The 57,671-nt window shown below is 70.0% G+C and carries 50 protein-coding genes and 1 pseudogene (1 of these 51 only partly in view); 28 read left to right on the top strand and 23 right to left on the bottom strand.

All coding sequences use genetic code 11. The features are described 5' to 3' along the window. Positions 1–262: the beginning of an RICIN domain-containing protein gene (locus J2853_RS08205; RefSeq protein ID WP_307556367.1), read on the bottom strand. 845 nt of this gene lie to the left of the window's left edge; the window shows 262 of its 1,107 coding nt (coding positions 1–262); it begins with the start codon at positions 260–262; the stop codon falls past the left edge of the window. Positions 263–742: 480 nt separating this feature from the next. Next, positions 743–1,285, bottom strand: a complete 543-nt coding sequence (locus J2853_RS08210; protein WP_307556368.1) for a GNAT family N-acetyltransferase — start codon at positions 1,283–1,285, stop codon at positions 743–745. Between the two features lie 284 nt (positions 1,286–1,569). Here J2853_RS08210 and J2853_RS08215 point away from each other — a divergent pair, with 284 nt between their 5' ends. Continuing rightward, a complete protein-coding gene (locus J2853_RS08215) occupies positions 1,570–2,520 on the top strand; it encodes an aminoglycoside phosphotransferase family protein (protein WP_307556369.1) in 951 nt (316 codons plus the stop codon). 133 nt (positions 2,521–2,653) lie between these two features. On the opposite strand, the gene J2853_RS08220 is transcribed toward J2853_RS08215, so the two are convergent. Together J2853_RS08220 and J2853_RS08225 are read right to left on the bottom strand one after the other, a co-directional pair. Next, complete coding sequence (locus J2853_RS08220) at positions 2,654–3,565, bottom strand: NmrA family NAD(P)-binding protein (RefSeq protein ID WP_307556370.1); 912 nt, start codon at positions 3,563–3,565, stop codon at positions 2,654–2,656. Between the two features lie 100 nt (positions 3,566–3,665). Continuing rightward, entirely contained in the window at positions 3,666–4,544 is an 879-nt protein-coding gene (locus tag J2853_RS08225) for a haloalkane dehalogenase (protein WP_307556371.1), read from the bottom strand. Here J2853_RS08225 and J2853_RS08230 point away from each other — a divergent pair. Continuing rightward, positions 4,499–4,645, top strand: a complete 147-nt coding sequence (locus J2853_RS08230) for a hypothetical protein (protein WP_307569046.1) — start codon at positions 4,499–4,501, stop codon at positions 4,643–4,645. The two genes, J2853_RS08225 and J2853_RS08230, sit on opposite strands and share 46 nt — an antisense overlap. Positions 4,646–4,762: 117 nt before the next feature. Here the strand turns inward: J2853_RS08230 and J2853_RS08235 are convergent, their stop codons facing one another. Continuing rightward, positions 4,763–5,377, bottom strand: a complete 615-nt coding sequence (locus J2853_RS08235) for a TetR/AcrR family transcriptional regulator (protein ID WP_307556372.1) — start codon at positions 5,375–5,377, stop codon at positions 4,763–4,765. Between the two features lie 297 nt (positions 5,378–5,674). Between J2853_RS08235 and J2853_RS08240 the strand changes: the two genes are divergently transcribed. Next, positions 5,675–6,688, top strand: a complete 1,014-nt coding sequence (locus J2853_RS08240; RefSeq protein ID WP_307556373.1) for a saccharopine dehydrogenase family protein — start codon at positions 5,675–5,677, stop codon at positions 6,686–6,688. Here the strand turns inward: J2853_RS08240 and J2853_RS08245 are convergent, their stop codons facing one another. Continuing rightward, a complete protein-coding gene (locus tag J2853_RS08245) occupies positions 6,689–7,225 on the bottom strand; it encodes a winged helix-turn-helix transcriptional regulator (RefSeq protein ID WP_307556374.1) in 537 nt (178 codons plus the stop codon). Positions 7,226–7,335: 110 nt separating this feature from the next. On the opposite strand from J2853_RS08245, the gene J2853_RS08250 reads away from it, so the two are divergent. After that, positions 7,336–7,638 carry a putative quinol monooxygenase gene (locus J2853_RS08250; RefSeq protein WP_307556375.1) on the top strand — a complete coding sequence of 101 codons (303 nt, stop codon included), beginning with the start codon at positions 7,336–7,338 and terminating at the stop codon, positions 7,636–7,638. A 195-nt stretch (positions 7,639–7,833) separates the two neighbouring features. Continuing rightward, on the top strand, positions 7,834–8,817 hold the full coding sequence (locus tag J2853_RS08255) for an NmrA family NAD(P)-binding protein (protein WP_307556376.1): 984 nt from the start codon (positions 7,834–7,836) through the stop codon (positions 8,815–8,817). Positions 8,818–8,942: 125 nt separating this feature from the next. Here the strand turns inward: J2853_RS08255 and J2853_RS08260 are convergent, their stop codons facing one another. Beyond that, positions 8,943–9,650 carry a class I SAM-dependent methyltransferase gene (locus tag J2853_RS08260; RefSeq protein ID WP_307556377.1) on the bottom strand — a complete coding sequence of 236 codons (708 nt, stop codon included), beginning with the start codon at positions 9,648–9,650 and terminating at the stop codon, positions 8,943–8,945. A 245-nt stretch (positions 9,651–9,895) separates the two neighbouring features. Between J2853_RS08260 and J2853_RS08265 the strand changes: the two genes are divergently transcribed. Then, entirely contained in the window at positions 9,896–10,306 is a 411-nt protein-coding gene (locus J2853_RS08265; protein ID WP_307556378.1) for a RidA family protein, read from the top strand. A gap of 82 nt (positions 10,307–10,388) precedes the next feature. On the opposite strand, the gene J2853_RS08270 is transcribed toward J2853_RS08265, so the two are convergent. Further along, entirely contained in the window at positions 10,389–13,232 is a 2,844-nt protein-coding gene (locus J2853_RS08270) for a M14 family zinc carboxypeptidase (RefSeq protein ID WP_307556379.1), read from the bottom strand. Positions 13,233–13,693: 461 nt separating this feature from the next. Between J2853_RS08270 and J2853_RS08275 the strand changes: the two genes are divergently transcribed. Together J2853_RS08275 and J2853_RS08280 are read left to right on the top strand one after the other, a co-directional pair. Then, positions 13,694–14,302 carry a transglutaminase domain-containing protein gene (locus tag J2853_RS08275; RefSeq protein WP_307556380.1) on the top strand — a complete coding sequence of 203 codons (609 nt, stop codon included), beginning with the start codon at positions 13,694–13,696 and terminating at the stop codon, positions 14,300–14,302. 78 nt (positions 14,303–14,380) lie between these two features. After that, positions 14,381–14,746 carry a hypothetical protein gene (locus J2853_RS08280; RefSeq protein WP_307556381.1) on the top strand — a complete coding sequence of 122 codons (366 nt, stop codon included), beginning with the start codon at positions 14,381–14,383 and terminating at the stop codon, positions 14,744–14,746. Here J2853_RS08280 and J2853_RS08285 read toward each other — a convergent pair. From J2853_RS08285 to J2853_RS08300, 4 genes are all read right to left on the bottom strand, one after another. Next, positions 14,691–15,863: a zinc ribbon domain-containing protein gene (locus tag J2853_RS08285; RefSeq protein WP_307556382.1), complete on the bottom strand. Its 1,173-nt coding sequence runs from the start codon at positions 15,861–15,863 to the stop codon at positions 14,691–14,693. The genes J2853_RS08280 and J2853_RS08285 overlap by 56 nt on opposite strands. 189 nt (positions 15,864–16,052) lie before the next feature. Continuing rightward, positions 16,053–16,886 (bottom strand): alpha/beta hydrolase, encoded by an 834-nt coding sequence (locus J2853_RS08290; protein ID WP_307556383.1) that lies wholly within the window; start codon positions 16,884–16,886, stop codon positions 16,053–16,055. A 66-nt stretch (positions 16,887–16,952) separates the two neighbouring features. Further along, a complete protein-coding gene (locus tag J2853_RS08295) occupies positions 16,953–17,783 on the bottom strand; it encodes an alpha/beta fold hydrolase (RefSeq protein ID WP_307556384.1) in 831 nt (276 codons plus the stop codon). A 174-nt stretch (positions 17,784–17,957) separates the two neighbouring features. Next, a complete protein-coding gene (locus J2853_RS08300) occupies positions 17,958–18,779 on the bottom strand; it encodes an alpha/beta fold hydrolase (protein ID WP_307556385.1) in 822 nt (273 codons plus the stop codon). 481 nt (positions 18,780–19,260) lie between these two features. Here J2853_RS08300 and J2853_RS08305 point away from each other — a divergent pair, with 481 nt between their 5' ends. Further along, a complete protein-coding gene (locus J2853_RS08305) occupies positions 19,261–22,023 on the top strand; it encodes a helix-turn-helix transcriptional regulator (RefSeq protein ID WP_307556386.1) in 2,763 nt (920 codons plus the stop codon). Positions 22,024–22,160: 137 nt separating this feature from the next. On the opposite strand, the gene J2853_RS08310 is transcribed toward J2853_RS08305, so the two are convergent. Continuing rightward, the gene (locus J2853_RS08310) at positions 22,161–24,929 is read right to left on the bottom strand and encodes an AAA family ATPase (RefSeq protein ID WP_307556387.1); all 2,769 of its coding nucleotides are present in this window, start codon (positions 24,927–24,929) and stop codon (positions 22,161–22,163) included. Positions 24,930–25,034: 105 nt separating this feature from the next. Here J2853_RS08310 and J2853_RS08315 point away from each other — a divergent pair, with 105 nt between their 5' ends. Further along, positions 25,035–25,832, top strand: coding sequence for an alpha/beta fold hydrolase (locus J2853_RS08315; RefSeq protein ID WP_307556388.1), 798 nt, complete (start codon positions 25,035–25,037; stop codon positions 25,830–25,832). A gap of 99 nt (positions 25,833–25,931) precedes the next feature. Here J2853_RS08315 and J2853_RS08320 read toward each other — a convergent pair whose 3' ends face one another. Continuing rightward, positions 25,932–26,594: a short chain dehydrogenase gene (locus J2853_RS08320; RefSeq protein ID WP_307556389.1), complete on the bottom strand. Its 663-nt coding sequence runs from the start codon at positions 26,592–26,594 to the stop codon at positions 25,932–25,934. 129 nt (positions 26,595–26,723) lie between these two features. Between J2853_RS08320 and J2853_RS08325 the strand changes: the two genes are divergently transcribed. After that, a complete protein-coding gene (locus tag J2853_RS08325; protein ID WP_307556390.1) occupies positions 26,724–27,632 on the top strand; it encodes a LysR family transcriptional regulator in 909 nt (302 codons plus the stop codon). A 36-nt stretch (positions 27,633–27,668) separates the two neighbouring features. Here the strand turns inward: J2853_RS08325 and J2853_RS08330 are convergent. The 3 genes and pseudogenes from J2853_RS08330 to J2853_RS08340 form a co-directional block, all read right to left on the bottom strand. Further along, positions 27,669–28,616, bottom strand: a pseudogene (locus J2853_RS08330) (RNA polymerase sigma factor); the annotation flags it as partial. A gap of 204 nt (positions 28,617–28,820) precedes the next feature. Beyond that, complete coding sequence (locus J2853_RS08335) at positions 28,821–29,288, bottom strand: hypothetical protein (protein WP_307556391.1); 468 nt, start codon at positions 29,286–29,288, stop codon at positions 28,821–28,823. Between the two features lie 184 nt (positions 29,289–29,472). Next, complete coding sequence (locus tag J2853_RS08340) at positions 29,473–30,447, bottom strand: tyrosine-type recombinase/integrase (RefSeq protein WP_307556392.1); 975 nt, start codon at positions 30,445–30,447, stop codon at positions 29,473–29,475. Between the two features lie 112 nt (positions 30,448–30,559). Between J2853_RS08340 and J2853_RS08345 the strand changes: the two genes are divergently transcribed. From J2853_RS08345 to J2853_RS08355, 3 genes are all read left to right on the top strand, one after another. Beyond that, positions 30,560–31,105, top strand: a complete 546-nt coding sequence (locus J2853_RS08345; RefSeq protein ID WP_307556393.1) for an MOSC domain-containing protein — start codon at positions 30,560–30,562, stop codon at positions 31,103–31,105. Positions 31,106–31,155: 50 nt separating this feature from the next. Continuing rightward, complete coding sequence (locus tag J2853_RS08350) at positions 31,156–31,953, top strand: GNAT family N-acetyltransferase (RefSeq protein WP_307556394.1); 798 nt, start codon at positions 31,156–31,158, stop codon at positions 31,951–31,953. Positions 31,954–32,200: 247 nt separating this feature from the next. After that, positions 32,201–33,295 (top strand): winged helix DNA-binding domain-containing protein, encoded by a 1,095-nt coding sequence (locus tag J2853_RS08355; protein ID WP_307556395.1) that lies wholly within the window; start codon positions 32,201–32,203, stop codon positions 33,293–33,295. 42 nt (positions 33,296–33,337) lie between these two features. Here J2853_RS08355 and J2853_RS08360 read toward each other — a convergent pair whose 3' ends face one another. Further along, positions 33,338–34,333, bottom strand: coding sequence for a ketopantoate reductase family protein (locus J2853_RS08360; RefSeq protein ID WP_307556396.1), 996 nt, complete (start codon positions 34,331–34,333; stop codon positions 33,338–33,340). Between the two features lie 257 nt (positions 34,334–34,590). Between J2853_RS08360 and J2853_RS08365 the strand changes: the two genes are divergently transcribed. From J2853_RS08365 to J2853_RS08405, 9 genes are all read left to right on the top strand, one after another. Then, positions 34,591–35,235, top strand: coding sequence for a LysE family translocator (locus tag J2853_RS08365; protein WP_307556397.1), 645 nt, complete (start codon positions 34,591–34,593; stop codon positions 35,233–35,235). A gap of 194 nt (positions 35,236–35,429) precedes the next feature. Beyond that, positions 35,430–37,664: an SF1B family DNA helicase RecD2 gene (recD2, locus tag J2853_RS08370; RefSeq protein ID WP_307556398.1), complete on the top strand. Its 2,235-nt coding sequence runs from the start codon at positions 35,430–35,432 to the stop codon at positions 37,662–37,664. Positions 37,665–37,837: 173 nt separating this feature from the next. After that, entirely contained in the window at positions 37,838–38,293 is a 456-nt protein-coding gene (locus J2853_RS08375; protein WP_307556399.1) for a MarR family winged helix-turn-helix transcriptional regulator, read from the top strand. Further along, complete coding sequence (locus J2853_RS08380) at positions 38,290–39,162, top strand: ABC transporter ATP-binding protein (protein WP_307556400.1); 873 nt, start codon at positions 38,290–38,292, stop codon at positions 39,160–39,162. The genes J2853_RS08375 and J2853_RS08380 overlap by 4 nt, the downstream gene beginning before the upstream one ends. Continuing rightward, the gene (locus tag J2853_RS08385; RefSeq protein ID WP_307556401.1) at positions 39,122–39,982 is read left to right on the top strand and encodes an ABC transporter permease; all 861 of its coding nucleotides are present in this window, start codon (positions 39,122–39,124) and stop codon (positions 39,980–39,982) included. The genes J2853_RS08380 and J2853_RS08385 overlap by 41 nt, the downstream gene beginning before the upstream one ends. Positions 39,983–40,049: 67 nt before the next feature. Beyond that, a complete protein-coding gene (locus J2853_RS08390) occupies positions 40,050–40,202 on the top strand; it encodes an aromatic-ring hydroxylase C-terminal domain-containing protein (protein WP_307556402.1) in 153 nt (50 codons plus the stop codon). 381 nt (positions 40,203–40,583) lie between these two features. Beyond that, the gene (locus tag J2853_RS08395) at positions 40,584–41,882 is read left to right on the top strand and encodes a helix-turn-helix domain-containing protein (protein ID WP_307556403.1); all 1,299 of its coding nucleotides are present in this window, start codon (positions 40,584–40,586) and stop codon (positions 41,880–41,882) included. A gap of 400 nt (positions 41,883–42,282) precedes the next feature. Beyond that, positions 42,283–43,662, top strand: coding sequence for a helix-turn-helix domain-containing protein (locus tag J2853_RS08400; protein WP_307556404.1), 1,380 nt, complete (start codon positions 42,283–42,285; stop codon positions 43,660–43,662). A gap of 614 nt (positions 43,663–44,276) precedes the next feature. Next, on the top strand, positions 44,277–45,686 hold the full coding sequence (locus J2853_RS08405; RefSeq protein ID WP_307556405.1) for a glycoside hydrolase family 43 protein: 1,410 nt from the start codon (positions 44,277–44,279) through the stop codon (positions 45,684–45,686). A gap of 194 nt (positions 45,687–45,880) precedes the next feature. On the opposite strand, the gene J2853_RS08410 is transcribed toward J2853_RS08405, so the two are convergent. Continuing rightward, a complete protein-coding gene (locus tag J2853_RS08410; RefSeq protein WP_307556406.1) occupies positions 45,881–46,606 on the bottom strand; it encodes a GntR family transcriptional regulator in 726 nt (241 codons plus the stop codon). Between the two features lie 166 nt (positions 46,607–46,772). Between J2853_RS08410 and J2853_RS08415 the strand changes: the two genes are divergently transcribed. Genes J2853_RS08415 through J2853_RS08435 form a run of 5 tightly spaced genes read left to right on the top strand, consistent with a single transcriptional unit; the run spans position 46,773 to position 52,608 of the window. Continuing rightward, the gene (locus J2853_RS08415) at positions 46,773–48,044 is read left to right on the top strand and encodes an extracellular solute-binding protein (protein WP_307556407.1); all 1,272 of its coding nucleotides are present in this window, start codon (positions 46,773–46,775) and stop codon (positions 48,042–48,044) included. A gap of 39 nt (positions 48,045–48,083) precedes the next feature. Beyond that, complete coding sequence (locus J2853_RS08420) at positions 48,084–49,064, top strand: carbohydrate ABC transporter permease (protein WP_307556408.1); 981 nt, start codon at positions 48,084–48,086, stop codon at positions 49,062–49,064. Beyond that, complete coding sequence (locus J2853_RS08425) at positions 49,061–49,885, top strand: carbohydrate ABC transporter permease (RefSeq protein WP_307556409.1); 825 nt, start codon at positions 49,061–49,063, stop codon at positions 49,883–49,885. Before J2853_RS08420 ends, J2853_RS08425 begins: the two co-directional genes overlap by 4 nt. Positions 49,886–49,894: 9 nt before the next feature. Then, on the top strand, positions 49,895–51,172 hold the full coding sequence (locus J2853_RS08430; RefSeq protein ID WP_307556410.1) for a beta-N-acetylhexosaminidase: 1,278 nt from the start codon (positions 49,895–49,897) through the stop codon (positions 51,170–51,172). A gap of 35 nt (positions 51,173–51,207) precedes the next feature. After that, positions 51,208–52,608: a cellulose binding domain-containing protein gene (locus J2853_RS08435; RefSeq protein ID WP_307556411.1), complete on the top strand. Its 1,401-nt coding sequence runs from the start codon at positions 51,208–51,210 to the stop codon at positions 52,606–52,608. Between the two features lie 62 nt (positions 52,609–52,670). Here the strand turns inward: J2853_RS08435 and J2853_RS08440 are convergent, their stop codons facing one another. The 4 genes from J2853_RS08440 to J2853_RS08455 are packed head-to-tail and all read right to left on the bottom strand — an operon-like array spanning position 52,671 to position 57,520. Continuing rightward, the gene (locus tag J2853_RS08440; protein WP_307556412.1) at positions 52,671–54,539 is read right to left on the bottom strand and encodes a glycoside hydrolase family 127 protein; all 1,869 of its coding nucleotides are present in this window, start codon (positions 54,537–54,539) and stop codon (positions 52,671–52,673) included. Beyond that, positions 54,532–55,299, bottom strand: a complete 768-nt coding sequence (locus J2853_RS08445; protein WP_307556413.1) for a carbohydrate ABC transporter permease — start codon at positions 55,297–55,299, stop codon at positions 54,532–54,534. Before J2853_RS08445 ends, J2853_RS08440 begins: the two co-directional genes overlap by 8 nt. After that, complete coding sequence (locus tag J2853_RS08450) at positions 55,296–56,225, bottom strand: carbohydrate ABC transporter permease (protein WP_307556414.1); 930 nt, start codon at positions 56,223–56,225, stop codon at positions 55,296–55,298. Before J2853_RS08450 ends, J2853_RS08445 begins: the two co-directional genes overlap by 4 nt. After that, entirely contained in the window at positions 56,222–57,520 is a 1,299-nt protein-coding gene (locus tag J2853_RS08455; protein ID WP_307556415.1) for an ABC transporter substrate-binding protein, read from the bottom strand. The genes J2853_RS08450 and J2853_RS08455 overlap by 4 nt, the downstream gene beginning before the upstream one ends. Positions 57,521–57,671: the final 151 nt, after the last annotated feature.

Raw genomic sequence — 57,671 nt, forward strand, 5'->3', positions numbered from 1 at the left:
CGTGGTCGCCGAGACCGGCGGGCCCGTTGAACCCGGAGCCGACGAAGTCGACCGTGTGCCCTCCCGAGACCATCCGCTGCCACAGGTTGACGCGGTAGCCGCCGGGGATGTTGAACCCGTCGGTGATGGAGTCACCGAGCGGCATGACCCGCACGCCGCCGTTCGACTCGGCGCGCGCCGGCGCGGCGGTGGCCGCCGTCAACCCGGCGGCGAGGGTGAGCCCGAGCACGGCGGCCCAGAACCGCCTGAAGTTCCATCGCATGGCTGGTCCTCTCGTATGCACCGTCCCGGCAGGACCTCGACAGGCCGTCGTGGAAGGGGGGGATCTGCAGAGGCAGGGGCGGGTGCGTCGTTCAGGGGGGTGGAAAGGTCCGCTGTCGGTCGGTGCCGCCGAGGCGGCCCCGGGTATCAGGGCAGGGTGCGGCCGGTCGCGTGACGGCCTGGATTCACCGGCTCGGCGGAATCCGGGATCACGGCCACGACCGCCGGGTCGGCCGCCGCGCCGACGGGCGGTACAGAATCATCGGAGGAAGGCGCCATCGTGCCATCACTGCGACTCCACAACGGAACCGGTTGCCGGGCCAGACCAAACAAAGTGCGGCGTTAGTCATCAAAGATGAATAGCTCTTCTGTGTCAATCTTGTAATAAACGCCGGTAAACGCCTCTGAAATCAGCACCGGCCAGGCCGGGTTGCCCGGACGAGCGCGTCCGAAGCGAGAGAGCCGAGCGTCGGCCTGTGGATCAGCCGCCGTGAAGGACGTCGAACTCACCGTGGGTGATCGCCAGGACTCGCACCGGCTGCCCGTGGGCGGGCACCACCGTCTCCCGCTCCTGGCGCATGCCCAGCTTCGTCATGACGCGGGCGGACGCGTGGTGGTCGACGTGGCAGATGCTGATGACCCGATCCAGGCCCGCTTCGGCGAATCCGAAACGCAGTGCCGCTCCGGCCGCCTCGGTGGCGATGCCCCGCCCCCAGAAAGGCCGTCCCAACCGCCAGCCGATCTCCACCGCAGGCAGCACCTCGGGCAAGAAGCCGGGGATCGTCAGCCCGGCCCAACCGGCCAGCTCTCCGGTCTCGCGCAGTTCCACGGCGAATATCCCGAAGCCACGCTCGTCCCACCCTCGCTCCATGGACATGAGCGCGGTCGCGGTCTGTTCCTTGGTGCGGACGGAGCCGTCACCGATGAAGCGCATGACCTCCGGATCTCCGTCGATCGCGGCCAGCGGTTCCAGATCCTCCTCACGCCAGCGGCGCAGCACCAGCCGCTCGGTTTCCAGCCTCATCGCCGATCGATCCCCCTCAGCCGGACGCCTTCGGGCATCCGATCCCCCGGACACGGCGAAGGCGCCCGAGGTCCATTTGTGCCGACAGACCTGGACACCTTCGTGAGTGCACTATATGGGGAGATCGGCGACCGGATCGGCCGCATCCGGTCCGCCGCACTCCGACAGGCAGGTCCGATGCCACTCAGCCTAAATTGATCATGGGAGCGCGATGGGGTGTACTCAAGCGGCAAGCAATGTCCTGAGTCGCACACTCACGTCCATCGCCGGATAGGGAGGTCTCGTTGAGCGATATACCTGATCTCGGTCCGATGCCCCAGCGCATCACGGTCGACACGGAGCAGGCCCGTCAGCTCATCGCCGGACAGTTTCCTCGGTGGGCGCACCTCCCGATTGAGCCCGTGGCCAACGGCGGCTGGGATAACTGGACCTTCCACCTCGGCGACGGAATGCTGATGCGTTTGCCCAGCGCATCCGAGTACGCCCTGGCGGTCGAAAAGGAACACCGGTGGCTTCCGCCGCTCGCCTCCCGGCTTCCGCTGCCCATTCCTGTCCCGCTGGCGAAGGGCGAGCCAGGTGCGGGCTACCCCTTCTCGTGGTCGATCTACCAGTGGCTCGACGGCGAGCCTGCGAGCACCGACCGGATCGCCGATCCGGTCGGATTCGCGGTCGACCTGGCCGGCTTCGTCGCGGCCCTGCAGAGCGTCGACACCGCTGACGGCCCCCGGCCGGGAAAGCACAACTGGTTCCGGGGCGCCACGCTGCGCACCTATGAGGGGCACTTCGAGAGCGCGCTGGCGAAACTGGACGGCCACGTCGACGTCCACCTGGCGCGCGAGATCTGGAAGGCCGCACTGGACGCGCGCTGGGACGGAGTGGACGGTTGGTTCCACGGTGACCTCGCCCAGGGGAATCTCCTGCTCAACGACGGGCGGTTGGCGGCTGTCATCGACTTCGGCACGTGCGGCGTCGGCGACCCGGCCTGCGACCTGGCAATCGCATGGACATCGCTGACCGCCGACGGTCGCCAGGCGTTCCGCGAGCGACTGTCCGTTGACGATGCGAGGTGGGCGCGCGGGCGCGGCTGGGCTCTCTGGAAGACGATGGTCACCTGCTCTCACGCCCTGGGCGATACCGGCGAGCCGGCGCTGAACGCACGGCGCGTCCTCACCGAGATCTTCGCCGAGTACTCGGCAGGGAGCCCTCCCGCCGCACCGGCGGCAGCAGATCGATAGGCCGACCTCGACCGGTCGTGGGAATGCCGCCGACAGCGCGGGAACACCGTTCACGTCGCCGGTCGAGCCCGCTTCAGGCACGCGTACGGCTCGGCCACGACGTTCCCGGCCCGTTGCGGCGCTCCGCTCGGCGTCACCCGAGGGCGGGGACGAAGTTGGGGCCGCTGGTGTCGAAGTCGGGCCTGTTCTCGGTGACGAACTGCTCGACGGACAGCGGGACGCGATGACCGACCTTCTCGACGTTGTCGTTCGTGCAGGCGAACACGCCGTTCCGGTAATCGACGGCGACGTTGCTCAGGTGCTGGACGAGGTGCGCGGGCAGACCGCGTTCCGTCATGGCCGAGGCGAACTCCTCGACGCTGATCGGCTCGTAGTGCACCGGGATGCCGAGCGCGCCGGACATGGCCCGGGCGATGTCATGGTGGTTCAGTTCGACCGGGCCGTGCAGGGTGTAGACCGCGCGGTCGTGCGGCTCGGGATCGAGCAGCACCGCGGCGATCACGTGGGCCTGGTCGGCCGCGGCGATCGGCGCGTGCCGGCCCTCGCCGAACGGAAGCCGCAGGTACCCCTCGCCGCCCCGCAGTTCCCACCACATCTTCAGCCACTCGGCGAAGAAGGTCGGCCGCAGGTGCGTGGTGAGCAGGTCGGTCCGGTCGAGCAGGCGCTCGCACAGCCAGTGCTCCTGGGCGGCGTTGCTGCCCGCCTCACGGCGTGCGGAGATCTGCGACATGTTGACCACGGACCGGACGCCGGCCTCGGTCGCCGCCTGCGCGAAGTAGACGGTCGCCTCGATGAGGCCCGGCAGGATCGGGTGGCACAGGTAGGCGCCGGTGACGCCCCGCAGAGCCGCGGTCACGCCGTCCAGGTCGTGAAAGTCCGAGACGACGACCTCGGCGCCGGCCTCGGCCAGCGAGCGGGAGCGCGCGTCCTCGCGGTGCACCATCGCCCGGACGCGGTGACCCCGCCGCAGCAGCAGGTCGATCGTGCCGCCCCCGGTCCTGCCGGTCGCGCCGGTGATCAGGAACAGCCTGTCGTCGTCGGTCATCTGAACACCTTTCGTGGAACTGCGAGTTGCCGTCCAGAGGGCGGGACCTCCGCGGTCGCCCGCGCCGCCGTTCACACGGCGAAGCGGCCCGGAGGTCCGGTCACTCACCCGATCGGATGCCGCGGACGAAGTCCGCCACCGCGGCGCCGATCACATCCGGACTGTCCTCTTGGACGAAGTGCCTGCCCGGCACCGTCACTTCGGTCTGGTTGGGCCAGGTCCGGCAGAATTCGCGCGGGTTGCGGATCAGGATGGCGCCGGGGTCGGCGTTGACGAACAGTTTGGGCACCGTGGACGTGGCCAGCCATCGGCCGTACTCCTCGACGATCCGCACCACGTCGGCGGGTTCGCCGTCGATCGGGAGCCGGCGCGGCCAGCTCAGCGTGGGGCGACGGCTCTCGCCCGGGGTGAGGTAGGGCGCTCGGTAGACCGCTTTCTCCTCCTCGCTCAGGTCCCGGAGGATCCCCATCGGCATCACCTGCTCGACGAACGCGTTGTCGGTGATCACCATGGATTCGCCGGCGGGGGAACGAAGAGCCTGGAAGGTCGGTCGCGCGTGCTCCTGCCAGTCGTCCCAGGTCAGGGGCGCCACAATGGCTTCCATGTAGGCGATGCCGGCGACCCGGTCCTGGTTGTGGAACGCCCAGTCGAAGCCGAGTGCCGAACCCCAGTCGTGCAGGACGAGCACGGCGTCATCGCCGATGCCGAGGTGTTCCCAGAGCGCGAACAGATGATCTCGCTGCTCCCGGTAGGAGTAGCGATCCGGGCCGGAGGAGGGCAGTTTGCCGGAGTCGCCCATCCCGACGAGGTCGCAGGCGATCAGCCGGCCCAGTCCTTCGAGGTGTGGCATGACGTTGCGCCACAGGTAGGCGCTCGAACCACGTCGTCGCGGTGTTCCGGCCGGATGAACGGAGCAGTATCCCGGAGCTCGACATGCCTGGTTCACTGACCGAACTATCCCTGGTGGCCACCGTAACACACGTCAGTTCGGTGAGTGAACTGCACTGGTGGGACCGGGACTTCTCCATCGTCGGCGGCACTGGCGGCGCGGCCGTGGGGCTGATCTTTTCGACCATCTGATCGTTGTGCGCCGTTGACGGGCCTCGGCGGAGAACGTCCGGCACCCGGTCTTCTCGCGCGACGAGATGTCGCGGCGCTACAGCGATCGGCGGCCCGGGGCCACGGGCGCGGCGAGGATCAGCGGGGCGTCGTCTCGCGTTCCGCCGCGGCGTACCCGGCGGCGTTCACCGCTCCCAGCATGATGCGTTCGGTCGCGCGGACGGCCTCCGCCCGGCTCAGGCGGCCGGCGGTGGCCTCGCGGGCCAGCGCCTCGGCGGCGCCGACGACGCCGAGCATCAGTGTCATCCCCTCGCTTGCCGGCAGGGACGCGAAACGCTCCACGGCGCGCAGGTAGAGCCCGGCGTAGCGCTCCCGCCCCTCCCTCAGCAGTTCCTCGGTGCCGGCGATCGAGGAGAGTGCCGCGGTCACCGCACCGAACTCCTTGCCGATGTGCAGTACGCAGTCGATGTACGCCTCGGCCAGGATTCGTACGGTCTCCTCCAGCGAACGCGCCCGCGCGCGCAGCGCCGTGGTCGCGGCTTCGGTCTGCTGGTCGTCGACGCGCCGGTAGAGCGCGGCCAGCAATCCCGCCCGCGTCTCGAAGTGCTCGTAGGCGACCGGCTTCGTGACGCCGGCCTCCTCGGCGACCCGGGCGAGTGTCAGCGCGTCGGCGCCCTCGGACCGGACGATCGCCATCGCCGTGTCGAGCAGTTGCAGACGTCGTTTCTCACGCGACAGCCGACGTCCGGCCACGTGTTTTCCTCCGCCCGCTGCCGACAACCTACGGAAAGTAGCTTACTTCTCCGGTCTCCGCTCCCGCCCTGCCTCTCGTTGAGCGGGGTCGCCTCCGCGGCGGCGGGCGCGGGTCTCCCGGGGGTCTTGACAAGTAACCTACCAATGGTAACTTACCAAACGTAACTTATCGTCGCCGTCCGCCTCGGGCAGGACCCTTGTGTTCCGGCAGCCCGGCGTACGGAGCGGCCGGCGCACGCCACGTCGCCCGCCTGGGCGGCGGCGTACCTCTCTTCTTCTCCCTTCGGGAACCACATGATGCATCGCATACTTGTCGTCGGCGGCTACGGGCTCGTCGGCGGATGGGCCGTCCGTCACCTGCGTGCGGCAGGGCACGACCTCGACGTGGTGATCGGCGGGCGGCGTCCCGACGAGGCCGCCGTGCCGGCTCGCGAGTCGGGAGCCCGCGTCGTGAAGTTCGACACCGGCCACGCCGAGGCCGGGCTGGCCGCGGCCGGGCCGGTCGACCTGGTCGTCTCCTTGGTGCAGGACCCGGACGACAATCTGCTGAGGGCGACGCTGCGGGCCGGATCCGCGCACCTCGGGATTGTGCGCAAGGCGGACAACGTCGGCCGTACCATGATCGCCGCGGCTGACCTGGCGCAGCGCCCAGCCATGATCATGGGGCACTGGCAGGCGGGGGTCACGACGTTCGCGACGCTGGCCGCCGCGCGGGAATTCGGCCGGGTCGAGCGCGTCGAACTGGCCGCCCTGTTCGACCGGGCCGACCCCACCGGACCGATGACCACCGGCGACAGCAGGGAGTTCTTCGACCGGGCACTCCTCCGCCGCGACGGACGTTGGGAGAACGTCGAGCCGACGGCCGACATCCGCACCGTCGACCGTGGCGGCCCGCCGGCATTCGACGCCCGGCCCATGGGTGTCCTCGACGTCCCGGCGCTGGCGGCGGTCACCGGAGCGCCGAACGTCCGCTTCGACCTGGGGGTCGGCGACTCGTGCGGCACACTCGCCGGCGGGACGGCGTCCCACGAGATCTACGCCGACCTGTGGGGCCGGGACGACCGCGACATGCCGGCGGCCCTTCGCACGGTGGTCAGCGACCCGCTGGGGCAGGCCCATCTGACCGCCCTCGGAGTGCTCATCGGCATCGAACGTGTCCTCGGCCTGGACGGAGCCCTGCCGCCGGGGGCCGGGGTGGTCCTCCCTGAAACGGCGATCGACCCGGTGCGCGCGCTGAGCCGCCTGCGCGCGTTCGGCGTCGGCATCACCACCGTCCCCCTCCCGGCGGCCCCCTCGGGCACAGCGGGCTGATCACGTCCGCGTCCGCGCCGCCATGATCGGCTCAAGGAGTCGTCGTGGTGTGTTGATCGCGTTGGACACGGGATCCCGATCGGAGTTCGCCGGATCGAACCCGGGCCCGGGTTCGATCCGGATCTCCGGGACCGGGACGGCCAAGCCGCAATCTTCGCAGCGTCCCTCGTGGTCGAGAAGGCCTCCGTCCCGATCGTGGCGCTCGGTGCGCTTCACTCCGGTGGGAGAGTAGAACGCGTCTCCCCAGCCCATCAGGGTGCGCACGACCGGCCACAGTCCGACGCCCTTGGCGGTCAGCCGGTACTCGACGCCTTTGGCCGCATCGTCGTCACGTGCGAGCACGCCTTCCTGTACGAGGAACTTCAGCCGGCTGGTCAAGACGGCGCGGGGGATCTTCAGTTGGGTGGCGAAGTCTCCGAATCGACGCACCCCCAAGAACGCGTCGCGGATGATGAGGAGCGTCCACCGCTCTCCGACGATCTCCAATGCCCGTGCCAGCGAGCAGTTGCGGTCCGTGTAGGTACTGGGGAGTGTCATGTCGCGATTCTATCTCCCCTAGTTCACTGAGTGAACTAGGGCGTGCTACGGTCTCCACCAGTTTTAGTTCAGTCAGTGAACTGAACCTGTCGAGCTTGAGAGGCCGGCCCGTGTACCAATTCCTCGTCTCCTTCACCGTCCGGCCGGAGCACCACGACGACTTCGTCCGGGTGGCCAGGAAGACCGCGCGTGACTCCCTCGCGAACGAGCCCGGCTCCCGCCGGTTCGAGGTCATCGCGGACGAGAAGAACCCGGATCTCTTCTATCTGAACGAGGTCTACGCGGACCTCGACGCATTCAACGCGCACGCCGGCGGCCCCTACTTCCAGGCGTTCTTCGCCGAAGCCGGCGCCTACGCCGAAGGCCCGACGTGGCTCATGAGGGGAAACCTCATCGACGACAGCGCCACCTGAGCCGTACCCGGCGGCGACACCGCCGAGAGGGCGAGTAGACCAGCGCCTGCCCGGAGCTGTCCGCCGTCGACATCGCATCAGGCCCGGCGCCGGGTTGATCTCACCCCCCGAACACGGCCCCGCCGGAGAGTGGGCCGCGGCCGACGGCGACCCGGAACGCCGACGGCGATACCGAACAGAATCGAGGAGCGAGACATGAGCCATGGACCACGCGAGGACGCGCGGACCTCCCAGACCCCGCCGTACGGCCCGGCCGCGGGCACGCCGCAGGCACCCGTCCTGGTCACGGGCGCCACCGGGCGGCACGGAGCGACGGGCCCGTACGTCGTGCGCCGCCTTCTGGAGGAGGGCAGGAACGTGCGGGCGCTGGTACGGCGCCTCGGCGAGCGCACGGACGAACTGGCCGCGCAGGGCGTCGAGGTCGTCGTCGGGGACCTGCACGACCGACGCAGCGTCGTCCGGGCGCTGCGCGATGTCGAGACGGCCTACTTCACCTATCCGATCGACGCCGGGGTCGTGGTGGCGGCGGCGAACTACGCCGCGGCGGTCCGCGAGTACGGCGCCCCGGTGCGGACGGTGGTCATGTCCATGGGCCCCGCGCACCCCGGGCACCCCAGCGACCGTGGGCGCGACCAGTGGCTGGCGGAGGAGGTGCTGAGCTGGGCCGGACTCGACATTCTGGTGCTCAGGATCGCCGCGGCCTTCCACGAGAACATCAGCGTCCTGCACGGCAGGTCGGCCCGCGAGCGGGGCGTGATCCGCAACTGTTTCGGGAACACCCCGGTGGCGTGGATCAACGCCGAAGACGCGGGTGAACTGGCGGTCGCGGCGCTGATGCACCCCGAGCGCTTCGACGGCCCCGTCTGCTACCCGCCGGGCGCGGAGGAAGCCGATCACGCGACCGTCGCCGCCCTGCTCGGCGAGGCGCTCGACCGGCCGGTCGAATTCGAGCCGATCGACCCCGAGACCTGGCGCCAAGAGCTGGTCGAGCTTGCCGCCATCGACACCACCGGCGTGGTCAACCCCGACATGGCGGGCCACATCACCGCCGTCGCGGCCTACATCGCCGGACGCGGCCCCACCCGGCCGGCCGACCGGGACGAACTGCGCCGCCTGATCGGTCGCGAGCCCACGACCTTGCGAAGCTTCCTCCTCGCCGGCCCGGCGACGGCCGGCTGAGGGATGGATCCAACGCGAGAAGGGCTCCATCCGGTGCCCTTCTCTCAGAGGTCAGACGTTTCACCGATGAGGTGTCGCTCGCCGCATGACCGCCGGTGCCGTCGCGGTTCTCACATCAAAATCTGTCATGCCGGCCGGGACGCCCGCATCCACAGATGCCACGGAACACGGTGAGAAGTGCCGTCGGCTCGGAGAGCGACCGGTTCACGGAGTGCCTCGATGAGCAGGCCGGCGGTCTCCAGGGCGGTGGTGTAGTCGCTCAGTGGCTGGTCCCAGCCGCTGAACACCATGGGCAGGCCGTCGCGCTCGACCTCCTGCCTGAACCGTCGGCGTTCGAAATAGGAGCCGTCGAGTACGAACGTCTCACCGTCGAATCTGCCGGTGTTGGTGATCGGATGGGTGATGGCCAGCACCAGGCGGCCGCCGGGGGCCAGGACCCTGGCGGCCTCGCGTACCGAGCCGGACAGGTCGTCCACGTCCATCAGGACATTGTAGGCGACGACGAGGTCGAAGGCGCCGTCGTCGAACGGCAGGTCGGCGGCGTCGGCCACCATGTACCGTCCGTCCGGGTGTGCCTCGCGTGCCGCCTCCACGAGGACCGGTGAGATGTCCACCCCGGTAACCCGGTGCCCCAGCTCCGACAGATCCCGGGAGACCCGGCCCTCGCCGCAGCCGAGGTCGAGCGTGGCCACCGCGGGCGGGGGCACCAGTTCCAGGAACCGTGAGCGGTAACCCCAGTAGGAGTCGAAGCCGGGCCTGCGCGCCCAGGCGATCCAGTTGCGCGCCTGTTGCTCCCAGTCCTGTTCGGGTTTGGCCGTGATGTCCTCCGTCATGCTCGTGATCCTAGGTGCCGGTGAACCGCTCACGTGGTGTTGATCCCGCTGACGGCGGGACCCGCGCGGCGACGTGGTGGTCGGTGAGTTGGCAGGTCACCGTCTCCGCGGGCCGGGTAACCGGCGGCGGAGCCGATCGGCCCCCGAAGGGACGAGCCGTTCGCGGCCGGCCGGGAAAAGGAAGTGCGTGCCGATAAGACCTTTGGAAGGATTGCCGCGCTTCATGCCATTCGAAAGGAACGACTGTGGCTCGTGCCATCACTTTGATCCGCTCCGCCTCCCTGTCCGGCGTCGCCGAGTACGCCTACGCGGCCACGGCGCCCGCCGAATCGCGGCTGATCTTCCTTGCCGGGGCGTGTCCATTGAACGAGGACGGATCCACGGCGGCGGTCGGAGACTACGCGGGCCAGGCGGCGAAAGCCGTCGAGAACATGCGAATCGCTCTCGCCGAGGCCGGCGCGTCACTGCAGGACGTCATCAGCACAAGGGTTCTCGTCGCGTCGTCGCGGCAGGAGGACCTGGTGACTGCCTGGGAGGTGGTCCGGGACTCGTTCGGTGACCACGACGTTCCCAGCACCTTGATGGGCGTCACCGTGCTCGGATACAGCGACCAGCTTGTCGAGATCGAAGCCGTCGCTGCCGTGCTCGACGCCTGAAAGCCGTAGAGGACGGGGGAAATGGGTCCGGCCGGGCGATGGCCCGGCCGGAACTCACTTGTCGTTGATCAGGGACAGGGGATCAGCCCACGACCGAACGCAGCGGGATGCCGGTGCTGTCCAGTTCATGGACCAGTTCGCGGAGGAACGGGTGCTCTTCCGACGTCAGGCCCTCGGGGTTGGGGATGGTGACGTAGGTCGAACCGTCGGCCTTGGCCGAGGTCGCCGTGTCGGTGTACTTCCGGACCACGGCCTCAGTCCGCGCCTGGTCGGCGTCGGCGACCTGGATGGTGATGGGACGCCACTCGCCGCCGAGGTTGGCCGGCTCCTCGGCCTTCTGCGCCGCGGCACGGAGAGCGTCCACGTTGGTCGGCGGTGCCAGCGTCCGCTGCTGCGCCGAGGCGGTCGCGCCCGCCGGGTAGAGCAGCGCGTTCGCGACCAGGTGGAGGCCGTTGTCGTTGTAGGCGCGGAACAGCGGGTTGTAGGCGAAGAGCACCGCGTGACCCGCGCCGGTCGGCTCGTCGACCAGTGCCGTCGTGCCCATGAGGGCGTCGGACTTCACGGTGTAGCCGTTGGCCCAGAAGGTGTCGTCCGACGGGTAGGTGAGGATGTTCGTACCCGTCTGGGTCGGGTTCAGGATCGGGTCGCCGTTGTTGAACTGGAAGTCCTCAGCCGGACGGCCGATTCCCACCGGGTTCTCATTGGCCACGTCCACGCGGAAGTGCGAGCCGACGACCTGGTAGCCGGTCGGCTTGGCCTTCTCCGTGGTGGAGGTCAGACCCGCGGCGCGCGCGACCCGGGTGCCCTCGTTCCGCAGTCCGATGTACGTGCCGCCCGCGGACACCCAGGCCTTGAGGTTCGCCAGGCCCTGCGCGTCCAGGCCACCGTTCGAGCTGCTGCCGTCCGGGACGATCAGCGCGGTGCGCTCGGTGAACGCCGGGGTGTTGCCGTTGATGTCGGCGGTCGTCACCGGCTTGAGGTCGAGACCCCACTGGCTGCCGAGCACGTAGCGTGCCTCGCCGTGCGACCCGGAGGTCGTCGAGATGCCGGTGCCGGCGAACAGGCCGGTGTCGGGCAGGCTAAGCGCGGTGCCGGAGGCCGGCCTGGAGCTGCCCTTGACGGTGACGCCGAGCGATCCGGCCAGCTTGTCCAGGTCGTTCCGCTTCACGGCCTTGGCGGAAATGCCGACCACGCCGGTCTTGAGGTCACGCGAGAGCGGCACACCCGAGCTGAGAAGCTTGAACGTGAGCTCCGACGCGGCGGCAGAGTCCAGCGGGTAGGAGTACGAGCCCCTCGACGAGGCCGACGAGTCGACGCCGCCGTCCAGGCTCTTCACCCGGTCGGTCTTCGGCGACAGCTTGTCACCCGTGTAGACGGCGTTGATGCCCATCAGCAGCGGGTTGCTCCACGAGGAGACGTCGTAGAAGTACGGGAAGGGCGCGTAGGGGTTCTCCCCGATCAGCGCCTGGATCCAGTGCTTCTGCGGCTGGTCCATCGGGATCCAGTACGCGCCCTCGGGAACCCTGAGGTTCTTGGCGCTGCGGCCGCCGAAGATCTGGGCGTTGGGCACGGTGAGCGCCTTCTCGACCTCGTAGACCTCGACGTCCATGTTGCGCAGGCGCTCGACCAGCTTGCGGACGTCGCCGACCTGGCGGTCGGGCAGCAGGAAGTACGACCGGATCTTGATGTCGGGAACCGGGAACTGGACGGTGTTGGTCGGCTGCACGACCTCGTTGGGTTCGAGTGCGCCGGCGGCGCCCTCGGCGAGCGCGGTCTGCCAGACCTTGTAGTAGCCGTCCAGGACCTCGCGCTTGTTGTCAGCCGCCCAGCCGGTGGTCGCCCACTGCGTGTTGAACTGCTGCTGCACGCGGTCCTCGACCGAGGAGGAGCTGCCCTTCTCGAAGGTCATGCCGGCCGCGCCGAACCCGGTGGACGGCACCGTGTCGCCGTACCCCATGTAGAACAGGTCGTACCGCGCGTAGTTGAAGTAGCACTCCTCGACGACCTCGCCGGCGCAGGCGCCGTTGAAGCCGAAGGCCGCCTTGTTGGCCTCACCGATGCGGTTGATCCAGTCCACCGGCTGATCGGCGATCTCGTGGTGGATCGGGTCGGCGTTCGGCGGGAAGAAGTACTGGCGCCCGCCCATCTCGTGCGCGTCGACGAAGATCTGCGGCGGGTAGTTCCGCAGCATCTCGATCTTGCCGTCGGTCTCCGGCTGGGTGCGGGCGAACCAGTCCCGGTTGAGGTCGAAGCCGTAGTCGTTCTGCCGGATGTTCGCGTCGCGGCCATCGGGGTTCTGGGTCGGCACGATGATCGTGACGGTGTTGTCGTTGCGCTTCTTCACGTCGCAGGACAGGCCACCGGCCAGCTCGTACAGAGTCTTGAGCGAGGCGTCGGCGCCGCTCGTCTCGCCGCCGTGGACGTTGCCCGCCACCCACACGATGGCCGGGGTGTCCTTGGCGATGCGCGCGGCCTTGTCCGGCCGAAGCGACCGCGGGTCGCGCAGCGACTGGATCTGCTCGGCGATCTTCTTCAGCTCTTTCGGCGCCACGTGCTCCTTGTCGGACACGATGGCGTAGGGCAGTTCCTGGCCGGAGACGCTGTGCGCCATCGTGCCGGTGATCACGCGGTCGGACGCGCTCCCCACGGCGGAGACGTACTTCCTGATCTCGTCAGAGGTGACAACCCGGCTCTGGCCCTTGCCGAGGGGGAAACCGAAGAACTTCTCAGGGCTCGGTACGGAGCTCAGGTGGGCGTCAGGGTCCGTGCTGCATTGCGTGTGGTCGCGATCGGGGCGCGAGTGACCGGCCGGATCCGCGTTCGCGGCCTGGCTCAACGGCAACATGAGCGCGGTCAACGCGACGGCCGCGGCTCCGGCCATCTTTATGTATGCGGGTTTTCCGCGCCTCGCTGTGCTGGGCGGCATGTCGACTCCTCAAGGGGGCATGGACGGCCCACTCCTTGCCCGGAGCAGGACCGTCCTTGGAAACGACGCCACTGTGGCGCCAGAGGCAGACGATGCGGATGGTATAAAACCGCAATAAAGTGGTCAAGATCGCCCTAAGAGTCTGAACTATCCCGTTTTTCCGTGTAATGGCCCATTTGAGGGCGGGGGAGGGCGTCCCTCAAGGGCGTCGGCGAAGCCGGGGACCTGGCCTGTAGCCCTCGCTCCCGTCCTGCGGGGCTGGAAGGAGGCTCCGGTATCCGCTCCTTCCTGGCCGACCGGAATTATGATCAAATGGATCTGATTTGTAATCAAGCAGACATGATTCAGAGATGACCTCATGACTTCTGGCGCCGTGGCGACGTCCCCCGAACCTCCCGCGCCGTGAGGCGGCCGACGGCGGCCGAGAGGCCACGCCCATCCTTGACCGGGAAGACCCTCGGGTGCTGGACCTGACGGCCGAGCTCCGAACCGCCGGCGCCGTCGGCGAGCGGGACCTGTTGATCGCGGCCCATCGCCTTGTCGCCGCACGCGTCCGCCCGGTCTACGGGATGGACGACCGGCAGCCGGTTTCCGTGACGCTCGCGCTGGGCCGGGGCTCGTGCAGTCAGCGGATGGCGGTGCTGGAGGCCGTGGCGCGTGCCTGCGGGATCGCCACCAGGGTCAGAGGACTGCTGGTGGACGGCCGGTTCTGGTATCCCCGCTTCCCTCGGATGGGTGCGCTGATCCCTCATCGGGTGGTGCTCGCCTGGCCCGAGTTCCGTTTCGACGGACGATGGGTCTCGGTCTCCGGGCTCTACGGTGACCTGACGGCGTTGCGAGCGGGGGGAGGATTCACCAACGACGGTGGAGAGACCCTCTTCGACGCGATCGCTCGCACCGCGGTCGACTGGGACGGCGTGACCTGCTCCTCCTGCGACCTGTCGGCCCACGTGTCGGCCGACCTGGGCTACTTCGACTCTCGCGACGAACTGTTCGAGACACATGGTCAGACCCTGTGCCGGCCGGCCAGGATCGTCGCCAACCCGATCATGGGTCGTCGATCCGCGTGATCCGTCGTCGCGGCGAGGTCTCTGCCCGGGCGGCATTTCATACAGAAAGCCATAAGCGGGGCCGACATAATCGCGAATATGGAAATATTGATCACTGATGCGGTTGTGGGTGGATTAACGCTGACCCTGGACCGGGACGGCGGCACCGTTCGAGTCGAGGGTGACGCGATTCCCACGGTTGTCGTGCGCCGATCCGTTGAGGCTGCACCGCTGCAGCACATTCCCATCGGCACCCGCGGCACCGAAGACCTGACCATGACCCTCGACGGAGCTCCTGTCGCGTTGCGTCCTGCCCCGGGCCGCGTCACGCGCGACTCCTATCGGGCCGAGGTGGACCACGAGGGAATCACCTACAGCGTCTTCGATTTCCTGTGGTTGTCTGAGGATTTCAGACATTCCGGGCCGGTGTGGTCGTACTCGCGCGGGGTCCGTAGTCCGCGCTGAGGCGGAGGACGGGGGTGGCGCGGGCGCGGTGGAAACCGGTCCGGTGCTGGAAATCGCGTGCACGACCTGAGCGGGTCACCGCAAGGTGGCCGCTCTGGGGTTCGTGTCCCGCCGGACGCTGTCCCACCGCGGTGGGGGCGGGAACCGTACGCCACTCCGGCACACGGCGAAAAGTCGATGCGAGCCCGGCCTCATCCCGGACTGCCGGAGTGGGCCGTCCGGGGCGTTTAGGCGTGGGCCGGTCCTTACCCGGGGTGGGGCCGGGACGGCCGGGGCGGTCAAAGGTGTCGCGGCCGCTACGGTTGGCGCGGCGCACCCGGCGGATCTCAGCGCGGGGACGCCGGGCGCGGGCGACGTTGCCCTCCACCACCGTGGTGATGGTGCGGTGGCCGGTGGCCCGGTCGGTGCGAGTATGGGCCTGACCCAGCAGACCACGCGCCACGATCCGCTCGGCGGCGGCCCAATCCCGATCCGCCGAGAGCCCACACGAGCAGCGCGCCCATTTCCAGCCCGCCCGGGTGGGCTGGTCCGGCGCCGCCACGTGCTTCAGAGGGCTGGTGCCGGTGCCGCAGCGCGGGCAGTACCTCGAGGTACCTCGCGCCGGGACGGTGACCACGGCAATACCGGCTTTGGCGGCCAGGTGCCGGATCTCCTCCACCACCAGGCCGCGGACCTGCCCCGACAGCCGAGCATTACCCCTACGGTGCCCGCGCGCTTGCAGAGTGGCGAGGTCTTCGAGGTAGATGACGCCGCAGCCGGTCGCGGTCGCTTGGTCCACTGCCCAGCGGGCCGCTGACCAGGCCAGGGTGTGGTTGAGGTTGCGGATCCTTGCGCAGATGCGTTCGTGGTCAGCCGCGGTGCGAGCGTGGCGGTGGTGTAGGTCGGCCCACTGCGGGTGTGAGGTGTCCAGCCCGGATAGCAGGGCGGCGTAGTGGTCGCGTTTGGTGGCCAGGTGTTCGCGGTGGGTGCGTAGCCGGTGCAGTTTCGCGGAGATTGCGGTGGCGTCGTAGCGCAGCATCCGCCCATCGGAGAACACCCGCCCACCCGCGCAGCCGCCGCCCGAGGTGCCGGGTGGGTCGCTCAGGCGGGCGACGGTGCCGGTCAGCAACGTGTTCACCCCCCAATCCAACCCCAACCCCACCCGATGCCCCACTGCCGCAACGACCGGGATCGGAGTGGTGAACGGCAGATCCACCCGCAGCCGATGCGCGGCCACCCGCAGCGTGGGCGTACACCACGTGGCATAGGCGGGTACGTGTGGCGGCACCGTCCTGGTGCCGCCACCGCAGGACCGCGTCGAGACGGCCTAGCCGGCGCTGGAGGGCTTGCTTTCCGCCGCGTGCTCAAGAGCCCAGGCGAGGGCCTTGTCGGCGACCTCCTCCCAGCCTTCCTGGGCGGGCATGAGGTGGGAGCGTCCGGGGAACTCGACGACTTCGGTGAGGGTGTTGGACTTGTAGTGCTTGGCGTTGGACCGCTGGATCTTGGGGGGCATGAGGTTGTCGTTCTCGCCGGCGATGAAGAGCAGCGGGTTGCGGTCGTCGTTGTGGTAGTTGACGTGGTTGTCGTCGGGGCCGGGGTGGATGTTGGCGAGGGCGCTGCCCCAGAAGACGTGGCCGGAGGCGGGGATGTGGTAGCGGTCGTAGGTGGCGCGGGCCTGGTCCTCGGGGAAGGTGTTGGTGAAGGCGTACTTCCACTGCTCATAGGTGAAGCCGACCGCCTTGTGCCGGTTGGCGGGGTTCTTCAGCACGGGGAAGGTGGCTCTGATCTGTGACAGGGGGATGACCTGGACGCCTTCGGTGGGGGCGGAGTTGATGGCGACGCCGACGGCGCCGTAGCCGCGGTCGAGGAGGATCTGGGTGAAGACGCCGCCGGCGGAGTGGCCCATGAGGATGGGCTGCCTGTCGAGGCCGTCGATGAGCTTTTCCAGCGATTCGATGATCGCCGGTACGGTGAGCCGCTCGATGGGGGTGGGGTCGGCGTTGAGGGCCTCGACCTCCACCTCGAAACCGGGGTAGGCGGGGGTCAGGACGGTGAAGCCCTGGGCCTCGTAGCGTTCCTTCCACTGTTCCCAGCTGCGGGGGGTGACCCAGAAGCCGTGGATCAGGACGATCGTGTCAGGGGCGGTGGATGCGGTGCTCATGGCGTTGTCCTTCGAGTCCTGGGCCGCCGGAACGATGCCGGCTCCGGCGGCGGGAGAGAGATGGGGTCAGCGGGTGGCGCTGTAGGCGGCGAGGATCTGGCGGACGGCGGCGTCGGGGTGGGACATCATGACGACGTGTGAGGAGCGGATCTCGGTGACCTTGCTGCCGGCGCGCTTGGCCATGAAGCGCTGGACGGCGGGCGGGATGACCTTGTCCTCGGTGGGGATCAGGTACCAGGAGGGGATGGTCTTCCAGGCCGGGACGCCGCTGCCGCCGGACAGGCCTCCGACGCTGCCGGGGCGCTGGGTGGCGGCCATGAGACGGGTTTTGGAAGCGGGCAGGTCGGCGGCGAACACCTCGCGGAAGCGTTCGGCGGTGATGTAGCCGTCGGTGCCGTGGGTGCCGTCGGGCAGGGACCAGTTGCGGGCGAGCAGGGCGTGGCCCAGCTCACTGCCGGGGAACTTGTCGGCCAGCACCAGGGCGCTCTCACCCTCGTCGGGTGCGAACGCGCCCAGGTAGACCAGGGCCTTGACGTTGGCGTGGTCGCGGGCGGCGTTGGTGATGACGATGCCGCCGTAGGAGTGACCGGCGAGGATCACCGGCCCGGGGATGGTGTCCAGGATGCTGGAGATGTAGGCGGCGTCGCCGGCCACGTCGCGCAGCGGGTTGGCCGGGGCGATCACCGGGAAGCCCTCGCTCTGCAGCCGGGCGATGGTGTCGTTGAACCCGGAGGCGTCGGCGAACGCGCCGTGCACCAGGACCACGGTGGGCTTGGGGCCCTTGTCGGGCTTGGTCGCGGGCGCGGCCGAGGCGGGGCCGGTCATGGTCAGGGCGAGGGCGCAGGCGGTGACGGCGAGGGTGAGAAAGCGGCTGCTGCGGTGACGCGAAGCGATCATGATCCTGGTCCTTCGTTGTCGGAGACGAGCATAAGAGGTTCGAGAACCCTCCGTCGTGCGAAAAGGGCACGGCGGTCGTGGCGGCGTACGGTGAACCGTCCGGACGCCCCGACTCGGAGGCGGTGCCGGCCGGTCCGGGCCGCCGGTTACGTCACAGCGGGCGGATGGGCCGGTTCAGCCCTTGATGAAGGACAGCAGATCGGCGTTGAACTCCTGCTCGAAGGCTCCGGCCAGGCCGTGAGGGCCGCCCGGGTAGACCTTCAGGGTGGCGTCCTTGACGAGCTTGGCCGACTCCAGGCCGCCGGCGACGATGGGCACGATCTGGTCGTCGTCGCCGTGCGCGATGAGCGTCGGGATGTCGAAGCGCTTGAGGTCTTCGGTGAAGTCGGTCTCGGAGAAGGCCCTGATGCAGTCGAGCGCGCCCTTCACCCCGACCTGCATGCTCCACAGCCAGAAGGCGTCGCTGACACCTTGCGAGACCTGAGCACCGGGCCGGTTGTAGCCGTAGAAGGGAATGCTCAGCTCCTGGTAGAACTGCGAGCGGTCGTTGCTCACCCCGGCGCGGATGCCGTCGAACACCTCGATCGGCAGGCCCAGAGGATTGGCGTCCGTCTTGAGCATCAGCGGCGGAACCGCCCCGAGCAGGACCGCCTTGGCCACGCGGGAGGTGCCGTGCCGGCCGATGTAACGGGTCACCTCGCCGCCGCCGGTGGAGTGGCCGACCAGCACCGCGTCACGCAGATCGAGGGTCTCGATGAGCTGGGCCAGGTCGTCGGCGTAGGTGTCCATCTCGTTGCCGCCCCACGGCTGACTGGAGCGGCCGTGCCCGCGCCGGTCGTGGGCGATGGCGCGGAAACCGTTGGCCGCCACCAGGTGCATCTGGTTGTCCCAGGCGTCGGCGTTCAACGGCCAGCCGTGACTGAACACGACCGGCTGCCCCACGCCCCAGTCCTTGTAGAAGATCTCGGTACCGTCAGTGGTGGTGATGAAGCTCATCAGAACGTTCCTCCGGAGCGATCACACTCGGTCACACGAAGCGCCGGTGAAACCGTGTTCGTGCGGCTTGGCATGACTCGAAGCTAGATCGGCGGGGGGCGCCTGCAATCGGTCAGATGACTGCACCCCCCGACCGCGGGTGCGCTACTTACGCGGCTTAGGTCGGCAGGACGTTCGCGCGGCTGAGACGCTGCCCGGACGAGGACCGCCTGACCGTGCAGGCTGAGATAAGGATCGTGCGCTTTGCGCTCATTTCCGCGCTCGTTTCCCTGTGATCATGGAGGAACGGGTGCCGTCCGAACCGGGCGGCCACCTGACACCGAGTGACCACCGAAGGGACCGGCATGCGTGCGCGCACGCTTCTCGCGCCCCCCTGCCCCCACCGGGCAGAATGCGCGGAGCGCGGCATCCCGATCACTCACCGGCCGGGCGCGGATGCCGCCCGGCGGACGCCGGCCCGCTCGTCGAACCGGGTGCCGCGGTGAGCGGGCGTGATCTGAGAGGCAGGCAGGAGGAGCTCGGCCGCCTGAAAGGCCTGGTCGATTCGGTGAGCCGCATCGGAGGCGGCACGCTGGCCCTGGTTCAGGGGGAGCCGGGCATCGGCAAGTCCTCCATCCTCGACGCGGTCATCGCCTACGGACGTGAGCGCGGATTCCTGATCAGCCGTGGCACGGTCGACGAACTCGACCAGATCGCCCCGCTCTCGTCGCTGACGGCCTGCCTGCTGCACGGCGAGCAGCCGCTGCTGACCGCCGACGCCTTCAGCCGGTTGTCCTGCCGGCACGACCAGCGCATGTGGTTGATGGAGCGGCTCGCGGGGATCATCGAGGCCAAGGCCCTGAACGTCCCGATACTGATCGCGCTGGACGACGTGCAGTGGGCCGACCCGTTCAGCCGGTTCGCCCTTCGGGTGCTGCCCGCCCGTCTGCGGACCTCGCCGGTGCTGTGGCTGCTGGCGGGCAGGATGGAGCACGGAGGACCCGCGGGAGAGATCGCGGCCGCGGTGGCGAACGACATCCCGGTCGAGCTGGTGCGGCTGGGCCCGCTGTCGGGCACGGCCATCGACGAGCTGGCCTGCGACGTGCTGGGCAGGGCCGCCGACGTCCACGTCAGGAAGCTGCTCGACGGCGCCGCGGGTAACCCCTTCCTGGCGGTCGAGATGCTCGCCGGCCTCGCCGCGGGGGTGCCGTCGCCGGTATCAGGCGAACCCGGGGAGCAGGTGACCCCCACCCGGCTGATCCTCGGGGTGCGGGGCCGGCTCAGCTCGCTGCCCGCGAGCACCTTGCTGTTCCTGCGGGTGGGTGCCGTCCTGGGCAGCAGGTTCGTCTTCGCCGACGCCTGCGCCCTGCTCGGCCAGAGCCCGGTCGCCCTCCTGGGGGATCTGGAGGCGGCGATACGGGGTGGGCTGCTCGACGACGACGGCGAACACCTGCACTTCCGGCACGACCTGCTGCGGCAGGCCGTCTACGCCGACATCTCGCCTTCGGCCCGGAAGGCGCTGCATCGGGAGGCCGCCGTCCACCTGGCGACCGTCGGCCGCGGCGCGGTGGACGCCGCACCTCACCTGTTCATCGGTGCGTTGCCGGGCGACAGGCAGGCCGTCGACCTGCTTCGCCGGGCCGCCGCCGACGTGCTGGCGGTCATGCCCGCACTGGCGGCCGACTTCGTCACGCGAGCCCTGGACCTGGTCCCGGAGGCCGGACCGCTCCGGTTCGAGGTGGGCGAGCAGGCGATCGTGTACTTGACGCGGGCGGGGCGCAACCGCGAAGCCGTACAGGTCGGTGACCGGTTGCTGGCGCAGCGGCCGGCCGCGGAGGTCGCAGGGCGACTCCAGGCGGCTCTGGGCGGTCCGCTGTGGAGCATGAGGCTGACCGATGAGCTGGAGCACCGCGCCGAGGCCGCCCTCGAAGCGGGCGGGACGGCCCCGCGGGTGACGGCACGGCTCGCCGCGCTGCACGCGCTGGCACTGTCACGCGGCGAAGACCTGGACGCCGCACGCGCGGCGGGCGAGACGGCGCTGGAGCGGGCGAGCACGATCGACGACCGGGAGGCGCGGGTCACCGCGCTGCTCGCCCTGGGAGAGATCGAGCTCAACGCTGGACGGTGCCGGGCCTCGCTCGGTCACTTCACGACCCTGCGCCTCCTCGACCCGGCCTTCACCGTCGAGGAGATCGTCGCGCGTCAGCACCTGGACGACTACGGGACCAGCGACCGGATGCTCGCCGAGGCACGCCGCGACAGCGAGCGGGACGGCGGCCCGCTCAGGCCGGCGATGCTGCTGTGGGCGCAGGCCAACCACCATCTGGGGCTGGGCAGGCTCGACGACGCCGAGGCCGACTTCCTGACCCTGGAGCGCCTGGAGGAGGACCTTCGGGAACCCGTGCATCAGGTGAACTCACGGGTGACGCGGTGCTGGATCGCCCACCTGCGCGGGGACGGGAAGGCCGCGCACGAGTGCCTGGCCTCGGCCCGGGCGGCGCTCGCGGCCAGACCCGACCCGGGCAACCGCGCGGCCGTGCGTTTCATCGAGGCGATCACGGCGGACCTGGAGGGGGACACCGCCGAGGCCGTACACCTGATCGAGCGGGCGCGGGCGGACGGGCCGACGACGCGCTGGCGATTGCTGCGCACCTGGATCGCCCCGGCGGTCCGGCTGGCCGTACGGGGCGGCGACCACGCGCTCGCCGCGGAGCTGGCGGCGCAGAGCGCCGCCTACGCCGAGCGGAACCCGGACGTCGCCACCGCGGCCGGCATCGCCGCGCAGGCCGCCGGGCTCGCGCACGCCGACCTCGATCAGCTGGAGCGGGCCGTCACCCTGCTGCGGTGCGGGCCCCGGCCGCTGATCCACGCCGACGCGATCGCCGACCTGGGATCGGCGCTGCTGGCGCGGGGCCGCCGGGACGAGGCCGTCACCGCGCTGCGCGCGGCCGGGGGCACCTTCACCCGCCTTCGGGCCTACGGTCAGGCGGCCCGCGTGCAGGACCACCTCGACAGCGCCGGGGCCAGAGGCAGGCCCAGGAGCGCCAGGCCGGCCCGGCCCGCCAGAGGATGGCGGGCACTCACCCCCACCGAGGAGAAAGTCGCCCGGATCATCGCCGCGGGCCACACCAACCGGTCGGCGGCGGCCGAGCTGTTCATCTCGCCGCACACGGTGAACACGCACGTCACCTCGATCTTCCGCAAGCTGTCGGTCACCTCGCGCGTGCAGCTCGCCAGGGCCGTGATGGCCGAGACCGAGGCCTGAACGCCTCGTCTTCCCCGTGACGTGCGTCCTCCGGAAGGAGGCGGAGGACGGATCCGGTGGCGGGGGAGCGAACCTCAGCGGGGTGGGAGCGCCGCGTTCGGGAACACCGGGGAACACGGCGCCGACCCGCGGAACGGTCACGAGGGGATCCGGGTGTGCCTGAGCGCTTCGAGCGCGTCGCGCAGGGCCGAACGCGAGGTGATGCCGAGCTTGGGGAAGATCCGGTAGAGGTGGGCGCTGACGGTGCGCGGTGACAGGTACAACCGTTCGGCGATCTCCTTGTTGCTGAGCCCCGAGGCCGCCAGGTGCGCGACCTCGAGCTGCTGGGCGGTCAGGTCACCGGCGGCCGAATCGGTGCTCGTGCGCGGGACGACCTGCTGGGCGACGGCGACGCCGGTGGCGCGCAGTTCCTGTTCGGCGCGTTGACGCCAGGCGGTCGCGCCGATGCGGGCGAAGAGGTCGGCGGCACGGCGCAGCTCGGGCCGGGCGTCACCGGGGCGGTGCCGGCGCCGGTGGAACTCGCCGAGGGCGAGCCGCACCCGAGCGTGGTCGAAAGGCCGCTGCTCGACGCGCGGCAACGCGAGCGCCGCCCTGAACAGCGCCGGCGCCTCGTCCTCGGGGGCGACCAGGGCCCGGGCGGCGAAGATCTGCAGGCGCAGCCGGGGGGTGAGGTCGGCCAGCGAGGCGCGCTCGGCCGCGGCGACGTGCGCCCGGGCCTCCCGCGGCCGGCCACTGTGCACGGCGGCGTCGACGAGGTCGAAGACCAGCCACGGAGCGTAGGCCACGTGCCGTGCCAGATCGCCCGCCGGGCTGACGCGAACGCACTGGGCGTAGGCGCTCTCGTAGTCGCCCTGCGACAACGCGGCCAGTGCCAGGTTGCGGGCCGACAACGTCAGGTGCAGGCCGCTGCCGCGCGGCTCGGCCCACTGCTCGACGGTCCTGCTGTACTCGCGCGCGCTGTCGACGTCGCCGCGTCCGGCCGCGAACCAGCCCAGGCTGCAGCGCAGATCGTGGGCGAGCAGCTCCAGGTCATGCCGTACGCACAGGTCGAGACCGGCGGAGGCGGCGGTCTCGGCGGCCTCCCACTCGCCCGACAGGTAGTGGTCGTGCGCGGCGAACCAGTAACCGCTGGCGGCGTAGGTGACCGCGCCCCGGCCGCTCTCGTCGGCGATCAGGTCGCGCACCTGGAGACGGTAGTCGTGGAGCAGGTCCAGCCAGGTCGCCGCGCGGCACAGCTCGGCGACCCGGCCTGGCGGGGCGTCGTCGGGCAGCGCCTCGAAGGCCGCTCGCAGCCGGGTGGCCGCGCCGTGCCCGGTACGGGAGACGTCGTACAACACGTCGTGCAGCAGGTGGACGTGCGGGCCGAGGTGATCACCGCGGCCGGCGAACACGTCCCGCACGGCTTCCCACTCGACGGGGTCCTGCGCGTACGAGGCGGCCACGACGCGAGCCAGGACGGCTCCATCCAGTGCGGGACCGGTCATGGAGGCGCCGCCGGTGGCGACGGCCCGGGTCAGCAGCCGGCGGACGGCCGCCAGGTCGCCGTCGCGCAACAGCAGGATCCGCGCCTTGGTGGTGAGGCCGTGCGCGGAGCGGGCCGGGTCGTCCAGGTGCCGGCGGGCCTCGTCGAGGAGCCGCTGTGCCAGGTCGAGCCGGCCGCACTCACTGGCCAGGTCGGCGGCCCTCTGCAGCCGCCGGGCGGCGTCGCCGGGGTCGGGGGTGAGCGCCGCCGCCCGCTGCATCGCGGTGACGGCCAGTCCGGTGCCGCCGCGCACGCTGACCGCGTAGGCGGTCTGCTCGATCTCGGCGGCGACCTCCTCCTTCGGTTCCACCGCCGCGGCGGCCAGGTGCCAGACGCGGCGCTCGGGGTCGGCGCGGTGCTGCTCGGCCAGGACGGCGTGCGCGGCCCGGACCTCGTCGGGGGAGGCGGTGTTGATGATGGCGGAACGGACGAGCGGATGACGGAAACGCACCCCGGACGGGGTGGAGTCACGGGTGATGAGACCGAGCCGCTCGATCTCCAGCAGGTCGCGCGGCGAGAGCGAGGTCGGCTGGGCCTCCTCGGAGCGGTGTTCGAGCCGGTCACCGTCCAGGGCCGTGATCAGCAGGGCCGTGTGCGACGGCGCCGGCAGCGACAGGGCCCTGCCGGCGAATCCGGATTCCAGGCGGGTGCGCAGCGGCGCGCCGGACGGCAGCATCTCCAGCCCCGCCGCGGCGTCGGTGCCGAACACCTCGGGCAACTCGGCCAGCGCCAGCGGGTTGCCCGCGGCGTCCCGCAGCACCCGGCGGCGCACCGCCTCGGGCAGGTGAGGGTGGAGCAGGCTCAGCAGCGCCTCGGCCGCCCCCTCCTCCAGCGGCTCCACCTCCAGCATGTGGATGCCGGGGGTGACCCGCTCGGTGCTGGTCAGCGGACGCCGGGCGAAGATCGCCCGGATGTCGTACGGCTGCAGCCGCAGCAGCAGGAACATCACCACCTCGCGCGTGGGGTGGTCGACCCAGTGGGCGTCCTCCACCGCGATCAGCACCGGCCCGTCCTCGGCGACGGAGGCCAGCACCGCCAGAGAGGCCACCGAGATCGCCAGCCGGTCGGGGATGGGGCCGGGCTGGAAGCCCAGTACCCGCCGCAGCACGTCGCGGTGGAAGGGCTCGACGCGGTCGAGGTGGTCCAGGACGGGCGCGAACAGCTGGTACAGCCCGGCGAAGGCCATCTGCGCCTCGCTCTCATAGCCCGTGCCGCCCAGCACCCGCACACCCCGCTGCTCGGCGTAGCCGATCGCGGCCCGCAGCAGGACGGTCTTGCCCACCCCCGGGTCGCCGTGCAGGACGAGGTTGGGCGGCACGCCGGGCGGCCGCCTGATCGTCTCTCGCAGCGCGGCCAGCTCCCTGTCCCGCCCGATGATGTCCACCGTGGATCCCGTCCGGTTCTAGGAGTAGTCGCCGGGTGTAGTCATTTGACCGATGGCGGCAGGCCGCTCGGACGCCATGCTGAACGGGTCGGCGAAGGAGTGACCGTGCCACATGTTGTCGTCGGGTCGGAGAACGGCGCCGAGGTGAGCCTCTACTACGAGGACGCCGGCGCCGGTGACCCTGTCGTGCTCATCCACGGCTGGCCGCTGAGCCGGCGCTCCTGGGACTCCCAGGTGCAGACCTTCGTGGAGGCCGGCCACCGGGTGATCACCTACGACCGGCGAGGATTCGGCCGGTCCACCCACGCGTGGGACGGCTACGATCTCGACACCTTCACCGCCGACCTGCACACCCTCGTGGAGCACCTGGGCCTGACCCGGGTCTCGCTGGTCGGTTTCTCCTCCGGCGGCGGCGAGGTGGCTCGCTACGCCGCGACCTTCGGCACGGATCGCCTTCACCGGATCGTGCTGGCCGGCCCCGTCATCGGCGCGGACAGGCAGATGGCCGCCGACCTGACCATCGCTTCGCGACGGCACCGGATCTCGATGCTCGACGACCTGCTGACCAGGTTCTTCTCCGTGGACGGTGAGAGCGCGCTGGACGAGCCGACCCGCCGGTACCTGCTGCAGGCCGCCGCCGACGCCTCGGCCAAGGCCGTCACGGACTCGATCGGCGCGTGGTCGAACGCGGAACCGCTGGCCGACCTGATCCGGATCGACGTGCCCACCCTGGTCGTCCACGGGGAGCAGGACGCGTTCATGCCCTACGAGGCCGGCGGCCGGCAGGTCGCCGCGGCCATCGCGGGAAGCGCCACGGTGCTCATCCCCAGCGCGCCGCACGGCGTGCCGATCACCCACCACGAGCAGTGGAACCAGGCGGTGCTCGCCTTTCTGAACGACTGACGTACCGCCGGTGTTCATCCGCTCTGTCCCCCATAGGCGAGGTGATCCATGGCCTATGCGGAAGACAACCAGGATCGCGCGGCCCCGGCCATCGCGCGTTCACGCGATAAAGGGCCGCTCACCGTCCGGCGGGGTGTCACCTGTCACCTGCCACCGCTCGAACCCGGCGTGCCCGGCCGCCGGGACGACGACCTCTCCCCGGGCCTTTCCCGTGACGACCTCGACGTAGGCGCGGGCGACCTCGCGGACCGGCGTGCCGTCGGCGCCGTCCATGCCGAGCTTTTCGAGCGTCTCCCTCACCCATCCGGGGCTGATGACGTTCACCCGCAGGCCCCGCGGCATCTCGATGGCCGCGGCCCGGACGAACGCCTCCAGGCCGGCATTGACAAGGGCGCCGAACGCGCTGCCCGGCGTGGGCTTCTCGAAGGTGCCGCCGGTGAGGGTGATGGACCCGCCGTCTCGCACATGCTCCAGGGCCCGGCGCAGCAGCCGCACCTGGCCGAGAAGCTTGCTCTCCAGGCCGTGGGTGAAATCCTCGTCGGAGGAGGACACGAGCGGAGCCAGCCTGCCGCCGGCCGCGCAGCACACGACCGCGTCCACCTCGCCGACCGTGGCGAACAACGCGTCGATGGAGGCCGGATCCTCCAGGTCGGCCCGGGTGGTGCCGCCGCGTGAGACGCGGATCACCTCGTGGCCGGCCTCCAGCGCGCCGGCGACCGCGCCGCCGATGACGCCCGTCGCTCCGATCACAATGACCTTCATGGTTCCTTCTCCCCCTGTCGTCACGGGAAGGCACCTGATCCGTCCGATGCCGGTCTCACCCCGATCAGTGTCGAACCTTGTCGCGGCCCCGGGGGCGTCGTCCAATACCCGCTTCCATAACCTGACGGCATGGACATCGACACTCGGCTGCTGCGCTACTTCGCCGCGGTGATCGAGGAGGGCAACCTCACGCGGGCCGCACAGCGGCTCTTCGTCTCGCAGCCCGCGCTGACGAAACAGATCCGGCAGCTGGAAGCCCAGCTGGGGGTGGAGTTGTTCGTCCGATCCCGGGCCGGGATGAGCCCGACCGAGGCCGGTGAGGCTCTGGCCGGGCAGGCGGGTGCCGTGCTGGCCGCCTGGGAGTCCGCGTTGCGGGCCACCCGGGGCGCGAAGGCCCGGGCCGCGCGCACGCTGCGGGTCGGCTTCGTGGCCAGCGCCGCGAACGAGTTCACCCAGCGGATCGTCGCCGACTTCGCCCGGCGGCGGCCCGGGTGGCGGGTCCGGATGCGGCAGACCGAGTGGTCCGATCCCACCGCCGGACTGGTCTCCGGCGACGTCGACGTGGCGCTGCTGCGACTCCCCGTTCCCGGTCAGGACGACCTCGACGTCGAGATCCTGCTGACCGAGCCTCGCTGGATCGCCCTGCCCGCGGCTCACCGCCTCGCGGACAACGATCACATCTCCTTCCAGGATCTGTACGAGGAGCCGTTCGTGGCCACCCCCGCCGAGTCCGGGTGGTGGCGCGAATACTGGCTCGCCGCCGACGAACGCGAGGGGAGGCCGGTGCGGATCGGTGCGGTGGCTCACAATCCCGACGAATGGCTCAACGCCATCGCTCACGGCCAGGGCATCAGCCTCACCCCCGAGGCCACCGCCCGCTTCTACCAGCGCCCCGACGTCGTCTACCGGCCCGTAACCGATGTCAGCCCCAGCCAGGTCGGCGTCGCCTGGCCCCGTACCCGGCTCGTCGACGCCGTCGTCGAGGACTTCGTCCGGAGCTGTCTCGCCGGGTGCCGGGATGATCCATCGCGCGAATGACCCGGGGCCGGTGACGGCGTCCGAGGGGAGGAGCCGTCAGGTCAGATAGTCGCGCAGGGCCCGGGACCGTGACGGGTGGCGCAGTTTGGTCATCGTCTTGGACTCGATCTGCCGGATGCGCTCGCGGGTCACCCCGTAGACCTTGCCGATCTCGTCGAGGGTCTTGGGCCGCCCGTCGAGCAGTCCGAAGCGCATGGACACGACTCCGGCCTCGCGCTCCGACAGGGCCTCCAGGACCAGGTGCAGCTGCTCCTGGAGCAGGGCGAAGGCCACCGCGTCCTCGGGGGTGATCGCCTCGGAGTCTTCGATGAGGTCGCCGAACTCGTTGTCGCCCTCGGTGCCGAGCGGGGAGTGCAGGGAGATCGGCTCGCGCCCGTACTTCTGGACCTCGACGACCTTCTCGGGGGTCATCTCCATCTCGGTGGCGAGCTCGTCGTGGGTGGGCTCGCGGCCGAGATCGGAGACCATCTGCCGCTGGATGCGGGCCAGTTTGTTGATCATCTCGACCATGTGGACCGGGACGCGGATGGTCCGGGCCTGATCGGCCATGGCGCGGGTGACGGCCTGCTTGATCCACCAGGTGGCGTAGGTGGAGAACTTGAAACCCTTGGCGTAGTCGAACTTCTCGACCGCGCGGATCAGACCCAGGTTGCCCTCCTGGATCAGGTCCAGGAACGGCATGCCGCGGCCGGTGTAGCGCCGGGCCAGCGAGACCACGAGGCGGAGATTGGCCTCCAGCAGGTGATTCTTGGCCCGGAGACCGTCTTCGGCGATCCATTCCAGCTCCGCCCGCACGTCGGCGAGCAGCCGGTCGCCGTCGTCGCCGAGCTGCTCGGCCGCGAACAGACCGGCCTCGATGCGCTTGGCGAGCTCGACCTCCTGCTCGGCGTTGAGCAGTGGGACCCTGCCGATCTGTTTAAGATAATCCTTGACCGGGTCGGTGCTCGCACTCGCATTCGCGGCCGGGGTCAGGTCGTCTTCCTCCGCGGAGGTCTTCACAGAGCTCACACCTTCCCGTGGGCAGCAGCGTAAACACCTGTGCAGATCAAGCTATGTCCTGTGACGGTGTGCTGTGGCCACAAAACAGCAGCAAGGACGATACGGCATGGCGACCTTCAGGGTCGGCGCCCTCTTTCCGGACGGCGTCGCCCTCGACGGCGGTGACCGGTCTCACACTCCGTCCGGACGCTAGACGTGGACGCGTGCGGCGGCTGTGGCCGGCTCGGGGACGGCGTCCGCCGTCTTGACGAGAACGGCCCACCGGGGGGTGCGTTCGCGCACGTCCTCGCTCCGGATCGCCATCACGGCGGGCGGGCTTCCCAGGTCACCGTACCGGGCGGCGACGGCCGCGGTGATCGCCCGGCCGGCGTCGGCGGCCATCTCCTTCGCCGATCCCGCCGGTCTGGAGGCCGACAGGTAGCCGAGCAGCGCCGCGAACCGCAGCTCCTCGGTCACCGGGTGGGGGAGCCCGTCGTCGGACGGCGGCGCCGGCCGATCCAGCCAGAACGCCCCGCCGCGCAGGGAACCCGGGTACGTCACCTCGCCGTGCTGGAGCGTCTGCACCGCGTCGGCCACCAACTGCCCGAATTCGGCCAGGTCTGTTTCCGGTGGCAGATCAGTCGTGACCAGCAGCGAAACCATCAGCGCATCCAGCATGTGCGGGCGTCCCTCCTTGAGGTGGCTCATCGTAAAGGGCGGCACCGACAGTTGTGGAAGGTGTGGTGAATTTTGAGGTGGTCAGGGGGCGGCCGTGGCGCAAAGATCGCCGCGGACCCCGGCGCCCGACGGCTCGTGGTGACCTGGGACGAGCCGGGCCACGGCGGTCCGGGGCGGCCGAAGGTCACAGCGGTCTGGGGGCGGGCATGGCGATCCTGTCGACGGCCTCGCGGCGGCGCCGTTCGGGACGCCGGTCGTAGCGGGCCGTGGTGGCGGGGGAGGAGTGACCGACGAGGGCCTGGGCCGTGGCCAGGTCCACACCGGCGTCGAGCAACTCGCCGATGAAGGTGCGCCGGAAGTCGTGCGGGGTGCGCGGAGCGGCTCCGGCCTCGGCCAGCCGCTTGCCCAGGATGTCGGCGATCGCCTGTCCCGTCATGGCCGCCGGTTCGCCGTCGCGGATCCGGAGCCCTCCGGACTTGCCGATGGGGCAGAACAACGCCCCGGCGGGACGGCCCCGTACGGCCAGCCAGCGCTCCATCCTGCCGACGGCCTCGGTGGTGAGATAGACCATCCGCTCCTTGTCGCGCTTGCCGCGCACCCGTATCGAGCGGGATCCGGGGTCGTAGTCGCCCAGGGTCATCCCGGCGATCTCGGCGCGGCGGCAGCCGGTGGAGTAGAGCACCGCCAGCAGGGCGGCGTCGCGGAGCCCGGCGCGGGAGTCGTCGCGCTCGCACGCGGCCAGCGCGGCGCCCACGACCTCGGGCGGCACATGCTGTCCCGTGGGCAGGCGGGTGTGCTCGACCGTCGGGAGGTCGGCGGCGCGCTGGTATTCCTCGGCGGTCATCTGGCCGAGCCGCCAGGCCTCGCGCAGCACCCTGCGCAGCGCGACCAGATGCTTGTTGACGTAGGAGGGGGACCAGCCGCGCTCGGTCATGAGGGCGCGGAGGCGCACGGTGTGCTCGTAGCGCAGCAGGTGCCAGGGCTGGCCGGCGCCGGAGGAGACCTCGTCGCCGGAGATGAGGGCGGCCAGCCGGTCCAGGCAGCCGCGCATGGCGCGGCGGGACTCGGCGCTGGTGAGGGAGTCGAGATATACCTGGTAGGGGTCCCGTGCGGGTTCGACGGCGGGTCGGGGCGACTCGGGTACGGCGGGCGCGCTCATCGGGCCGACCTTATCGGCAACCCGCGAATCTACAATGTAAAGAGGCATGGACTGGTCAAAATAGCCTGAAAATCCCTTTTCGTCTTCGGTGGGGGCAGGGCAGGATCGTTCCATGACGAACGGACGGGTAACGGCGGTCAGCAGCAGCGCCACGCACACCTTCGGCAAGGTCTGCCGGCCGGGCATCCGGTTGCTGGCGGGGCTGGGGGTGGAGGGGGACGCGCATCTCGGCGTGACGGTGAAGCACCGCTCGCGCGTGGCGCAGGATCCCACCCAGCCCAACCTGCGCCAGGTCCACCTGATCCATGCCGAGCTTCACGACGAACTGCGGGCCGCGGGGTTCTCCGTGGCGGCGGGGGAGTTGGGGGAGAACGTCACCACCCGTGACGTCGACCTGCTGGGGCTGCCGGTGGGCGCGCTGCTGCGGCTGGGGGAGGAGGCGGTGGTCGAGGTGACCGGACTGCGCAACCCCTGCGTGCAGATCGAGGCGTTCCAGCCGGGCCTGCTGAAGCGGGTGGTGGGCCGGGACGAGACCGGTGAGCTGGTCCGCAAAGCCGGGGTGATGGGCGTGGTGGTGGCCGGTGGCGAGGTGCGGCCCGGCGACCCGATCGAGGTGGAGCTTCCGCGGCCTCCGCACCGGCGCCTGGACCGGGTATAGCCGGTTGACTCCATGTCGGAGGGGACCGGCCGTATGGTTGGCTGGTCGCAATGGACATCTCATCGCGGGCTTCGGCCTATCTCCGCATCTATGACGAGCAGCTACGGGCCCGGCCGATGCCCGGCCGCACCGCCGAGAAGATCGGGCCGATGCTGCGGACCGTGTCCAACGGGCACGGGCAGGGCGCTCTGACGTATCGGGATCTGGGCGGGCTGGACGGCGCCGAACTGGACGCGTTCATCGCGCGCCAGCGTGACTTCTTCACCCGGATCGGCCGGGAGGTGGAGTGGAAGTACCACGGCGACGACCTGCCCGTGGACCTGCCGGAGCGGCTGACGGCCGCCGGATTCGAGGCCCAGGAGCGGGAGACCATCCTGGTGGGTGAGGTCGCGGAGCTGACCGGGGCCGCCGAGCCGGCCGGTGGGGTGCGGTTGCGGGAGGTGAGCGGGCGGGCCGATCTGGAGCGGATCCGGGAGATGGAGGAGACGGTCTGGGACGCCGACCACGGCTGGCTGCCCGACATGCTGGAGCGCGACATCGCCGGGCCCGGCGATCCGTGCGTGGTGGTGGTCGCCGAGGTGGAGGACCAGGTGGTGTGCGCGGCGTGGATGCGGTGCCACGAGGGCACGGACTTCGTCTCGCTGTGGGGCGGCTCGACGTTGAAGGAGTGGCGGGGGCGAGGGATCTACCGGGCGACGGTGTCGTACCGGGCCCGGCTCGCGGTGGATCGGGGGTTCCGGCTGGTGCGGGTGGACGCCTCCGACGCCAGCCGGCCGATCCTGACCAGGCTGGGCCTGGAGGCGATCGCGACGACGACGCCCTACGTGTGGGTGCCCCCGGCCGTCTGACGGGCGGGTGCCCGGTGGAGTCGGCGTGGGAGCGTGCCGGCCGCAGGGCGGCACGGCTGGGCGGGGCGCGTCGATGACGGGCGTTCGAGCGGGACCCCTCGCCGATGAGGCGCTCAAACGGGGATCGTCGCGGACGTGACGTCCGGGCGGGGGCGTCGCGGGTGAGCGCGAATTATTTTGCGGAACGAATCATTCCGTTCTGCTATCGTGGCGAGAGTGGCGGAACCCCCCCGGCGAGAGGACAGGCATGCCCCAGGTGCTCAGCAGGCGCGAGCTCAACCGAGCCACCCTGGACCGGCAGCTCCTGCTGACCAGGTCGGAGCTGCCCGCGCTGGAGGCCGTCCGGCACCTGTACGGCATGCAGGCCCAGGCGCCCGACCCTCCCTACATCGGGCTGTGGACCCGCCTCGCCGGATTCGCCCACGACGATCTCGCCCGGCTGCTGCACGAGCGCCGGGTGGTACGGCTGGCCCTGATGCGTTCCACCATCCATCTGGTCACGGCGGACGACTGCATGGCCCTGCGCCCGCTGCTGCAGCCGATGCTGACGCGGGCACTGCGGGGCGCGTACGGCAAGAGGCTGGCCGGGCTGGACCTGGAGGAGCTCGCCGCCGAGGGGCGGGCCCTGGTGGAGGAACGGCCGCTGACCTTCCGCGAGCTCGGGGAGCCGCTGCGGCGGCGGTGGCCGGAGCTCGCCCCGGCGGACCTGGTCGGCGCTGTGCGCAGCCTGCTGGCGCTGGTGCAGGTTCCGCCGAGGGGCATCTGGGGCGTGGGAGGGCAGGCCGCCCACACCACCGCGGAGGCATGGCTGGGGCGTTCCCAGGACGAGAGGTCCTCCCTGGCCGAGGCGATCCGCCGCTACCTGGCCGCCTACGGACCCGCGACGGTGATGGACATCCAGCAGTGGTCGGGCATGACCCGGCTGGGAGAGGTCGCCCGGGGCATGGGCCTGCGGGTCTTCGCGACCGAGGACGGCGCGGAGCTGCTGGACCTGCCCGAGGCGTCGCGGCCCGACCCGGACACCCCGGCTCCGGTGCGTTACCTGTCGGAGTTCGACAACATGCTGCTGTCGTTCGCCGACCGCACCCGGACCCGGATCATGGCGGACGAGTATCGTGCGCGGGTCTTCACGATCAACGGCATCATCAAGGCGACCGTCCTGGTCGACGGGTTCGTCCGGGGCATGTGGAAGGTGACGGCGAAGCGGGGCGAGGCGATCTTGGAGGTGGACCTCTTCCAGCCGGTGAACGCGCGGGAGCGGGAGGCGCTGGAGTTGGAGGGGGCGCGCATGCTCGACTTCGTCGCCCCCTCGGCGAAGGTCCGCGACATCCGCCTCGGCTGAGCGCGCCCCGCACCCGCGACCGGAGATCCGAAGCCGGTCTCGTCAGGGGCCGACGAGGGCCAGCAGCTCCGAGGCCGTCATGCTTCCCGGCGCTCGAAGCTCGCGTGCGAACTCGTTCGCCAGCCGTTGCAGAACCTCGTTGACCGGTGTGGAGACCCCGTGCGTGCGCCCCAGGAGGGTGATCTCGCCGTTGAGGTAGTCGGACTCGATGGACCCGGAACCCCGGGCCAGGCTCTGCCAGGACGAGCCGCCGCCGCGTCTCTCGCCCTCGACGCGCCTCAGCCGCACCCGATCGCCCCGCACCTCCGCCTGCTCCGCCACGCCGGCGTGGTCGATCCCCGCCGCCGCGAGTACGGCCTCTCCCTCGGCCATGGCCCGCCGGCTCAGTTCGAGCGCCTCGTCCCCGGTGATCGGCCCGCAGATCGCCTCCAGGGCGTTGCCGAGGTTGGACAGCAGCTTGGCGTACTTCCAGCGCATGACGTCGGGGGAGATCGGCGCGAGGAAGGCTGACTTCTCCAGGTCCGCGGCGATCCTCTCCAGGGTCTCCCCGGCGCCCGAGGGGTAGCGGCCGAGGTGCAGGATCCCGCTCAGGGGCGAGCCCGAGGCCGCGATCTTCCCCGGTTCGAGGTGCGACGCGGGAAGCCAGACGCACATGCCGTACACATGGCGGAAGCGGCGCAGGGCCAGCCGCTCGTTCTCCACCCCGTTCTGCGCGCAGACCAGCGGCAGCAGGTCGGCCGCCGTGCCTCCGCCGGCCACCGGCCGCCCGGCCCAGGCGTCCAGCAGCGCGACGCTGTGCTGGGTCTTCACCGCGAGGACGAGGACGTCGCCGGGCTGGAGTTCGAGCGCCTCGGGCCGATCGACCGTGGGAATCGGCAGGGTGAGCACCTCGTCGGGCGTCGCGAGGTGGAGCCCGCCCTCGCGCAGCGCCTCGTAGTGCGGGCCGCGGGCCACGAGGACGACCTCGTGGCCCGCGGCGAACAGCCGCCCGCCGATCGTTCCGCCGACCGCCCCTGCACCAATGATGATGTATCGCATTATCAGACCTTCGCATGGAGGTCTGCGAGGTCCAAACCGTCGTCCCACGGCCGGTGGGGCGGGTCCGGCTCCCGGCTGCCCGGAACCGCGCCCCGCCACCGGTGGAGCGGGTCCTCACAACCCCGCCTCGCAGCCTATGGAGCGGATCCGGATTCCCCGGCCGCCGTCGGAGCCCGCTCGGGGGCCGACACCCTTTCAAGGCCATTAACGGGAATTGGCCGTTTTCCTGATAGGGGGAGGGGCCGGATGATTCGACAATGGTCTCTGTCAACGCTTTCGCCGGCATCGGGGCGGTCGCTCTTGGAATGGTCCTCACCCCCGGACCCAACATGATCTACCTGGTCTCCCGGTCGGTGACCCAGGGGCGCCGGGCCGGGCTGATCTCGCTGTCGGGTGTCGCCGCGGGGTTCCTGGTCTACCTGGCGGCCGCGGCCGCCGGCATCGCGACGATCTTCGCCGTGGTGCCCGCCCTCTACACCGCGGTCAAGCTCGCGGGCGCCGGATACCTGCTGTGGCTGGCGTGGAAGGCGGTACGGCCGGGCGGCGAGCCGGTCTTCGCCCCCACCGCGCTGCCGGTGGATCCGCCGCGGAGGCTGTTCTCCATGGGGCTCCTCACCAACCTCCTCAACCCCAAGATCGCCATTCTGTACGTGTCGCTGCTTCCCCAGTTCGTCGATCCGGCGCTCGGCCACGTCGCCGAGCAGAGCCTTCTCCTCGGCCTCACCCAGATCGCCGTCGCCCTGTCGGTCAACGCCATGATCGTGCTGACCGCCGGGGCGGTCGCGGCGTTCATGGGCCGCAGGCCGATGTGGATGCGCGTTCAGCGCTACCTGATGGGCGCCGTGCTGGCGGGGCTCGCCCTCCGCATCGCCACCGACCGGTCGAGCGCCGTGGCGCCGTAGCCGGCCTTCCGGGAGCCCGCGCACGCCGCCGGGCCCGGGGCCGTCCAACCCCTCTCGCCGGGGCCGATGCCCCACGTGCCGAAGGAGGTGGTCAGGACACGTGTGAGCAACCCCCCCGGGCACCTCCCGAACTGTCGCAGCCGCCCGCTAGTGTCCTGCGATGAGGTGCTGCACATGATTCCGGGGAGCATACGGTGACCGTGCCCGCGAAGCCGTACCCGGCGGACGTGGAGGGCTCCGTCGAGCAACTGGTGTACGTCCGCGACGACGAGTACACGATCGCGCGGATGAGCGCCGAGGGCCTGCCCTCCTTCGTCGCCGCCGGCCGGGCGCTGGCCGGGGTGCAGCCCGGGGAGACGCTGCGACTGGCGGGGGAGTGGGAGGAGCACCCGCGCCACGGCAGCCGCCTGGTGGTCGAGCGGTGCGAGCGGGTGGTCCCCTCCACCGTGCGCGCCATCACGCTCTACCTCGGCTCGGGCCTGATCCGCGGGATCGGGCCGAGGCTCGCCCACGCCATCGTCAGCCACCTGGGGGAGCGGACGCTCACGGTCATCGACACCGAGCCGGAGCGACTGCGGGAAGTCCTCAACATCGGCGCCGTGCGGCAGGAACAGATCGTCCAGGCGTGGGCGGAGCAGAAGGAGGTCGCCGCGCTGATGGTCGTCCTCCAGGGCTTCGGGATCAGCCCGCTGCTCGCGGCCAAGGTCTACCAGGTGTACGGCAACGACTCGCGAGAGGTCCTCACCGGCGACCCGTACCGGCTGATCGGCCAGGTCAGGGGGATCGCCTTCCACACCGCCGACCGGATCGCGCTGCGATCGGGGGTGCCGGAGAACAGCCCGCAACGGATCAAGGCGGCGATCGTCGACAGGCTGGAGACGGCGTCCGCCCGTGACGGGCACTGCTTCCTGCCCCTGCGCGCCCTCCTCGTCGCGGTGGCGAGCCTGGTGGAGCAGGAGGAGGCGCTGATCCGCCGGGCGGTCGACGCGTTGATCGCCGACCACCGGATCGTCGTCGAGGCGTCGCCGGCGGGCTCCGGTCAGGTGGTGTACTCCAAGGAGCAGCACAGCCGCGAGGTCACGCTGGCGACGCACCTGGACAGGCTCTGGCGGGCCCGTTCGACGCTTCCGCTGCGCGCGTTCGCCGACGACGAGGGGCTGCACGAAGACCAGCGGATGGCCGTGAACCTGGCGCTGACCAGCACCGTGTCCATCCTGACCGGCGGCCCCGGTTGCGGCAAGAGCCACACGGTGAAGGTGATCGCGGCGACCGTTCGGGCGATGGGCGGCACGGTGACCCTGGCCGCGCCGACGGGCAAGGCGGCCAAGCGCCTGTCGGAGCTCACCGGTCTGCCCGCGATGACCGTGCACCGGATGCTCGCCCCGCGGCCCGAGCTGGAGGGCACGCTGTTCCAGCAGTCTCCCGCGCAGGCGGATCTGATCGTGGTGGACGAGACGTCGATGCTGGACCTGCAGCTGGCCACCCGGCTGACGGCCGCGATCCCGGCGGGCAGCCACCTGCTGCTGGTCGGAGACAGCGACCAGCTCCCCAGCATCGGGCCCGGCAGCGTGCTGGCCGACCTGCTGCTGGTGGAGGAGATCCCGCGGGTCCGGCTGACCCACGTCTTCCGGCAGGCGCAGGACAGCGGGATCGTCCAGGCCGCCCACCGGATCCGGGCGGGTGAGCTGCCTGCGCTGCCCGGCAGGGGCGGTTTCTGGTTCGAGGAGCTCGACGATCCTGACCAGGTGGCCGAGCGGGTGGTCCACCTGGCGACGGAGGCGATCCCCCGCAAGCAGAACATCGGCAAGGACCAGGTCCAGGTGCTGAGCCCGATGCGCAAGGGGGCGACGGGCACGGCGGAGCTCGGCCGCAGGTTGCAGGAGCGGCTGAACCCCCCGCGTGAGGGAGCGGCCGAACACTGGTCGGGCCCCGCGGTCTTCAGGGTCGGAGACCGCGTCATGCCGATCCGCAACAACTACGACAAGGGTGTGTTCAACGGGCAGACCGCCACGGTCACGGCGCTGAGCCCGCAGGAGCGGCTGATGGAGATCCGCACCGACGACGGGGTGAGCGTGGAATACACCTTCGGCGAGCTGGACGAGCTGACCCACGCCTACGCGATCAGCGTGCACCGCTCCCAGGGCAGCGAGTACCCGTTCGTGGTGGCGCCGATCGTGGCCGAGGCCGGAGGCGTGATGTTGCGCCGCAGGCTGCTGTACACCCTGGTCACCAGAGCGAAGGCGTGGGTGGTCCTCGTCGGCCAGCGCGAGGCGCTGGAAATGGCGGTGAACCAGCTCGGTTACCGGAGGAACACCGGCCTGGCCCCGAGGCTGGCCCTGAGCCTGGGAACCGTGCCGCGCACAGCGCGCGCGACGGCCGAGCCGGGCTCGGGGCCGGTCGTGAGCGAGAGCGGCCGATCTCCCGTCTGACCGGGTGGCGATCGAGCCGGGCCGCGCCTCCCCGGCGGACGGACGATTCCGCCGGTGCTTCCTGCCGGGGGTCGCGAGTCCGCGGTGGGTGAAATCAGCGCGTTTTACTGGGGTTATGACCAGGAGTAACCGTACGATTCGTATTATGTCGTAAGCAGAGCTAATATTTGTGCATGGGTACAGCAGACCTTCCCGAAGCCCTCTCCAATGTTCTGTTCGGCATCCAGCGGATCATCCGGCGCAAACTGCGCCACGCCCTGGATCGGCCCCGGCTGCGCGGTGCCCAGGTCGAGTTGCTCCAGCTGGTCGCGGCCAACCCCGGAATCGGCGTGTCGGCGGCGGCCAAGGAGCTTTACCTGGCGGGGAACTCGGTGTCCACGCTGGTCAACCAGCTCAGGGCGGTCGGTCTGCTGCACCGGGAGACAGACCCGCAGGACCGCCGGTCCGCGCTGCTGCTGCCCACCTCCGAAGCCGAGGCACAGCTCAGGGCCTGGCAGGAGCGGCGCGTCGCGCTCGTCCGCGAGCAGGTGGAGCGGCTCAGCGAGGACGACAGGGCGGCACTGGTCGCCGCGCTCCCGGCGCTTCACCAGCTCGCGGAAGGTTTGCAGGAGGAAGTGGAGAGACTATGAGCGACGACGCACGGACGGCCGCCGATCCCGGGACGACGACGGGCGGGGCCGTCGAGGACGCCGTCACCTGCGGTGACCTGCGTTACTCCTTCGGCCAGGTCAAAGCCGTGGACGGCCTTGACCTCTCGGTCGCCTCCGGCGAGATATTCGGCCTGCTCGGCCCGAACGGCGCGGGCAAGAGCACCGTCATCCGCTGCGTGACCACGCTGCTGCCGGTCCCGCCCGGCATGGTGCGGGTCTTCGGCCACGACGCGGCCAGGGAAAGGATGGCGGTGCGCCGCCTGCTCGGTTACGTCCCCCAGCAGCTCTCCGCGGACGCGAGCCTCACCGGGCGGGAGAACGTCGCCCTGTTCGCCCGTCTCTTCGACGTCTCCCGCCGTGAACGTTCCGCCCGAGTCGCGGAGGCGCTGGAGGCGGTCGGGCTCGCCGACGCCGCCGACCGGATGGCGAGTACGTACTCCGGTGGCATGGTGCGTCGTCTCGAACTCGCCCAGGCACTGATCAGCGCGCCGCGCCTGCTGATGCTCGACGAGCCCACGATCGGGCTGGACCCCATCGCCCGCACCAGCGTGTGGGAGCACATCACCGCGGTGCGGGCCGCCACCGGGATGACGGTCCTGGTCACCACGCACTACATGGACGAGGCCGAGCAGTACTGCGACCGGGTCGCGCTGATGCACCAGGGACGCATCCGGGCACTCGGTACGCCCGAGCAACTGGTGGCCGAGCTGCGCGCCCGCCGCGACGACGGCTCGACGCCGACGCTGGAGGACGTCTTCCGGGACGTCGCGGGCAGCGGTCTCGACGAAGAAGGAGGGGAGTTCCGCGATGTCCAACGTACCCGCAGGACCGCGTCCCGCGTTGGCTGACAACCCCGGCGACCTGGGACTCGATCTGTTGCTGATCCCGCCGCGCGCCCGCGCGGGGTGGCGCGTGCTGCCCGCCAGGGTCGCCGCGATGTGCGTGGTGGAGCTGCAGAAGCTGCGTCACGACCGGACCGAGCTGTACACCCGTGCGGTCCAGCCGGCCCTGTGGCTGCTGATCTTCGGTGAGACGTTCACCCGGATCAGGGCGATCCCGACCGGCGGCATCCCGTACCTGGACTACCTGGCTCCCGGGATCATCGCCCAGTCGGCGATGTTCATCGCCATCTTCTACGGCATCCAGATCATCTGGGAGCGTGACGCGGGCGTCCTCACCAAGCTTCTGGTCACGCCGACCCCCCGTGCCGCGCTGGTCACGGGCAAGGCCTTCGCGGCGGGGGTGAAGGCGCTGATCCAGGCGGTCGTCGTGGTCATCATCGCCGCGGCGCTGGGCGTGTCCATGACCTGGAATCCGGTGCGCCTGATCGGTGTGGTCGCGGCCGTGATCCTCGGCTCGGCGTTCTTCTCCTGCCTGTCGATGACGATCGCCGGGATCGTTCTGACCCGCGACCGTCTGATGGGCGTCGGCCAGGCCATCACGATGCCGCTCTTCTTCGCCTCCAACGCGCTCTACCCGGTCGCGATCATGCCCGACTGGCTTCGGGCGGTCAGCACGATCAACCCTCTCAGCTACCAGGTCGACGCCCTGCGCGGCCTGCTGCTGGGCACTCCCTCCCATCTGCCGCTGGACTTCGCGGTCCTCCTCGTCGCCGCGGCGATCGGCATCACGGCGGCGTCCTGCCTGCTGGGGCGGCTGGCGCGTTGACGATCGGACCGCGGCCGGGCATCGCGTCTCCGGCGCTCTCCGGTCTCCGGACGCCCACATCGCCGTCATGGCCGGCCGCCCCGGACGGGGGCTCCCCGCCGGACTGCTGATCCGCCCCGACGGCTACGTGGCCTGGGCGGCTCCCGCCGACCCTCAGGACGGGCCCGCGCATCACGGTTCGCGTGAGGCGCTGTCCTCCTGGTTCGGCGAACCCGCTTGACGCGCTCCCCGGTCTGAGGACCGGGGATTCAGCCCGTGCCGTCCGCCTCCGGCCGGGTCCGTACGGCACCCCACGATCATCGGGGTGCCGCGCGGCGGCGTCTCCGCCCTCGAATCCCCGCCTCCCCGGCCGTTGGGGACGATGGGGAGAAAAGGCGAGCGGATTCCGGCCGGGTTGAAAGGCACCTGACGCAGAGCCGACATGACAATGCGCCCTCTCCGTGATGATCAGTAAGATAACTTGTAAGGGTCATAGCATGACATTTGACGGCTAATGCAGCCGTGGCGGGGACGGCGGGGACGGCGGGGGTGTAGGGCACCGTCCCGAGTCAGGGCCGCCGCCGGGGCTGGACTGCCTGATCAAAGGCTTCCAAGGGGTGACGTGGCCACTAAGGTTTTGACAGGGCCTGGGGGACGAATCAAAACAGTCCGCCGTCAACGCGGTCTCTCGCAGGCACAGCTAGCCCATCCTGAACTGTCGGACAGTTATGTGTCCCTGATCGAGAGCGGAAAACGAGTACCCACGCCGTCGGTTCTTGAACTGCTGGCCGGAAAACTCGATTGCTCCCTGTCCTATCTCATCAGCGGGGTGAACACCGAGCAGAGGGAGCAGATCGAGCTCAGTCTGCAGAGCGCGCGGAGGGCGCTGGACCACGGCGACCCGGACAGGGCCCGCGCCGAGTACGCCGGCCTCGTGGCCGACGACACCCTGGCCGAGCTTCCCCAACTGCGGCGTGAGGCGGAGCTCGGGCTGGCGGACGCGATGCAGGCGGGCCGTCAGTGGGGCGAGGCGATCGAGCTGCTGACCCGGATCCGGGAACGCGACGCCGAGGTCATGTCCACCCAGGAACGGGTGAGCGTCGCCTGCGCGCTGTCGCGGTGCTATCGCCACAGCGGGGACCTGACCCGGGCGGTGCTGGTCGCGGAGGAGATGGTGGACAGCGCCGTCCGCTCCACCTGGAGCGAGGGGCTGGTGCGCCTGGGCGTCAAACTGCTCGTCGCCTACATCGAACGGGGAGACCTGCTGCGGGGCAGCCAGTTCTGCCGTGAGTTGCTCGTGGGCGCCGAGCTCGTCGGTGATTCCTCACTGCTCGCCTCCGTGCACCGGGTGGCCGCGATCCTGGCGGTGGAGAACGGGCACGGCGCCGAGGCGATCAGACATGTGGAACGAGCCATAGTCGTCTACGGCGACGCCGGCGACCCGAGCCGCCTGCGCAGGCTTCGGAGTGATCACGCCCGTATCGTGCTGAGCACATCCTCCGCGGACGCCGCGTCGGTGCGCACGTTGGTGGAGCAGATGGAGGCCGAACTCGCGGGCGATCCGGCGGCCTCGATCGACGCGATGCGATGCGTGATGAACCTGGTCAACGCCGAACTGCTGCGGGGACGCACCGGCAGGGCCGCGGAACACGTCGCGGCGCTCCTGCGGATCGTCGAAGGTCTTCCGGGGGAGCCGGCCGTCGAGGCCCGCCTGTCGGCGGGCCAGGCGCTGGTCGAGCTGAAACGGCCTCAGGACGCGATGCGCGAGCTGACGGTCGTGGCCGAGTGGCTGGGGCAGGCGCCTGCCACACAGCGGACCGCGCGAATGTGGCTGGCCGTCGCGAAGGCTCTGGAACGGATCGGCGAGCCCGCCCGGAGCGTGGACGCCTACCGGCGAGCGCTGGCCTGCGTAGGGGTGTGAATGCGAGTGAGACCCCCTGGTCGTGGAAAGGACCAGAGGGTCTCACCGTCGCCGGCGGTGTCGGGGAACGGTGTCCGAGCGGTGGAGCCCCCGCACGCTCGCCGGATCAGCGGTTTATTCGTAGCAGCACTTCCCGCCGCTGTGCAGCGCCGAGAGCGTTGCCGACGAGCTCGAGGCCGACAGGGAGGCCGCCGACGTCACGACGGGCACTCCGAGACTGAGGATGACCGTGCACGTGACAGTGAGCGCGGCTAACAAACGCCGTTCTTTATTCACAAATATCTCCATCGCGTTTTACGGGCCTTCATGGTGATTGTCTCGCGTGTCGCTACAGGGCACAACTACCGATTGTGGCATTTGAGTAGTTATGGCTTAGTGGTGTCTAGTATGCGCTGATGAAGTGATCCGCGCGAGCCTCCAACCGACGGCGTCCAGGGAGTACAACGTGATCGGCAAGAGCGTGGGCGAGCGTCTGCAGGCATTGCGTCAGCAGCGCGACATGACCGTGCCGCAGCTTTCGGGGCCTGAACTGCCCGAGGAGGAGGTGAAGGCGATCGAGCGCGACGTGCGTGACCCCGATGCCGCGGAGCTGCGGATCCTGGCGGAACGGCTGGACTGTTCCCCCGCCTTCCTGGGCCAGGGGATCACCGACCGGCAGGTGGCCGTTCTGTACTCGCGGACGGATCGCGCTGAAGCGGCGCTGCGCGCGGGGGAGGTGCGGAAGGCCGGGCAGGAGCTCGCGCGGTTGGGCGCCGAGCCCGCGCTCGGCTTCCTGCCGGACCTACGCCGGCGTGTCGGCTACGGCTCGGCTCTCGCGCTGGAGGCCGCCGACAATCGGCCGGCGGCGATCGAGCAGCTGAGGACGCTGCTGGAGGAGGCGTGCTCGGTGCGCGCCGAAACGGCGGCCGCGCTGGCCGACACGGAGGTGGAGTTGCGCGAGCAGCGCATCTCGATCGCCCTGGCACTGTGCCGGTGTCACTGCGAGGTGGGCGAGGTGCAGGCGGCCGTACAGGTCGGAGAAGAGGCCCTGGAGCGTGAGGAGCCGCTGGGGTGGACCGACCGGCTGGTGGAACTGGCCTCGACGTTGCTGGCGGCCTACATCGAGCGCGGCGACCGCGAGCGGATGACCCAGTTCGCCACCGAGCTCCTGGAGGAGGCCGATCGGATCAGATCGCCTCGGGCCATCGTGGCGGCGTCCTGGAACAGTGCGATCGTGGCCCACATCCTCGGCGATCTGCTGGAAGCCGATCATCTGAGCAACCGGGCCATGCGGCTGCAGGCCACCTTGGACGATCCGCTGGCGGCAGGCAGGCTTCGAATGTGCATGGCCGAATACGCCCTGCAGCACGCCCCGGAGGACCTCGACATCGAGAAGATCGACAGGATGCTCACCACGGCGTACGGGGAGTTGACGGCGGCTTCGGCCCACCCGAGCGACATCGCCTCGTGCCTGCTGTCGCTGGCTCGCCTCGATCTGCTGCGGGGCAGGCCCGATCGTGCCCTCGATCGCGGGCTGAAGACGGTGGAGCAGGGGGTGGAGCTGGTCGGGCCGGTGGCGGTGGAGGCACACCAGTTGCTGGCCCAGATCTACCAGGCGCTCGGACGTGTGGAGGAGGCGGTGGCCGCGCAGACCGAGGCCGCGCGGGAGCTGGAGCGGATGGAGGCGCTACGGCGAGCCTCGGAGGCGTGGATAGCCGTCGCCGACCTCTACGACGGCGCGGGACGGCCGGAGCAGGGGCACGCCGCGCTGCGGCGGGCGCTGGCGTGCGCGGCGTTGTAGGGACGGACGCCGGAAGGCGGCGCGCCCCGTAGAGGCGGCTGCCGGGAGACGGCGGACACCGGCCCTGCGGAGGCGGACACGGCTCCATGGAAACGGACACCGGCTCTGCGGCGGGCACCAGCCCCATGGAAACGGGTACCGGCTCTGCGGAGGCGGCGGGCACCGGTCCTGTGGAAACGGACACCGGGATGAGCGGGCGCGGTGGAAAGGACGCCGGCACGCGGCTGTCCGCCGCGCTCCGGCACCCGCCGGGACGCGGACGCGGAGACGCCGCGAACGAGAGGGCACCCTCGGGTCGATCAGGAAAGCCGACGTGGCGCCGCCGGACAATGTTAACGCCAACACTTAGTCGGGCGCCGATGGCGAGGGGCGGACCTCGCCCTTTCCAGCTCACCAGGCCGTCGGCCGAGCGTGAACGTTGGGCCTTGACAGAGTTTCTGTTATCGCAAACACTCAGGAAACCTCACCGAAACAGGGCAGACGATATCTGCCCACCCCAGGAACGTCATTGCGACCTGGAATGTTAGCGCTAACCAAGGTGGCTGCCAGGTCGAGAGATCGCATGTTCGGCACCGTTTCGCGCCTTCAGGCACCCACCCCCCAGGAGCAACGCCATGAAACGACGATGGGCGGCAGCCCTCGCCACGATCGCCGCGTTCGGACTCGTCCTCACCACGGCCGGACCGGCACCCGCCGCGAGCCCGATCACCACCGCCCTCTACACCGCCGACCCCGCCGCGCTGGTCGTCGGCGACACGATGTACCTGTACACCGGTCATGACGAGGCGGCCACGGGCGGCACCAACTTCGTCATGCGCGACTGGCACGTGTTCTCCTCCACCGACGCGACCACCTGGACCGACAACGGGGCCAGGATGTCGCTCTCGAACTTCGCCTGGGCCGGAGGCGACGCCTGGGCGGGAGAGGTCGAACCCCGTAACGGCAAGTATTACTGGTACGCGCCGGTCAACGGCAGGGGCGCGGGCTGGATGGACATCGGCGTCGCGGTCGGCGACAGCCCGCTCGGCCCGTTCACCGACGCCAAGGGCGGACCGCTGATCAGTGACAGCACCCCGAACTCCTCGCCTCTCAACATCGACCCGACCGTGTTCACCGACGATGACGGCCAGGCCTACATCTACTGGGGCTCCTACAACGGCGTGCGCGCCGCCAAGCTCAAGCCCGACATGATCAACCTGGACGGCCCGGTGATCACCCCGGCGGGGGTCGGCAACTTCTGGGAGGCCCCCTGGATGTTCAAGCGCAACGGCACCTACTACCTGGCCTACGCCGCCAACGACTCCGGTTGCTCCTCGCCGGGCTACGCCTGCATCCGCTACGCCACCGCGAGCAACCCGATGGGCCCCTGGACCCACCGCGGGGTCGTGCTCGACCAGGTCACCTCGACCACCAACCACCCGGCGATCATCGAGTTCAAGGGCCAGTGGTACATGGTCTACCACAACGCCGGAGCCCCTGGCGGCGGCAACTTCCGCCGCTCGGTCACCCTGGACAAGCTCTACTGGAACGCCGACGGCACGATGCAGAAGGTCGTGCAGACCACCACCGGCGGCGGAGGCGGCGGGCAGCCGCCCACCGGAACCAACCACGCTCTCGCCGCCACCGCCTCGACGTCGTTCGTCTCCGCCTGGGAGACGCTCGGGGCGATCAAGGACGGCTACGTTCCGGCGAGTTCCGCCGACCACAGCCACGGCGCCTACGGCAACTGGAGCCACCAGGGCACCGAATGGATCGAGTACCGATGGCCCGCCGCGCGTTCGATCGGCAAGGTGGCGACCTACTGGTTCGACGACAACCAGGGCATCGACCTGCCCGCGTCCTGCCAGGTGCAGTACTGGAACGGCAGCGCCTACGTGAACGTGCCGGGGCAGTCGGGCTGCGGTGTCGCGGGCAACACCTACAACATCACCACGTTCACCCCGGTCTCGACCACCCGGCTGCGTCTGAACATCACCTCGAGGAGCGGTTACTCGACCGGGGTCCTGGAGTGGATGGCGCTCTGACGGCGGCCTCGGCCCACCGGGCGACATCGCCTCATGCCCGCTGTCGCCGGCTCGCCTCGCTCACCGCGCGGGCGAACGCCGCCGCCGGCGCGACGGGAGGCTCCGCCTTCTCGGACTGACCGGCGCGCGAACCGATCACGGGACGTGGGCGCCGCCGACGCGGCGGCGCCCACGTCCCGCGCGTGCGGGCCCGGTCAGCCCGACGAGGTGTCGAAGTGGAGCTCGGAGGTGATCCGGTAGCGGTCGCCGCGATAGATCGAGCGGGTGAACTCGACGATCCGCCCGCCCGCGTCGCGGGAGGTGCGCTCGATGAGCAGCGCGGGGGCGTGCTGGGGGACGTCGAGGAGCTCGGCCTCGATCTCGTCGGTGACGGTCGGCTCGATGCTCTGGGTCGCGCCGCGCACGTCGACGCCGAAGCGGGTGCGCAGGAACTGGTAGAAGTTGCCCGACACCATGTCGTCGGGTTCGAGGCCCGTCACAAGGGCGTGCGGCAGGTGGATGCGCTCGATCGCGATGGGCTCGTCGTCCACCGTGCGCAGCCGTACCACGCGCAGGACGAGGTCGGCGGGGGAGACCTGGAGGCGGTGGGCGAGCCTGGCGGTGGCGGGGGCCGAGTCGAACTCCAGGATGCGGCTCAGCCAGTGGCCCTCGGCCGCGGGGGCGTGGAAGGAACTGCTCCCCGCCGCGAGGACCTGGGTGACCTTGCGGGGACCGGTGAACGTGCCCCGGCCGTGCTCCCGGATGAGGATGCCCCGGTGCACCAGCCCGTCGATCGCTGCGCGCAGCGTCGGGCGTGATACGCCCAGCTCCCGGCAGAGATCCCGCTCCGAGGGGATGGCGCTGCCCGGCTCCTTGTCCGCGATGAGGTCGAGCAGGAAGTCTCGGACCCGGTCGCGTTTGAGCCCCGTTGGAAGGTTCAACCCCGTTGTCTGCACGTTTTGACCTTACCAACAACTTACCAGTGCTGACAGCCGGGTTCCCTGATGAATGAGCAAGTCACTGGTTCATTACGCCTATTGACATGCCAACTGGTTAAGACCACTCTCCTCTCATCGGGTTACCAATAACTGACCACTGGGAGAACCCATGAGGTACCGCTTACTCGCCATGGCGGCGGCGCTGTCCGTCGGCCTCACCGCGTGCAGCTCCTCGTCCGAGACCGTGGCCGCTCCGGACGGGGGCGCGAGCGAGAGCGCCACCACGCTGACCGTCTGGGTCATGCGGGACAGCTTCTCCACCGCCGTGCTCGACCGCTTCAAGACCGGCTTCGAGCAGTCTCACGCCGGGGTCACCCTCGACATCCAGATCCAGGAGTGGGACGGCATCGGCCAGAAGGTGATCAGCGCCCTGGCCAGCAAGGACGCCCCCGATGTGATCGAGGTCGGCAACACCCAGGTCGCCGAGTACTCCGCCAGCGGCGGCGTGAAGGACCTCACCGACAAGGTCGCCGACCTCGGCGGCGACGACTGGATCCCCGGCCTGGCCGAACCCGGCAAGATCGACGGCCGGCAGTACGGCATCCCGTGGTACGCCGCCAACCGGGTCGTGATCTACAACAAGGACCTCTTCGCCAAGGCCGGCGTCACCACGCCGCCGAAGACCAGGGACGAGTGGCTGGACGTCACCGCCAAGCTCAACAAGGGCGGCGACCAGGGCATCTACCTGCCCGGCCAGAACTGGTACGTCCTGTCCGGGTTCATCTGGGACGAGGGCGGCGACCTGGCGGTCAAGGAGGGCGACCGGTGGAAGGGCACGCTGGACACGCCGCAGGCGCTGGCCGGCGCCGACTTCTACAGGAAGCTGCAGGCTCTCGGCAAGGGTCCCAAGGACTCCGACGAGGCCAAACCGCCGCAGGCGACGGTCTTCGCCAAGGGCGACGTCGCCCAGCTCATCTCGGCTCCCGGCGGGGCCGTGGCGATCGAGGAGGCCAACCCCGAGCTGAAGGGCAAGCTCGGCTTCTTCCCGATTCCCGGCAAGACCGCCGACCAGCCGGGCGCCGTCTTCACCGGCGGCTCCGACCTGGTCATCCCCGAGGCCTCGCAGCACCAGGATCAGGCCTACGAGGTGGTCAAGGCCCTGGCGGGGGAGAAGTTCCAGCTCGACATGGCCAAGGAGATGAGCTACGTGCCCAACAAGGTCTCCTTCGCCGGGGTCCTGAGCGGCAGCGAGGCCACCGCCGCCATGGCGTCGGGCGCCGCGAACGGCCACGCGACCCCCAACTCGCCCAACTGGGCGGCGGTCGAGGCCAAGAACCTCATCAAGGAGTACATGACCAAGTTCCTCACCGGCGACGCCGCCGCCACCGACGCCGCCGCGGCCTCCGCGGGCATCACCGAGATCCTCAACACCACGTCCTGACCGGCCCTCCCGCCGAATCCACCATCCGAGGAGTGTGCTGTGTCCCCGGTGCCCGCCGCACCCCAGGCCACCCGGCCGCGTCCCCGCGCCCCGGAGGCGGCCCCGCCGCCCCGGCCCCCGAGACGGTCCAGGCCGGCCGACCTGTGGCCGTACCTGCTGATCGCGCCGACGCTGGCGGGCACCGCCTACCTGCTCGTCTATCCGCTGGTGCGCAGCGTCGTGATCTCCTTCCAGCACTTCAGGCTGGGCGAGCTCATCCGCGGCGGGGCGGAGTTCGCCGGCTTCGACAACTACGCCGAGGTGCTCGGGGGCGCCGAGTTCTGGACGGTGGTGCGGCGGACGCTCGTCTGGACCGCCGTCAACGTCGTCCTGATCACGCTGATCGCGACGCTGATCGCGCTGATGCTGCCCAGGCTCGGCCGCTGGATGCGGCTCACGGTGATGAGCGGGATGGTCCTCACCTGGGCCACCCCGGTGCTCGCCGCGACGACGATCTTCCAGTGGCTCTTCCAGTCGCGGCTCGGAGTGGTCAACTGGCTGCTCGTCACGCTCGGGTTCGACTCGTTCAAGGACTACACCTGGTTCGCCGACGGTGACTCGACCTTTGTCATCCTCGTCGCGCTGGTGGTCTGGCAGTCGGTGCCGTTCGCCGCGCTCACCCTCTACGCGGGGCTGACCACCGTCCCCGCCGAGTTGTACGAGTCGGCGCGGATCGACGGCGCCACCGGCCTGCAGATCTTCCGCTCCGTCACCTTCCCGATCCTGCGGCCGCTCTTCGGCCTGGTCACCTCGCTGGAGGTGATCTGGGTCTTCAAGTGCTTCGCCCAGATCTGGGCGATCAGCAAGGGCGGCCCCGACGAGGCCACCACCACGCTGCCCGTCTACGCCTTCCAGATCGCGCAGTCGCTCCACAAGTACGACCTCGGCTCGGCGGTGTCCACGCTCACCGTGCTGATCCTGATCGCGGTCCTCATCACCCACCTACGGCGGATGCTCAAGCACGAAGGAGAGCAACTATGAGGCCGCGCCGCGTCCTGCTCAACCTCGCGGCCCTCGGGGTCCTGGTGGTCTCGGTCTTCCCCGTCTACTGGATGGTGCTGACCGCGTTCAAGCCGACGACCGACATCCTGTCGGAGACGCCGGGCTTCTGGCCCGCGCACCCCACCCTGGAGCACTTCACGACCGCCGTGGGGACACCGGGATTCTGGACCTTCTGGGGCAACAGCCTGTCGATCACGGTGGGCGCGGTGCTGCTCGCGCTGGTCGTCGCGCTCCTGGCCGCCTTCGCGGTGGCCAGGATGCGCTGGCGCGGGCGGCGGGCCTTCATCCTGATGGTCTTCATCGCCCAGATGGCGCCCTGGGAGGCGCTGCTGGTGTCGATGTACATCGTCGCCCGCGACACCAACATGCTCGACAAGCTGTCGATGCTCACGCTGATCTACTTCATGGCCACACTGCCGTTCACGATCGTGACGCTGCGCGGCTTCATCGCGGCCATTCCCCCCGAGTTGGAGGAGGCCGCCCAGATGGACGGCTGCAGCCGCGCCGCGGCCTTCCGCAGGGTGGTGCTGCCGCTGCTGGCGCCGGGGCTGATGTCGACCTCGCTCTTCGGCTTCATCACCGCCTGGAACGAGTTCGCCTTCGCCAACGCGCTCATCATCAAGAACCAGGACGACAGGACCCTGCCCGTCTGGCTCTCCTCCTTCAGCAACGTCTTCGGCACGGACTGGGGCGCCACCATGGCCGCCGCCACGCTCTTCATGCTCCCCGTACTCGCCATCTTCCTCGTCCTGCAGCGCCGGGTCACCTCAGGGTTGATCGCCGGCGCGGTGAAGGGATAAACCACCGTGATGATTCCGCGGCCACGTGAACTGGCCGTACTCGGGGGCTCCGTGCCGTTCCAGGACGATCTCCTGCGGCACCGCCCCGACGACCCCTCGCTCGGCACGGAGGGATACCGGATCGAGGTCACGGCCTCGGCCGCCGAGGTGACCGCCGGAGGTCCTGCCGGCAGGTTCTACGCCCTGCGGACGCTGGAGCAGCTCGGGCCCGCCGTGCCGTACGGGGTCATCGAGGACTCACCGAGGTTCGCCTGGCGCGGCGTCATGCTCGACGTCGCCAGGCACTTCATGCCCAAGGACTTCGTGCTCCGCCTGATCGACCTCCTCGCGCTGCACAAGCTCAACGTCCTGCACCTGCACCTGACCGACGACCAGGGCTGGCGCCTGGAGATCAAGGGTTACCCCCGGCTCACCGAGGTCAGCGGCGACTTCTACACCCACGAGGACATCCGCGAGATCGTCTCCTACGCGGCCGACCGGTTCGTGACCGTCGTTCCCGAGATCGAGATGCCGGGCCACACCCAGGCCGCCGTCGCCGCCTACCCCCGGCTCGGCAACCAGCCGTCCAGGCAGGTCGAGGTCTGGGACCGGTGGGGGGTCAGCGAGCACGTGCTCAACCTGGACGAGGCCACGCTCCGGTTCTGCACGGACGTGCTCGACGAGGTGGTGGACCTCTTCCCTGGGGAGTACGTCCACGTCGGCGGCGACGAGTGCCCCTCGGTGGAGTGGGAACGCAGCGAGACCGCCCGGCGGCGCCTGCGCGAGCTCGGCCTGCCGGGGGCCGGGGCCGCGCGGGCCTGGTTCACCGGCAGGATGGCGGCCCACCTCGCCGAGCGGGGACGCCGCCTCGTCTACTGGTACGAGAAATCCGACGGGACGCCCGGAACGACCGCGATGACCTGGCTGGACGAGGAGAGCGGTCCGCGTGCCGCGGCCGAGGGCCTGGACGTGGTGCTCACGCCGCACCGCCGCACCTACCTCGACTATCCGTCCGACGAACCGGGCCCGCAGGGGTTCGCGCTGACCCTCGCCGACACCTACGGCTTCGAGGCGCCCGAGACGCCCGACGGGGCGAGCGGCCGGATCCTCGGGGCGCAGTGCCAGCTCTGGACGGAGTACATGCCCACGCCCGAGCGGGTGGAGTACATGGCCTTTCCCCGCCTGTGCGCCTTCGCCGAGGTCGCGTGGGGCACGGCCGGCGACTACCCGGACTTTCTCCGGCGGCTCGAGGCGCACCTCGCCCGCCTCGCGGATCGAGGCGTCAACGTCGGCCCGCTCAACCCATAGGACTCGGGGACCCCTCACCCTGAAAGGAAAGGCCGTTGTTCAAGAAGCTGTTATGGGGCGGGCTGGTGGCCGCGCTGCTGGCCGCACTGGCCGTGGTCACCCCCGCCAGCGCCGCGCAGTCTCTGCGGCTGCAGTACAGGACGAGCGCCACCGGCGCCACCGCCGACCAGGTCGAACCATGGTTCAACCTGGTCAACTCCGGCACGACGGCCGTGCCGCTGAGCGGTGTGAAGATCCGCTACTACTTCAAGGCCGACTCCGCCGCGCAGCAGTACCGTTTCGCCTGCTCCTGGGCGGTCGTCTCCTGCTCCACGGTGACCGGCGTCTTCGGCACCCTCTCACCCGGCACGGCCACCGCCGACCGCTACCTGGAGGTGGGCTTCACCACCGGCACGCTCGCGGCCGGCGCCTCCACCGGCGATCTCCAGCTTCGTTTCCACCGGGCGGACTGGCAGAGGCTGACCCAGAGCGACGACTACTCCTTCGGCGCAGCCCGGACCGCGTACGGCGACTGGGACAAGGTCGCCGTCTACACCGGTGGCAGCCTCGCGTGGGGCACACCGCCCGCGGGCGGAACGGGCCCGTCGCCCACCCCGACCCCGACCGTCCCGCCCACCAACCCCGGCGGTGACGGCGTGGTCTTCGACGACTTCGCCTACACCGGCTCGGCCGACCCGACCATCGCCGCGCACAACTGGACGGTCCGCACCAACAGCGGCGGCCCCGGCGTGCCCGGTGCGAGCTGGCCGGCGTCCAACGTCACCTTCCCCACGATCGGCACCGGCAACAAGGCCCTGCAGCTCCGGGCTGCCACCGACGGAACCACCGGCGGGACCTCGCAGTCGGAGTTCCTCAACCAGCGCAAGTTCTTCGAGGGCACCTACGCCGCCCGGGTGAAGTTCTCCGACGCACCGGAGAGCGGCCCCGACGGTGACAACATCGTGCAGACCTTCTTCACGATCACCCCGCTCGCCGCCGACCTCGACCCCGACTACAGCGAGCAGGACTTCGAGTATCTGCCCAACGGCGGCTGGGGCGCCCAGGGTCCGATCATGTACGCCACCACCTGGGAGACCTACCGCAACGAGCCCTGGCTGGCGGTCAACGTCCACACCGAGCGGACCGTCAGCTACAACGGCTGGCACGACCTGGTGTTGCAGGTCTCCGGAGGGAACGTCAAGTACTACATCGACGGCGTCCTCTTCGCCCAGCACGGCGACATCTACTATCCCGAGACGCCGCAGTCGGTGAACTTCAACCTGTGGTTCATCGGCGGCGGGCTCGTCGGCAGCTCGACCCCGCGGGCCTACACCCAGCAGGTCGACTGGTTCTACTTCACCAAGAACGAGGTGGTCGCTCCGGCCGAGGTCGTCAACCGGGTGAACGGCTACCGCACGACCGCCACAACCTGGAAGGACACCGTTCCCAACCCCTGACGGACACCTGACGGCAAGGCGCCATCGCAAGGAGGCTGCGATGGCGCCTTGACGCCAATATGTCACACGCGCCGGTCGGCCGCGGGCAGCCAGACGCGCATGGTGGCGGGGCCCCGGTTGCCCCAGCGGTGGTACGGCACGAGCCTCAGGGTTTCGGGGGAGGCGGGCTGTCCGGAGGGGTCCGGATCGCCGTCCGGCCGCTCCGCCGGCTGCTCCGCCGGTTGCGCCGGGATGTAGGGCCAGGTGTCCGTCTCCGGGGAGATGCGCGTGCTCCTGACGTCGAGCTCGACGACGCCGTCGACGAGGTGCTCGACCGGGGGCGACATCCGCGCCTCGACGAGGGCGAGCTCGGGGACGTCCCCCACGGACTCGGCGCAGTAGACGACCGGGCCGCGTTCGACGGCCGCGCAGCCGCGCAACGCGTCCACCCGGTTGTCGGGGAAGGTCCACCGCGGCGTCACCGGCAGGTCGAGACGGATCTCGTCGCCCACCTGCCAGTCTCCCTCGGCGACCGCGTAGCCCGCCGGCGCCGGACGGTCGGTCCCGCCGTAGGAGATCCGCGCGCCGGAGGCCCACGCCGGAACCCGCAGGGAGATCCGTGCGGGCCTGGCCTCCAGTACGCGGACGGTCACCGCGCCCGACCACGGATAACCGGTCTCGACCCGCAGCGCGAGACCGTCGTGGCGGATCTCCCCGGGGGTGTGGTGGTGGATCTGCACGCCGGAGGCGTCCGAGGTGGCGAGGTAGGCGGCCAGCGAGGCGTACGTGCGGGCGATGTTGTTGGGGCAGCACGACACGGTGAACCACGGTGAGCGAAGGTCGCCCTCCACCCCCTGATTGATGCCCTCCGAGGGGGTGGCGGGCACCCGGACGTGCAGCGGGTTGGCGTAGAAGAACGAGCGGCCGTCGAGGGCGGGGGAGGTGGCCAGGACGTTGAACAGGGTCCGCTCGGCGAGGTCGGCGTAGCGCACGTCGCCGGTGGCCAGGAGCAGCCGCTGGGCGAGCATGACGGAGCCGACCCCGGCGCAGGTCTCGGCGTAGGCGCGGTCCGGGGGCAGCTCGAAATCCTCGCCGAAGGCCTCGTCGGCGTGATGAGAGCCCATGCCGCCGGTCAGGTGAACCCGCCGGGCGACGGTGCGGTCCCACTGCGCCTCGATCGCCGCCAGCAGCTCGGTGTCCCCGGTCTCCACGGCCACGTCGACCGCGCCGCAGGCGAGATACGTGGCGCGTACGGCGTGGCCGCGGAACACCTCCGCCTTCCGTACGGGCAGGTCGTCCTGGAAGTAGGCGCGGCCGAACGCGATGTCGGCCAGCGCCGGAGCCCCGCGCCGCTCGACGAACCGGCGGGCCATCTCCAGGTAGCGCTCGACGCCGGTCGCCCGGTACAGCTCGACCAGCGCCATCTCCACCACGGGATGGCCGCACGTTTCGGAGGTGTCCATGAAGCGCCGGCAGACGTGGTCGGCCGCCCGCCGGGCGACGGTGGTCAGCTCGTCCTCTCCGTGCATGCGAAGCCGTGCGACGCCGGCCTGGATCAGGTGGCCGTAGCAGTAGAGCTCGTGGCCCCACTCGAAGTCGGTGTAGCGGTCGTCGTGCCAGCGGGTGTTGAGGTAGCCGTCCTCCTCCTGAGCCCGGGCCACGGTCGCGGCCAGTTCCGGCAGGCCCGGATGGTCCGCCCAGGCCATCGCCTCCAGCAGCTTGTAGATCTCCGAGTCGCTGAACTCCCGGCCCTGCCGGGGCCGTGCCGGATTTTTGTTGAGTTCGCGGAAGTTGCCGATCCAGCCGTCCCGCTCCATCCATTCCCGGCAGTGGTCGATGATGACCTCGCGGCTGAGCGCGACGCGGTCGCCCCAGAAGCCGGGTGCCGGCCGTACCGAATCAAGGCCCAGGGGGGACAGCACGCCCGAGGAGGGCAGGACGGGACTAGCCACGCAAGGCTCCTGACATGAATCCGCGCACGTAGTGGCGCTGAAGGACGATGAAGAGGATCAGGCAGGGTACGGCCATGACCATGACCCCCGCCTGCAACATGCCGTAGTCGATGGCGCCGAAAGTGCGCTGCGTCATGCTGACCACGGCCACCGGGAGGGTGAAGCTCTCGCCGTCGTTGAGCAGGATGAGCGGCGCGAAGAAATCGTTCCAGGAGGCGAGGAAGGCGAACAGTCCGACGGTGATCAGGGCGGGCCGCACCGCTTGGAGCAGGATGCGGACGAAGGCGCGGAAAGTGCCGCAGCCGTCGACGAGGGCGGCCTCCTCCAGCTCGCGCGGGATCGCCTCGAAGGCGTTGCGCATCATGAACAGCGCGAACGGGAGCTGGAACATCACGAAGACGAGGGAGAGGCCGACCAGGGAGTTCTGCAGGCCGATGTAGCCGAGCAGGACGTAGAGCGGGATCAGGATGGTCGCATAGGGCACCATCAGGATCGCCAGCGTGACGAGGAAGAGCAGGTTCTTGCCGGGGAAGTCGAAACGGGCGAAGGCGTAGCCGCCGAGGGCGGAGACGATGAGCGTGCCGGTGACGGTCATCACCGACACCAGCACGCTGTTGGTCAGGTAGGTGCCGACGCCCTCGCCGAACCGGGCCATCTCGGCGTAGTTTTCCAGACCTCCGTCGAAGGAGGACCAGCCGCTCCACAGCAGCGGGAAAAGGAAGAGTACGGCCAAGGCCGACAGGGTGGTGTAGTACCTCAATTCGACCTCCTGAGCACGCGCATCTGCAGGACGTTGAGCGCCACCAGCGCGAGCAGCAGCACGACCGAGAGCGCGGCGGCGCCACCGAGGTCGAAGCGGGTGAACGCGTCGCGGTAGATGACCATGACCATGGAGACGGTGCTGTTGTCCGGGCCGCCGTTGGTGAAGATGAAGAACTGGTCGAAGGCGAGGAGCGAGCCGGTGATGCTGAGGATGAGCATCAGCGCGATCGTGGGTCGCAGGAGCGGCAACGTGATCCTGGTGAAGATCTGCCACCGGTTGGCGCCGTCGCTCCTGGCCGCCTCGTAGACCTCCAGGGGGATCGCCTGCAGTCCTGTGAGCAGGATGAGCATGTTGAACCCCGCGAACCGCCAGAGCACCAGCGTGATCGTGGAGAACAGCGCCATGTTCGGGGTGCCGGTCCACTTCACCGGCTCGTCGATGATCCCCAGGGCTTGCAGGATCGGGTCGATCGGCCCGAAGTCGTTGTTCAGCATGCCGTAGAAGAGCAGCGCCGCCGAGGCGAAGCCGACCGCGCCGGGCAGGAAGAACGCCGTGCGGAAGAAGCCGATCCCCGGCCTGCGCTCCTGCACCAGCAGGGCCAGGCCGAGCGCCACCGCGGACAGCAGGATCGTGGTGATCACGGTGTACTTCAGCGTGAAGTACACCGCGTCGAGGAACAGGGGATTGTCGGCGATCTTGGCGTAGTTGTCCGGGGCGTTGAAGCGCGCCTGGCCGAGCAGGGGCCAGCGGTTCAGCGACATCCAGCCGATGAGCACCAGCGGCGCCAGGAAGAGCACGCCCACGATCAGTGCGGTGGGGGCGGCGTAGAGCCAGCCCTGGGCGCCCCGGGACCGCCACCAGGAGGGCGGTGCCGGCCTGGTCGCCCGCACCGCCTGCCCGTCACGCTTTGTGATCACGGTCATTGCTGCAGGGACTTGGTGATGTCGGTGTTGAGCTGGGCGGCCTTGGCCGGGTCACCGAACACGGCCTCACGTGCCAGGCGCAGCCACGGCCCCTGCGGGTCGTTGTAGGTCTGGCCGAAGCGCAGCGCGTACGGCGTCTGTCCCTTGGCCACCAGCGAGTTGATCATTACCACGCGGGGGTCCTCGGCGGAGTACTTGTTGTTGGACAGGTCGGTGCGGGCGACCACGTCCTTGTTCTTGGCCATGACCTCGACCTGGGCCTCGTCGGAGACCGTCCAGGACAGGAACTCCCAGGCCGCGTCGGCGTTCTCGGTGGTCGAGGAGATGCCGACGGAGTCGCCGCCCACGAACGTGGACTCACCCCCGTCGGGACCGGCGATCGGCGCGACACCGATCTTCATGTCCTTGGGCATCAGGCCGAGCGTGGTCGAGGGCATCGGCATGACGCCGATCTCGCCCTTGGGGAAGAATCCAGTCCAGGTCGGGCCCTGCTCCTCCTTGGTCGTCGCGCCGGTGACGCCCTTGGCGTACAGGTCCTTGTAGATGTTGAACACGTCCGTCATCGCGGGCTGGTCGTTGAGGGAGGTCGTGCCCTCGGCGTCCATGACCTGCGCGCCCGAGGCCCACACCGAGGGCCAGAAGGTGAACACGTAGCAGCCGCCGCAGTTGCCGCCGAAGAACGTGCCGCTGACCTTGCCGTCCTTGCCCAGCTTCTCGTCCACGACGGTGGCCTGCTCGGCGAACTCCTTCAGCGTCGTCGGGCCCTTCTCCGGGTCCAGCCCGGCCTTCTCGTACAGGTCCTTGTTCCAGAACCAGACCGACAGGTCCAGGGTGTGCGGGAGCGTGTACTGCCGGCCCTCCATGGTGCCCAGCTTCATGTGCGAGGGCGCCAGGCTGTCCTTGTACGGCAGGGCGCCGACCCTGTCGGTGATGTCCAGGAACAGGCCCTGCGAGGTGTAGTTGGGAACGAAGATCACGTCGGAGGCGAAGATGTCGGGCAGCTGCTTGGCGCCCGCGGCCGCCGCGATGCGCGGCTGGTAGTTGTCCGTCGGGATGACGGTCATCTTCACCTGGTTCTTGTGGCTCTTGTTATAGGCGGCGACCAGGCGCTCGCTCTGCGCCTGGGTCGCGGCGCGCGTCCACATGGTGATCGTGACGCCTTCGGCGGACCCGGCGGAGGGCGCGGATCCCGCGGACTGCGGCTCGGTTCCGCCGCAGGCGGCCACGACCGCCATGGTCAGCAAGCTCAGCAGCGCGACCCCGGCCCTTCGGCCTCGGGGTGAACGCAGATTCATGGTGTCTCCTCTCGGCATCCCCCGAGACGCCAGAAACAAAACTAAAAGGTTTTCGGAAACATAAGAGAAACATAGGGAGCTGTCAATGGCCTGCGGATACCTTGCTGCAGCGCGAGGACTTGCCTACCGAAGAGGTGCTGGTTATGGTCTG

Origin of the sequence: Streptosporangium lutulentum (assembly GCF_030811455.1) — a bacterium.
GTDB lineage: Bacteria > Actinomycetota > Actinomycetes > Streptosporangiales > Streptosporangiaceae > Streptosporangium > Streptosporangium lutulentum.

Coding starts and splice junctions, on each gene's coding strand:
- J2853_RS08365 (WP_307556397.1), top strand. CDS start 34,591: ATGGTCTCTGTCAACGCTTTCGCCGGCATCGGGGCGGTCGCTCTTGGA.
- J2853_RS08390 (WP_307556402.1), top strand. CDS start 40,050: ATGGCCGGCCGCCCCGGACGGGGGCTCCCCGCCGGACTGCTGATCCGC.
- J2853_RS08350 (WP_307556394.1), top strand. CDS start 31,156: ATGGACATCTCATCGCGGGCTTCGGCCTATCTCCGCATCTATGACGAG.
- J2853_RS08405 (WP_307556405.1), top strand. CDS start 44,277: ATGAAACGACGATGGGCGGCAGCCCTCGCCACGATCGCCGCGTTCGGA.
- J2853_RS08230 (WP_307569046.1), top strand. CDS start 4,499: ATGCCTGGTTCACTGACCGAACTATCCCTGGTGGCCACCGTAACACAC.
- J2853_RS08210 (WP_307556368.1), bottom strand. CDS start 1,285: ATGAGGCTGGAAACCGAGCGGCTGGTGCTGCGCCGCTGGCGTGAGGAG.
- J2853_RS08240 (WP_307556373.1), top strand. CDS start 5,675: ATGCATCGCATACTTGTCGTCGGCGGCTACGGGCTCGTCGGCGGATGG.
- J2853_RS08255 (WP_307556376.1), top strand. CDS start 7,834: ATGAGCCATGGACCACGCGAGGACGCGCGGACCTCCCAGACCCCGCCG.
- J2853_RS08450 (WP_307556414.1), bottom strand. CDS start 56,225: ATGACCGTGATCACAAAGCGTGACGGGCAGGCGGTGCGGGCGACCAGG.
- J2853_RS08270 (WP_307556379.1), bottom strand. CDS start 13,232: ATGCCGCCCAGCACAGCGAGGCGCGGAAAACCCGCATACATAAAGATG.
- J2853_RS08340 (WP_307556392.1), bottom strand. CDS start 30,447: ATGAGCGCGCCCGCCGTACCCGAGTCGCCCCGACCCGCCGTCGAACCC.
- J2853_RS08325 (WP_307556390.1), top strand. CDS start 26,724: ATGGACATCGACACTCGGCTGCTGCGCTACTTCGCCGCGGTGATCGAG.
- J2853_RS08300 (WP_307556385.1), bottom strand. CDS start 18,779: ATGAGCTTCATCACCACCACTGACGGTACCGAGATCTTCTACAAGGAC.
- J2853_RS08345 (WP_307556393.1), top strand. CDS start 30,560: ATGACGAACGGACGGGTAACGGCGGTCAGCAGCAGCGCCACGCACACC.
- J2853_RS08220 (WP_307556370.1), bottom strand. CDS start 3,565: ATGACCGACGACGACAGGCTGTTCCTGATCACCGGCGCGACCGGCAGG.
- J2853_RS08290 (WP_307556383.1), bottom strand. CDS start 16,886: ATGAGCACCGCATCCACCGCCCCTGACACGATCGTCCTGATCCACGGC.
- J2853_RS08360 (WP_307556396.1), bottom strand. CDS start 34,333: ATGCGATACATCATCATTGGTGCAGGGGCGGTCGGCGGAACGATCGGC.
- J2853_RS08415 (WP_307556407.1), top strand. CDS start 46,773: ATGAGGTACCGCTTACTCGCCATGGCGGCGGCGCTGTCCGTCGGCCTC.
- J2853_RS08295 (WP_307556384.1), bottom strand. CDS start 17,783: ATGATCGCTTCGCGTCACCGCAGCAGCCGCTTTCTCACCCTCGCCGTC.
- J2853_RS08380 (WP_307556400.1), top strand. CDS start 38,290: ATGAGCGACGACGCACGGACGGCCGCCGATCCCGGGACGACGACGGGC.
- J2853_RS08455 (WP_307556415.1), bottom strand. CDS start 57,520: ATGAATCTGCGTTCACCCCGAGGCCGAAGGGCCGGGGTCGCGCTGCTG.
- J2853_RS08430 (WP_307556410.1), top strand. CDS start 49,895: ATGATTCCGCGGCCACGTGAACTGGCCGTACTCGGGGGCTCCGTGCCG.
- J2853_RS08335 (WP_307556391.1), bottom strand. CDS start 29,288: ATGCTGGATGCGCTGATGGTTTCGCTGCTGGTCACGACTGATCTGCCA.
- J2853_RS08385 (WP_307556401.1), top strand. CDS start 39,122: ATGTCCAACGTACCCGCAGGACCGCGTCCCGCGTTGGCTGACAACCCC.
- J2853_RS08375 (WP_307556399.1), top strand. CDS start 37,838: ATGGGTACAGCAGACCTTCCCGAAGCCCTCTCCAATGTTCTGTTCGGC.
- J2853_RS08260 (WP_307556377.1), bottom strand. CDS start 9,650: ATGACGGAGGACATCACGGCCAAACCCGAACAGGACTGGGAGCAACAG.
- J2853_RS08355 (WP_307556395.1), top strand. CDS start 32,201: ATGCCCCAGGTGCTCAGCAGGCGCGAGCTCAACCGAGCCACCCTGGAC.
- J2853_RS08320 (WP_307556389.1), bottom strand. CDS start 26,594: ATGAAGGTCATTGTGATCGGAGCGACGGGCGTCATCGGCGGCGCGGTC.
- J2853_RS08425 (WP_307556409.1), top strand. CDS start 49,061: ATGAGGCCGCGCCGCGTCCTGCTCAACCTCGCGGCCCTCGGGGTCCTG.
- J2853_RS08280 (WP_307556381.1), top strand. CDS start 14,381: ATGGAAATATTGATCACTGATGCGGTTGTGGGTGGATTAACGCTGACC.
- J2853_RS08245 (WP_307556374.1), bottom strand. CDS start 7,225: ATGACACTCCCCAGTACCTACACGGACCGCAACTGCTCGCTGGCACGG.